Raw genomic sequence first — 57,671 nt, 5'->3', positions numbered from 1 at the left:
ATGAGGGCTGTAAGACTGGCAGCTTGCGGATTTACCGGCCCGGATGCTGCGCTTGAAGGGAAGTACGGGTTTTTCCAGGCGTTCAAGGGGACCAGCGGTCATTGTAATACGGGTCAGGTGCTTGAGGAATTGGGTCAAAACTTCAAAATAACCAGTATCTATTTCAAACGTCATGCCTGCCAGCGAGGGCTTCATGCCACAATGGATGCCATGCTGGAAATGCGGAAGAGGTATGATCTCACACCTTCGAAGATAAAATCCGTCGATGTGAGAACGTCTTCCTTCGTCTATCGTCTAAATAATCCCAAACCCAAGACAGCCATAGGAGCTCAGGCCAGCACACAGTTTACTTCAGCTGTAGCACTCAAGTATGGCCGCATGGATTCAGAGGCTTTAATTTTCAGAAGCTTTGAAGATCCTGAGATCCATGAGTTGGTTCAAAAAATAACAGTCACTCTGGATGAGGAAGTACAGCAGTATTTGCATGAAAATCCGACGCATTTTTGTGCGGCACGTATTGTGTTGACATTACATGACGACAGTACGTACGAGAAGTGGATGCCTGTTCCGCTTGGCGATATAGAATCCCCATTCGGCTGGGAGATGCTTGAACACAAATTCAATCAACTGATTGCAGATACGCCGTGCGAAAGAACCCGGAAGGACAGAATCGGGCTGATCAAAAATCTTGAGAACGTCAGCAATGCCGCTATGCTGCTTCGTTTCTGAGAGGAACTGTTGCTTCGTTGCACTGTTCCTCAGGCAGGATACCCGCCCCCTGGCGGAGGCCATGCTCCCTGCAGACGGCGGAGCAGAACAATCTCCCCCAGGTGATAGGAGTTATGGGAGGCGATATTGCGCAGCAGCCCGCCCTTGGTCTCCCCTGGAAAATGGGCTAATGGCTCGTCAAGCTGGGCGGTCTGAGCGATGGAAACCGCCTTCTCGACCCCTTCCAGCAAATGCGTGATCGCTTCTTGAAGCTGGGACTCCTCTGATGGGGCCTTCTCTGCAGGCCAGCTCTCCTGTACGCTTGTAGGCCGCTGCGGCTGGCCGCCCTCCAGATGGGTCAGCATGAAATCCTGCCAGTAGCCCATATGCTTCACCAACTGATAGATGGAGTAGGGAATTCCCTCTATAGTATAACCTGCAAGCTCCAGTGTCAGATCCGGCAAAGCCCGGGCGATCGGAATATGTCCGCGCTCCCCTACCAAAGATTTCACCAGCGCTTGACCAAAAGCCTGATTGGATTCGGACATCAGTATGCTCCTCCTATTAATTGCGCGAAATATAATTTACCGAAATCAAATATAGCCGGATTCTAACGCTTTGTCAATAAGCATCCGCCTGTACCTTAAACATCTGGAAGTAATGTCCCTGAAGGTTCATCAGTTCATTGTGAGGGCCAGCTTCAAGAATACGGCCAGCTTCCATATAATAGATGCAATCCGAGTCTCTTACGGAGGACAGCCGATGCGAAATTACGATGACCGTGCGGTTCATTGCAGCTTTGTCCATCAATTGCATCCACTTATATTCTGAGATGGAATCTAATGCACTTGAGGGTTCATCTAGAATCAACACGGAATGATCTCTGTACAGTGCGCGGGCCAATGCCACCTTTTGATTTTGACCGCCAGATAGAATGATCCCCTCCTCTGAGAATTCTTTGGTTAACTCAAGCTCTATCTTGCTCTTATCCTTTACAAATAAAGAAAAATCTATGTTGTCCAATATATCCATCATTTTGTCAATCTCTTCTGCTGTAGGGTTAGACTCAAACAGAATATTCTCAATCAGTGAACAAGCATAGCTGTTATGATCCTGAAACACGGTATCGAACTGAGACAGGTATTCTTGTCTGTTGAATGTTTTAATATCAGTCCCTTTAAATTCTATTGAACCTTTGGTGGCGTCGTATAAGCGCATCATCAGCTTGATTAAAGTACTTTTTCCTGCACCATTCTTACCTACAATCGCTATTTTCTGTCCAGCTTTAATGGCAATGTTTATATTGTTCAGAACATCGGACTGATTATTATAGCTAAACGACACATTAGTCAATTGAAGAAGATAAGGTGATAAATTGCCCTGCGGAATCCCGGAATTCCCGTCTGTTACCTTGTTTATATAGTTGCAAAAGGCACGGAACCTTTCTATGTAAATGTTATGCTCCTGAAATGCCTGGATTCTCTCCATAATCTTGCCGAGATTGCTGCTCATAAGCGCAACCGCTTCTTTAATCGCGATAAAATCCCCTGCGCTAAGTGTCTGTGTAACGACGATTTTATATATGAGGTACAGCAGGATCAGAGTGTTATTAATATGAGTAAAGGCATCGCTAACTAAGTACAATTTCGTAAACCGGTTACTGAATTTCTTGTAGAGTTCAATTATATTTTCAACACCTTCTAGAAACAGGTCCTTAAGCACTACATGAATATTGGTTATACGAATATCTAGCGCATTGTCACGAAGATAACTGGTCCGGAGCACATAATCCATTTTTCTTTTTTCGGGGATGATGGCATGGGTTCGCTCCATTCGTGCCTTGATCATCCTTGTTCTGACAAACGAATCTCCAAGAATAGGAATAGCAACAAACAGCAAGATTAAAGGGTCACTAGTCAAAATAAAAATACCGGAAAAAGTTATGGAGAAAATCGTTTGGCACAGTTGAAATAAACTATCTAAGAAGTGAATAGGCCTTGTTGAGCTTTCTTCTACAGAATAGATATATTGGTTGTAGTAATCCGTATCATCATAGCAATTGATATCTACCTCATTAGCCTTCTTAAAAGCAACATGCTGAAAACCGGAAATGATGATAGGGTCAGAGCGTTTCACGTAATATGCCCAGGCAGAATCATAAGCAAGTTTAATGGTTTTGCAGCCAATAACAATTGCAACCATAATCATCATTCGTCTGAAGTCAAAATCATTCATTAAAGCGTCTAAGATTACTTTGATGGCGTACACCTTAATGAACCAAGTATCGAAAGCAACCATTAATGCGGTTAGTATGATGCCAGGGATCCTGATCCAGTCATATTTGAAAATTGATTTCAGGTAAAATATGCTGTTGCCAAGAGAATATTTCTTGCTCATCTCATTTCACCGCCCGCTCTGTACTACAGGTATTTTTCTGCTTGAAGTCTATAGAGTTCTGAATATTTCCCATCCTGACTCATGAGCTGTTTATGTGAACCGCTCTCCTTGACCGTGCCTTCATCAATCAAATAGATCTTATCTGCTGATTTTGCAGCTGTTAAACGATGGGAAATAATAATAATCGTCTGATCATGGAAATGCTCTAAAATGTGATTGAACAACTGATATTCAGCTACAGGATCTAACGAACTGGTCGGCTCATCAAGGATGATAAAATTTCTTTTACTCACAAAGATTCGGGCTATAGCCATTTTTTGATATTGCCCTTTGGATAAGCTGAGTCCATCGGTACTAAATTCAGAGGTTATGTACGAATTCATTAGTTCTTCGGGCGTACGATCCAGGTTCAAATCAACCTCATGAATGGCTTGCCCGATTTGCTCGGACACAGCATCTGCAGATGTATCCACTTTGTCCATAAGTATATTTTCCGCTACTGTACATGAATAATATTGGAAATCCTGCTGCACTACTGAGAACTGCTTACGATACTGCTGAAGATCATGCTTCCGAATAGATTCCCCGTTAATGGTGATTTCACCCGAATAATGGTCATAGAGACCGAGCAATAACTTGATGATAGTGCTTTTTCCTGAACCATTTACTCCTACCAAAGCTATCTTTTCACCTGGATTAAAACGGAGGTTTATATTTTCTAACACTGGTTTATCATTTGCTGCATATCCAAAGCTTACATTTTCAAAAGCGATAGTATTGCCGGTGTTTAATGGAACAGGTAATCCTTTTCGACACTCCAAAGACTTATCCGGTTGCAAAAAACGAAATAACTTATTTGCATATAGCTGATATTCTTTGAGTGAGGTAATGACTTCGGTCAAGCCGAATAAATAGCCCGATAAACTATATACTGCAATTGTTATAGGAATTATATTAGCAGCCGAGGTCCCGCTTTCACTGTGAATTAATGAGAATAGAAGAACTGCCATGGTTCCCCAATATAAGATGACCTCCTGATTAAAAACTCTCAAGAATTGCAGAGCGCCTGTTGTCCAGCCATACTTTTTCGTGGAGTGTAAGATTTCCTTTACAGCATTATCGTACAAATTCAACAAGATCTTCTGTATGGGGTACAACCTTAGCTCTAACGCATATCTTTTCATATAAAAGGTTCTTTCAACATATTTCTTCTTTCTATTGGGCGAGAGGATGTCCTGGTCAAACTGGTATTGCGTCTTTATTAATGTAGTATTGATTAAAAAGGCAGCACAGACCGTTATAATTACTATAGCTACAAGTTCAACATGCATAACTCCAATGACTGAAACGGTTGCGATGATCCCCACTACATTCGATAACAAATTAGAGATTAACAATATGCTCCCCGTCGTTCTCTGCTCAACCTGATTGATGGCAAAGGAAAAATCGTTAAGATAAGCTGCGTTGTCCAAGTTTTTAGTATCTGTGTGCATTATCGTATGTATTAACTTTGCAACTATTTTTTTGTGAAGAATCTGCCGGGCAACGGGATCTATTTTGCTGTAATACAAGGATGTACTTATTCCCCCAAGCATGACCACGGCTTGAATGAATATAACAGGGATTATGATCTCCACAAATGATTTATTCGTGCCTATACCGTTCAATACGACTCGGATTAAAATAACCGAACTCAAAAAGTTGCATACAACACCAAATATATTGTTGAAGATTGTATAAGACGACCAAAGTGGTATAGATTTATAGGTTAACTTCAACATCTCTACATAGCTTCTAAACAATTCCAAGGAAGTCCCTCCGGTTCCACTTCAGACTAAACTGTAATCCTATATTGTTATTGTATTCCTTTGTTTTTTTTCAACAACCTTACAGATTATAGGCTTTCGGTTAGCGCGTTCCGAAATTTGCAACACAAAAAAAGCGAAACGCTTGAGGCTCCATTTCGCTCTTTGATCTCAATTATAGTGTTCCATTCCATGAACTCTTATAAAGTACGCAGAATATTTAACAGCTCCTCCGACATCCGGCTCACATCTTCAATCGACGCATTGACCTCTTGGGTTAGAGCGGCCTGGGCTTCGGTGAGGCTGGACATGCTGTTAATCCGTGTAATGATGTCGTCAACCTTCTCATTCATCTGCTGCATGGTGGTTTCAATGTTACCCGATGCCGTCTTGCTGTGCTCCGCGAGCTTCCTCACTTCACCAGCCACAATGGAGAATCCCCGGCCGTATTCGCCCGCATGGGCAGCTTCAATCGCAGCATTCAGTCCAAGCAGGCCTGTCTGGTTCGAAATCTCGCTGATGAATTGGGTGATCTCCTTGGTCTCCCCTGTCTTGACCTTGACTTCCATGGCGGCCTTGTGCGATTGCTCCTGGACCTCAGCCATGTCCTGAGCCTGCTCGGTAACTGACACGATGCCGCGGACGATCTCATTAATCGCTGCCAGCAAGCCCTCCATCTGTACATTGACCTGCCGTACAATTTCCTCTTTGGTGACTTCGTGGGTAACATCCCGGATCGTACCGGCAACTCTCAGAGGGATGCCCTGCTCATCGCGAACGGTTTCACCGCCAGCGTGGTACCAGCGGTATTCGCCATTTTTGGAGCGCAACCGGTAGTTCACTGCATAGTCCGTCTGCCCTGTGTAATCATTCAGATGATGGGCGAAGGCATCCAGCGTGGGCTGAAGATCCTCGGGGTGAAGCTGGTTGCTCCAGCTGCTTAACAGGTTCGGGAAATCATGCTCGCCTTCAAAACCAATCGTTCTGCGGAATTGCTCCGACCACCAGAACTCATTATCCGGGTTGACCGGATCGCCTGCGATAACCACCATATCCCAAGGGGCTTCCACCAGGGCACGGTTCACCAGATCATAGCGGACAACCAGTGCGCTCAGCTCGTCCTGCTTGATTTTTTTATCATGTATATCCAGCAATGCTCCAGCTACCATAATAGGTGATCCGTCAGCGGCACGTACGGTTGTGCCCGTCGCCTGGAACCATTTGTACTCGCCTGCTTTCGTCTTCAGCCGATACTCGATGTCGTATTTGATCGTGCCGCTCCGGTCCAGCATATGATCCGCGAACAGCTGCAGTACGCCCTCTTTGTCCTCGGGATGAAGGCAGTTGGACCAGCTCTCCAGCACATTGGGGAAATCATGATCATCCGTATAGCCGATCATCCGGCGCAGCTCATCAGACCACCTGAACTCATTATTAGGGTTCACCGGATCACCCTCATACACATCCATTTCCCACAGGGAGATCTCAATTGCTTCAGTGATCATATTTAATCTGACCTTATAGTAATCCTCACGCTTATGTATCACGGACGTTAGTCGCATTAACAATGCTTGCAGTTCACCTGGGGCTGTAGTGGAGTATGTATCGGCTTGCTCCTCTTCCTTACGTTCAGCCCGCTCCACATAGTTTCTTAATAGGTCGATCAAATGATGGTCTGTTTGGGGCGGCGGTCCTGCGTGTGTATTTCCTTTGAATCTGTTCAGAATAGGCATGTTCTCTCAGTTCTCCTCATCTCATGGTGTGCGCTGCTTGGGAAAGCTAGATTGAGTATATAACACGCATGAGATTTAATATATAAATTTATATTTAAAAATTAATATAAAACAGCGGCAGAATAAGACTTGACAAAAAGTCTCAGACTGCCGCTGTTATTTGACTAATGTATAGTGGTTTCCCGTTAAGTTAGTTCACTTGTATGCTTTGCAATATGTCATTGAATTCCGCCTTGGCTTGTCTGCTGATTTTCGCTGGAAAAGTTGACAACAAGGTGTAGATTTCATTATTCTGCTCAAACAGAATCATTTGAAAATCGAGCTTTCCATCTGCATCTCCCACACTATAGACCAACTGCTTTGCATCGATTTTCCCTACCTTTACAGATTGCTCAGTGATTTTCGAAGCATCCTTCTTCGCTATATCTTTTTTGAGATAGCTGACATATTGTTCGAAATTCATATCCAGATAATCCTTACTATAATGACGAATGGTAAGCGTGTTATTCTCGGGCGAGACCATAACAAGCTGGAGATCTCCAGCAATCTCCATAGAAACCGGTATTTCTTGCCAATCCCCGTATGCGGTAATTTGGATTTTTGTATCCTTGGTTGTAAAAGGCTGCTTCGTAGATATTGTGGCGGTCTGAATCTCCGCGAGCCAGTTCACCTTCGCATCCACGGCTTCGCCGATGAAACGTAATGGAACGTAAGTGCTCCCCTTGATGTTAGCAGGGGCTACGGTCAGTTTTTTCTGATTGCCATTAATCTCAGCAGTAGTTGAACCCAGCTTAAGCTTGATCAGCGTACCCGGTTTGCTTCCTTTAATCGTTTGCGTTTTGGAATCCCATTCAACCTTCAGTCCCAATGCTTCAAAAATAGCGCGGAACGGAACCATGACTGATCCATTTTGCTGGATAGGCGGAGCTTGGAATGTAATACGCCCGCCATTCAAATGCACCATGATTTCGTCAGGATTTGAAGGCGGTGCAGGTTCTGAAGTATCCTCATCAAGCACTTCGACGCCTTTGGCAGCGAGCTCGGTCAGGATTTGCTGTGCATCTGCATTCAGAGGATTATTGCTGACGGAAACCTCCTTAAGCTTCGGAAGAGTAGTTAAGACGCTAATGTCCTCGACCAGATTATTCTCAAAGTAGACATGCTCCAGCTCCGGGTGATTTCTTAGCGGTTCAAGAGACTGGATTTGGTTATCGCTTATGATTAACCAGTTCAGCTTGACTAATGATTGAATGGGCTTCAGATCTTTAAGCTGATTATTGCCGGTTAACAAATCTGTTAATTGGGTTAATCCTGCTAGTGCATCAAGCTTCTCTATGTTGTTCGAATCAAGATTAAGCTGCTCCAGCCGGGACAACTCCTGCAACGGCTCCAGCCCAGTGATCTGATTGTCGTTCAGAGCCAGGAAGGTGATTTTATGTAGATTTTGAAGGGGCTCAATATTGGTAATGCCAAGCCCTGGGAGCATTAAGCTTTTCATATTAACAGCGTGCTGAAGTCCGCTTAGACTGTTAATTTTCTGCTCAGGATCACTAGGATAGAGAGATGTTAGGGTCTGCAGATCTTCTTTGGTAAGGGGAGCGGCCGGCTTCTTCAGCTCGACACGAATCGCCTGTTCCAGATTCTTGTCTGAGATGAGAGCGGCTTCTGCAAATACGGATGGAATAGAAACGAAGCATAGCAGGAAAGCAAGTACAGCAGTTGATACAAGTTTGATTGTCTTACACAAAATAAATTCACTCCTTGAATTGTCATAGCGACTAGATTCGACATTTCTCTACCATTTCCTTCATAGCATAAGTGTTTAGTGTATTGAACTATTCTTAGGCCAAGAGGAAGCCGCTGGATTTCCAATTGCTTGCTGCCAGGTAACATCTACTAAGTAGACCATACCAAAAAGGCACCCCGCTGACGGGGCACCTTACCTTAGATAGGGGTTGAGCTAGGATGGATTGCTGGAGCATGTGCGTTTAGGTCTCCAGCTCCTCAGGGGTCCAGTGCAACTGGACTCCGAGCGCAATCAATTGCTGCTGATAGGCCTCTAGATGCTCCGCTGATTCCCTGACTGCCGATGGTTCGACCTGTTTCCTGATGGCATAGGCCGCGAGGGTGCCTGCCGCCTCGCCGATATTCCATTCTGTGGGATGCAGGCGGTAGCAGCCGTTCGCAATCTGGGTCATGGATATGTTCTTGCAAGCCGGGAGCAGGTTCTTGACCCGTACCGGGATCAATGATCCGAGAGGAATCTCATAAGGATGATTCGGGATATAAAAGGTACGCTGGCTCACTGTCGTGGGATGAAGATCCAGATGATAGCTGCCTACCCCTACGCTGTCCTTATAACGCTTAGGCCCGGCTGGTCCGCGCAGTTCCTTGCTCACATCTTGCTCGGCTACTGTGTACAGCCCGCGAATACGCCGGGATTCCCGGGTATACGGGGCTTTGGCCAGCCCATCCTCCGTGCCGAGCATATCCCCGCGCAGCCTCACCCCCGGGTAACCCTTCCCGCCGTCCAGGCGGGGCGCTTCAGTCTGAAGCCAGTACACGAGCGAAAGGGTGAGCTGCCGCGCTCCTTCCAGATGCCGCTCCTGTTCCTCTGGCGATACGCCGATAATAGGCCCGGCATAGTAATCGTTCAGCGCCCAGTTCAGCAGAGTGACTTCGCCGTCATTCAGCGGCTCGGTCCAGATGGCCGGGTCCACGATCCGCCGGTAATCCCAGAGGGAGACAATCCCCTGATCATTCGGGAACATCGTGAACTGCTTCAGCTTGCTCGTATCTTCAGCATCTGAAGCAAACCAGCTTAAGATTGGATACTGCGAGAACGATGGGACATATTCACGCCAGTAATCATAATCTCTTGGTCGCGGAATTGTATAGTCTCCACCCTGCACATAGTCCACCGCTGCCACATGGGTAATCGATTGCATGTCGAGCGGGTCATGGGTCTCCAGAGCGTGCGGCTCCCCTGTCTCGCTGCGGGCTTCAGCGCCGCTGACATGCTCCACTCCAGCCAGCGGCAGCAGATCACCGCACTCCGTGGCATCCAGATAGTAGTCGCCGAGCAGCCTGATAAGGTTTCCGCCCGGCTCCTGCCGGACAGTCACTCCAGTAACGTAATCCCCATCAGTATCGGCCGCAACCGGCACCGTGTGATAGAGCACCTCAATCCGTCCGGTGTTCACATACGGAGCCAGCATCTCCTGCAGAACAGCCAGTGCCACCTTCGGTTCATGTGCTAAACGGCTGACCCAGCCGTTGCCGGGATTCAGTATAGGATTACTCCTGGCAGCCTCCGTAAGCGGATAATTCCGCCTGTAATACTCCCTGACTCTACTGCGGAACTCCCGGTAAGATGCAGTACTGCCCGATTGCTCAATCCAGCGGTGCTCATCCGGCGGCACGGCCTGGGAGGTCAATTGCCCGCCCAGCCAGTCCGTCTCCTCTGTCACAAGCACACGCAGCCCGGCTTTGGCTGCGGCCAGTGCCGCCGCCGTTCCTCCAAGGCCGCCGCCGATAATTACTACATCCGAACGCTTCTCCTGTTCGCCAGTCATTTCTCCATCTCCTCCCTGCCGCAGCAGTTAGATCTGCCTTACGCCTTCGTCCCGGCGCAGCCCTTCCAGAGCCAACCGGGCCGCGCCGAAGCAGCCTGCCCGGTTGCCCAGCTCTGCCGGTACAACCCGGGCGGCCAAACTGTCGCCTAACTTCCCGGCCAGCAGCGGCCACCAGACCGCGCGGCTCTGAATGACCCCGCCGCCGATAATAATCAGCTCGGGGTCTACCGCCGCCCCGATGTTAGCTGTCACCAGCGCAAGATCCGCTGTGAAGCGCGTAAGCACCGCCAGCGCTGCCGCATCGCCCTGCTCTGCCGCCGCCATAATCTCCCGCCCGTGCGCATACGCCCGGCCGGTCTCCTCCAGTGCCAGCCGCAGCAGCGCCTGGCCGGACACATATTGCTCCGCGCAGCCGAGCTTGCCGCAATTACAGGCGCGACCTCCCGGCACCAGCACGCTGTGCCCCCAGTCGCCGCCGCTCCAGGCGGCTCCGCGCAGCAGCCGGCCTTCCGCCAGATTCGCCCCGCCGACCCCGGTGCCCAGGGTCAGCATAACCAGGCTCGCCCTGCCGCGTCCCGCGCCCAGCCAGGCCTCGCCCAGCAGCGCAGCGTTGGCATCGTTATCGGCCGCCGCAGGCCGTCCGAAGGCAGCTGTTGCCCACTGCACAAGCTGCACCCCTTGCCAGCCGGGCAGATTGCCCGTGGCGTAGACTACCTCGCCCGTATCTGCGTTCACCCTGCCCGCCGAGCCAATCCCCAGCGCTTCCACGGCAGGATGCTCCGCCAGCAGCTCCTCCACCAGACTGTGGATCTGGCTTAGAATAACCTCCCGGCCCAGCCGTGCCTCCGTGTCGCGCCCGGCTTCCGCCAGAATCGTCCCGGTTTCATCGGTCACAAGCCCCTTGATGCCTGTCCCCCCGATATCCACTCCTATGACTTGCCTCATTCGCGCCACCTCCACTACTGCGTCTGTACCATACGGTAACGGCTCATCCATCGTTACAGGAAAGGTACTGTTATAGCGCTAAAGTGTCAGCTCTTAAGTGACACCTCATAAGTCACACCTCATATGTCTCCATTCGCCTGCTGTCTGACGGCATACAGCATGATCCATGAGGAGCAAATACACTTGTATTCGGTTTTTCGATTACAATTGGCCATCTGCCCTATTTACCACGCACTCTAATAAATCCGGTCAATAACCGCCCGGGCGGTCAGCTCCTTCATCCGCTTGGTCTCATCGGCATGGAGCTGCTCCAGCCTCTGGCAGAGCAGGTCGATAATGAACAGCTGGGAGACCTTGGCCCCTACGGAGCCGCCTTCCAGCGGCGATTCCTTCCCGGCCGTCAGCAGCACAATGTCGGCAATCGAAGCGATGGGAGACTTGGCGTAGTTAGTCATGGCAATGACTTTGGCTCCATTCTGCTTGGCCTTCATCAGCATGTCATTCGTATCCAGCGTACTGCCCGATACACTGATGCCAAAAGCGACATCGCCCGGTCCCATCGTCACAGCCATCATCGACTGGATGTGGCTGTCGGAGCTGGCTTCGACCCGCCGCCCGATCCGCAGGAAGCGGTTCTTGGCGTCCAGCGCCGTGATTCCTGAAGAACCTACGCCGAAGAACTGGATATACCGGGCCTGATCCAGAGCCTCCACTGCCCGCTGCAGCTGCTCCCGGTCCAGCATGCCCAGGCTGGATTGCAATACACCAACCATCAGGGCATACAGATGGTCAGCGTAATCCCCCTCGCCAGCCCCCTGCCCGCCGTCCGCCAGAGTCTGCCGCTTCGGCAGCCCCTGGGCCAGCATCAGCTTGAAATCCTGATAGCCCTTGAAGCCGATTTTGCGGCAGAAGCGCATCACTGTGGTCTCACCCGTTCCGGCAAAATCAGCCAGCTCAGTCACAGACAGATAGATCAGATTATCCGGATGCTCAAGCACACACCGGGCTACCTTTTGCTCAGCTTTGGTCATGGATGGGTAATACGTGTTGATCCGGTCATTCATTTCCATTACGGTTCATCCTCACTTTTCTCGCCGCTGCTGCGAACTGCCGGGTGATCAGCTGCGGCCGGGTAATTGCGGAGCCTACCACCACCGCATAGGCCCCCAGGTCCAGCGCCGCTTCCACCTGGGCGGGCTGGCTGATTCGGCCTTCGGCAATAACTGGAATCTTCAGCCGCCGTGCGGCCTGCTCCAACAGCTCCAGATTCGGCCCCTCCTGCTGGCGGGAATACGGTGTATATCCCGATAAGGTGGTCGAGACACAGCTGACCCCAAGCAACTCAGCGTATAACGCTTCCTCCAGTGTGGAGATATCTGCCATAGAAGCAGCCGTGCTTGCCTTCAGCAGGTCTATGATCTGCTCCAGCGTACAATTCTCCGGCCGGGTCTGCCGGGTCCCGTCAAAAGCTATAATATCCGCTCCCGCTTCCAGCAGTTCCTCAATCTCTCTAAGCGTAGGGGTAATATAGACGTCCGAATCCGGGTAATTGCGCTTCACGATGCCGATCACCGGCAGCGCAACCGCCTGCTTGATCGCCCGCACATCTGCTGCTCCGTTCGCCCGGATGGCGATGGCCCCGCCTTCCGCTGCTGCCACGGCCATCCGGGCCATAATCTCCGGCCCGTGCAGCGGCTCATCCGGCAGTGCCTGGCAGGAGACAATCAGCCCCAGATGCAGGCTTTCCAGTATATTTTTGCTCAGGGTCCCCACCCTCTCTCTTATAGTCTGCATAAATTGAACCTGCTACAGCTCCTCCAGCTCCAATATTTCTCTACGTCACTCTTCCCTGTCTGTATTCTTCAAGTTCAATTTATATCATCTTCCAGCCCTCACGAGGGGACATACTCTACTGTCAAGCCCACCTCGAACATCCGGTTCCAAGGCATATAGCAGTCGGTGATCTTAACGCTCCCCGATGGACTGTCAATCCGTACAGCCAGTTCCTTACTCAGCCGTTCCTGCACACGGGCAGCTACGCGCCCGCGCGGTCCATCCAGTTCGTATTTGCCATAGCCCATCTCTTGCACAGGGCCATCACTTAGCTCTCCGCGCACTACTGAACAATAGCATACATCTTCGGCATAGCGGAGCGCCAGGAAATCCAGATGCCCTGGTGTACGGCCGTAGATCAGAAAGAGCATCGCCTGCGAGATTACAGTTCCAAGTGAGTTGGAGCTGGTATTCCAGGCGGCGTAACCGGCCAGATCGAACAGGAGATTCTTCTGCCGCAGCAGCTTAACCAGCTTTTGGTCTCCACCATTGGCATACCCGACATCTGCTACAGCCACCGGTATCTTCCGGTCACGAAGCAGATACTCCCCATACTCCACCAGCTCCATCAGATTCCGGTAGATATCATAGCTGAAGTAAGCATGATGCTGCGACACCGCCTCCGCCATCGTCTCCCCCGGTGTACTGACCAGCAGAACCAGGTCTGCCTCGGCAGCACTGGATGCGATCAGTCCACCTGCTGCCAGGATCTGATACTTCAGCGTCTCATAGAAAAAGCGGTCCTCGAACAGCGGCGTCACGAACGCCCCCTGCACAGCGGACAACCGCGGGTAGATCATCGGCCTCCGCTCTTCGGCCATATTCAGCATCCGGGCAAGCAGCGTGCAGCCTACTTCATCTGCTCCTGGATACATATAGACCTTAAGCTCCAGATCAAGCGCCGTGATCCGTGCCCGCATTTTCTCCTGATCCTTGGCGGTATGTCCGTACGGAGCCGAGTCATCCTGCGGCACAATCATGAAGTCGATTATCCCGTCCCGTACCAGCTCCAGCGCCTGCTTATTCGCTTCGATATTCATTGCTCTGCGGCCAAGATAATCCTGCAGCACCTCTGGCGGGAGCCGGAGATCAATATCGGCCAGCTCACGGATCTCCTCATCTGTGGCAATGCCCAGCTCCAGCCGGTGGCCGATGAAGCCCTTGCGGAAGATCTCCCGGCCCCAGTCGGCATAATAATCCGGCTCCTCATCCGAGAGCGAGTACTGCGGACAGCGCATAATCAGCTGGAATGCATACAGCTTCAGCTGCGGATAATGCCGCCGGATCTCCCGCAGCCGCTCCAGGCGTGCAGTCAGCTCTTCAAGCTCCAGCTGGTGCAGCCGTGAGGGAATAATGCCGCCGTAGAGTAGAGTATCCAGCGCGACCACCGCGCCGTCCGCTCCTTCACAAGCAGCCTCGATCCAGGACCACAGCCGCTCAACATCACCCGGACGTTTCTTCAGGCCCATAATCCCGGCGGGTGGACGCTCTACACTATAATCTGTTCCCTGAGCCAGCAGATAAGGGAATTCATAATTGCAGGGCCGCTCATCCAGCGGAACCAGAATCAGCTTATGATGTTTAGACATGCTGGTCCTCCTCCTTTGTCTCCACCTTCATCTCTGCCTTGATCTCCGCCTCTATCTCCGGCAGCTCGATCCCCAGCGCTTCAGCCGCACGCACAGCCGGATCACTGCCGAGGCGCACACCATAGCTGCGGCAGATCTCCAGACACGTATACACTTCTTCCCAATCCTGCTGCTCCAGCGGGTTCTCCAGCTGTCTGCGCACAGCCCGCCACAGCACAGCATCCGCGATCGCCCGGCGCAGCCAAGGCCCAGCTTCTTCGATAAATTTAGCTTTGTCTAAGCCGCTAAGCCGCACGGCTGCCTCCTCCAACCGGCTGAAATAAGCGTCAAGCCGCTCCAGATCGCGCTCCGCCAGCGCATCGTCCAGCTCCGGGTAGCCGCCGGAATACAGGCGGTTATTCAGATTCTGGCGGCAGAAGAACATCATGTCCTTCGCAAGCGCTCCGGCGAATTCATGCACGGACAGTTCCCAGGACAGCTCCGGCATGTAGCGCTCGCTGTTCCACATATAATGGGCCATCGTGCCAAGCGTGATCTTGGAGCATTCCCACTGATTCATCGGATTGGCAACGACGGCTGTATGCCCGTACCTGCCGAGCCGGGAGCTGCGCCCGCGCACCGGATCGAGGAACAGCCGGTCCTTATCACAGTCATTCACCGGAATATTGTCCCACAACCACAGCTCATGCCCGTAAAATCCATGGTTATCCTCCGCATGCCTCCGTCCGATCTCCGGGGCGAAGACAAAATAGCCGGTCCAGAACACTTTGACAGCAGGATGAAGCTGCTCGCGGATGTCCTTCTTGTACTCCGTATTCCAATACGACCAGTATTCCGATGGACACATAGCCAGGGTGAAGTGCGGCAGACATCCGGCTAAGTAATCATTGACCCGGTTCGTCACATAAGCATGTGCGGTCCCGGAGCGCTCCAGGAACTGCTTGTTGTCACCTTGGAGCACATAATCTATGTCATCCATTAATAGTGCGAAATGGCGCACTCCAACTGCGATCATAGCAGCAAGTTTCTCCTCCAGCTTCGCGAAGTCGCCTTGGCTGCGGAATTCCAGATCATTACCCGGGCTTATACAATAGTAGAAATCCACCAGATGCTTATCGCATTCCTGCTTAAGTTCATGAATCTTGGTGAACATATCGTCCGGGTACGGCTCACGCCACAGCTTCCGGTGATAGGGATCATCCTTCGGCGCGTACATGAAGGCGTTCATCCGGTGCCCGCTCATATATCTGACCGAATCTATCCGGTCCGCGAAGCTCCATGGCACGCCATAGAAGCCTTCAATAATACCCCGCACCGGAAAAGAAGGCTCATCCTCCACCGTAACCACCGGCAGGCGGCAGCAATCCTCCTCCACGATAAGGAGCCTTGTCAGCGCATCCAGCCCGTACTTCAGCCCCCGCCGGTTAGACGCAGCGACAACAAGCTTAGCATCCTCTCCAATCACCAGGCGGTATCCATCCGCGGCAATCCCGCTGTCATACTCCAGCATCAGCTGCGCATTGCACTTATCGGCGGTAGCTACGCCCGGTCCCGCCGGTTCCAGAATTACGATGTCTCCGCCTTCTTCCATCAGACCGTGGATATCCTGATTCATGGCATACCGCGAGGCCAATTCACAGCGCAGCTGCGGGCCCTCTATCACCAGCTCTTTCCCTTGCGTATAATAGTCGCGGAACAGATACTGGCAGTCCCGTAACGAAATTCCCATTGAGTTGTGCCTCCTTAGTTAGCCTTTTATAGCTCCAGCAATCCCTTCCATATAATACTTCTGCGTGAACAGGAACACGAGGATGATTGGCAGCACCGAGATCATAGTTCCGGCGGCAATCCAGCCGAAGTTATAGGAGAATTGCCCGTTCAGATACGTCAGGGCCGCCGCGAGCGGATACTTCTGCGGGTCGTCCAATACGACAATCGGCCACAGGAAGTTGTTCCAGAAGGCCATGACCTCCAGCAGCCCGATGACGGCAATTCCCGGCTTGACGAGCGGCATCACCAGTTGGATGAAGATCCGCAGCTCGGAGGCCCCGTCCATTTTACCCGAATCCCGGATGTCTGCCGGAATACCCAGGAATGTCTGCCGCATCAGGAAAATATTGAACACAGACACCGCAGCCGGAAGAACAACGCCGAAGAATGTATTGCCCAATTGAAAAGCTTGAATCGTCAGATAATGCACAATCATAGCGGTGGCCGACGGAATAATCATGGTCGAGATCAGCAGCGTGAAGACCAGGCTCCGGCCCTTGAACCGGAAGGCTGCCAGCGGATACGCTGTCAGACAGGACAATATAATGTTGAACACGACTCCCAGCAGCGTGATGATGACCGTATTTAGAATGTAACGCGGGAAATTCATGAAGTTCCACACCTGCACATAGTTGTCGAATGCAATGAAGGTGGGCAGAATCGCCGGCGAGTTCGCAAACACGTTGCGCCCCGGCATCAGCGAGACGCTGAGCAGCCACAGGAACGGACCCATCATGAACAGGGCAAGCAGGATCAGCAGAAGATAAGTAATCAGAACACGTAAGCTACGCGGCATCAATAGGAATTCACCCCGCCTTTCCGGTTCAGCCTGAATACGAGTATACTAAGCGCTCCCACCATCACACTGACGATCAGCCCGAGCGCCGAGGCATAGCCGAAGTTGAATTGCTCCAGCCCTTTTTGAAAAATATAGACGCTTGAGGTCAGCGTGGACGTTCCCGGCCCGCCCTTGGTCAGAATGTAGACCTCATCGAACACCCGGATCGCGCCCATGACCGAGATTAGTGTGCAGAACAGAATATGAGGGCGTAATAGCGGCAGCGTCACATGTACAATCAGCCGCAGCGGCCCTGCCCCATCCACTCTTGCGGCCTCATACAGATCAGCCGGAATGCCCTGAAGCCCCGCCAGATAGAGCATCATGTAATAGCCGAGGCCCTTCCACATCGTAATGAACATCAGGACATACAGCGCCGTGCTGCTTGTGGATAGCCAGGAGACCTGTTCACTGATCATCCCTGCCTTCAGCAGCAGGTAATTGACTACACCGTTATTGCCGAGCAGCCAGCTCCAGATCAGCGCCACCGCAACCATCGAAGTCACGACCGGTATATAGTAGGCGGCCCGGAACATTTTGACTCCAGGAATCCGGCTGTTGACCAGAATCGCCATTAAGATCGAAATGATCTGAATCACCGGCACAATCAGCACATACACCAGTGAATTCCACAGTGAAATCAGGAAATTATGATCCTGGAAGGCCCGGGTGAAGTTATCCAGACCTACATAATTCGTCTCGGCAATGACCGAATAATCTGTCAATGAGAGCGGTACTCCGTATATAATTGGCCAAAAGGTAAATACCGCCAGAAACAGCAGCCCCGGCGCCATAAACGCCCATGCAGTAAAAGATTCAGACCGAAACCCCTTGTACACCCGCTACACCTCCCACTCCTTCAAATACCCTCAATTGATATGAATCGGGGGAGAAACTCCCCCTTATCAGCTATGCTTCAGCAGCTTAGGAACCCTGACTGATAATATTATTGACTTCCTTCTCTACCTTGTTCAGCGTCTCCTTGATGTCTGCTCCGTTCATCAGAATCTCCTGCAGGCCCCGTGCCAGTGCAGAGTTAATATCTGCGGCGCTTGGGACGCCGACCATATAATCGGTAGCCTTGTCGAGACTCTGCGAGGAAGCCACCTTCGCTTCAGCTTCGAGTGAACCGTCAGAGTCGGTGAAGAACGGATCTTGAATCGACGCCTTGCTTGACGGCAGTGTGTTGGCCACCTTGGAGAAGGCTGTCTGGTTCTCGGCGTTCGTAATGAAGGCGGCGAATTCGACAGCCTGCTGCGGGTTCTTCGACTTTTGCGGCACCGCCAGGTTCATGGAGTTGGAGAGACGCAGATTCGCTTTGCCTGTCGGCAGCGGGACAGCGATGGTGTTCTTGTAGACATCCGGCGCGGAGGTCTTAATGAAGTTAATGAACGTCGGGCCGGATAGCTGGAAGGCCACCTGCTCACCGGAGAAATACTGGATTTGCTTGCTGAAGTCCGCATCCTCCTTGAGTACCACGCCTTCCTTCATCAGATCGCGCATCTGGGTGATCATGGCCTCGGCTTCCGGCGTATTGAAGGCTGCAGCCGTCTTGTCCTCGTTCAGAATCGGGATGCCGTCAATCGGGAAGAGCTTGGAGACCAGCTGCTGCGCATATCCCGCAGCCCCGGTCTTCTCATGAACCTGGCGGGCCCACTCCACCAGCTCCTCACGGGTCTGCGGCGGACTGGCAGGGTCGAGGCCGGCCTTCTCTACCAGCTTTTTGTTCATGAACAGCACCTCTGTGCCTGTGTACCAGGGAAGTGCGTAAGCCTGGCCGCCCAATACCGTAGAATTATAAATCCCCTCGAAATAACTCTTCGCCTGCTCATCCGTCAGGTACTCGTTCAGATTCAGCAGCGCTCCCTTACTGCCTAACTGGCTGGCGAACTCGGTGTTCAGATTCACGACATCGGGACTCTTGCCGCTCGCTGTACTAGTCAACAGCCGCTGCGAGATTGCATCATAGGGATAGTCCTTCCACTCCACCGTCACCCCGGGGTGACTGCTCTCATACTGGGTGATCAGATTATTGAAGTAATCATTGAACGTAGGCTGAAGTGCAATCGTCCAGAATTCAAGCTTCACCGGCTCTGCCGCAGCCGTAGCTTCAGCGTCCGTGCCGGGTGCTCTGGTGCTTCCGGCATCCGGTGTCCCCTTGGTATTGCCATTTCCTCCGCAAGCCGCAAGCAGCATAGACATGGTCAGCAGCAGCGATACTGTGAAGCCCTTTCTGTTAGTTCCCACACCACATTCCCCCTCAGATTAAGTGTAAGGCGAGCACCCTTTCCGCGTCAGGATTCCTGACTTATTGCTCCCTCTTGGCATAGAGTATAGCAGAATTTGGATTATAATAAAGTATTTTTCCTAAAATAAAATATAAAAAGAAATAATTTTTCTTTTTTTGTATTCAAAAAAGCCTCCGCCTGCACCGGAAGCATCTTCCCGGCAAGCGGAGGCTGTAGTTAGAATAGAATATCCCCGTCATTAGTCAGCTCCGGCCTCAGCCAGCCATTGCTTGAGCGTATCGAGATCGCCGATCTCTCCGACCACGACTCTGCTTATCTTACCCGTCTTATTGATGATATAAGTTGACGGCAGTGCATTGACGCGATATGAAGCAGATATCCTACCGGTAACATCGATAATTACGGGAAAAGAGAATTGATGCTCCGCCATATACTCCGATACCGTCCCCTTGGATTCCCCTGCGTTCACGAACAAGGTCTCGACTGGAAGCTCAGCGGATTCGCTAAGTACATTCAACAACGGCATTTCCCGCATACAGGGCTTGCACCAGGTAGCCCAGAAGTTAAGCAGCACGACCCGGCCCTTGTATTCACTAAGACTCACATTCTCCCCCTGCAAGGTTACCGTTTCGAACGCCGGAGCTGAAGCACCTGCGGTCATTCTCCCGGCCGGAGGCTGGCTGGACTGCTGAAGGTACACCCAGATTCCGGCAGCAAAGGCAGCGGCAATAATCACCAGAGTAACGATCCGGCACAGCTTCATCCCAGCCCCAGACTGTGGTGAAAGGCGGCGTACAGCGAACCGAACTCTGCCCGGATCTCTGCTGTCGTACCTGCCCCCACATGTTTGCCTTGATTCAAGAAGACAATCTGATCGGCCACCCGATCCGCAATCTCCAGTTGATGGGTGGAAAAGAGGACGGTATGCCCCTCTTCCCGGATGTCCTGTAGCAGCTTCACGAATTCGTTCATCCAGAACGGGTCCAGCCCGTTGGTCGGCTCATCCATAATCAGGAGCGGCGGCTTCGCCAGCAGCGCTTGCGCGAACAGCACACGCTGGCGCATCCCCTTAGAGAAGGTGGTCACCAGGCTGTTGCGCTTATCCGCAAGCCCGACTAGAGCCAGCACCTCCTCTACCCGCTCTTTGCGTCTGGGAATCCGGCGCAGCGCCGCCCAGAAATTCAGCAACTCCTCCGCAGACAGCCCGTGGCTGAACTGATAATCATCCGGCATATAGCCGATTTGCATGGAAAAGCGCTTGCGCGATTGCTTCCACTTCAGCCCGTTTACCGTAATTTCGCCGGAAGTCGGCTGCACTATCCCGGCTACCATCCGCAGCACCGTGCTTTTGCCGGCTCCATTCCCGCCGCACAGGGCAAGTATACTGCCGCCGGGAACCTGGAAGCTGATCTCTTCAACCAGTGTTTGCCGCCCTATGACCTTGGAGATTTGCTTCACCTGCACCAACGGGTTATCCACGGGAACGCCCCCTCTCCCAAATCCAATATACCGCTAAGATGGACAGCAGCACCCAGGCCGCGCAGACCCCGAGGAACAGCAGACTGCCGCCCGGGCGGCTAATCCATTCCACCCACTGATAATATTCCGGTCCCAGGACCGACCCTCCGCCCAGCTTCACCACCACGAACAGGCGCACCAGCTCAGCCGGATTCAGAATCGTCAGCACAATCAGAGCAGGCTTGATCCAGAGATACGGGAGCAGGCCGAGGCCTGCGATCAGGAACGTCGGCCAGCCGATTACGGCGAAGAACCAGACCGCTACCGAGATCGTCAAGGCCTGCCAGCGGTTGCGGGATAACGAGCCGATGAAGAGGGCAAGCGTCAGGAACAGCAAGACCAGACCTGCCGAGAAGGCCAGGAACAGGAAGTAAGTCTCCGCCGCAAAAGCCATCCCGAGCAGGCCGCTGACCAGCCCCATCAGCCCGTAGCCAAACGCAACAATCGTCAGCAGGACTGCGGCCAATCCGGTATATTTTCCCAGAACAAAGGATAAGGTTCCAATGGGATAGGTGGATAAGAGCTGCCAGCTTCCGTCTTCCCGTTCTGAGGTCAGTGAGAAGGAGCCCAGAAATAACGTCATCAGCGGCAAAAGATACAGAATCAGGCTCAGCATGGAGCCCGTAACCGCAGTATAGCCTTCGACTACGTTATTCGCATGGATCAGCAGCAGCCCGAGACTGAAGGTGCAGAATAAGACCAGGAAAGAATAGGCCCACGGGTTGCGGAAGCCCATCTTAAGCTCTCTGCGGGCAATATGCAGGATGTCAGCCATACTCACATATCCGTCTCTTCGGAATGCGTGCCTTCCTCTGAGCTATGCTCCTCCATACGACCTTCCCCGCTCTGCATGCCCATGTTCATCATATCCTTGTTCTGCTTCCATTCATGGGAGGCCAGCTCTCCGGCGGTCAGCACAGTGCCTACCCCCTGCTCCTTCACGAACGCTTCTGCTGCCGCCTTGTCCTTGAAGCTGATCACTCCATAAGCCATCGGCGTACGTAGAGAAACGTCATATACATAGCTCGCCTTGCTGAATTCAACCCAGCTCTTGTCATTATAGTCGCGGACATAATCCATTCCGATCTGCTCCGTGCCGTTGCTCTTCTTCCACTCATTCATGCAGCCGATATCATCGAACTTGTAATTCTTGCCGTCCTTGGTCGTTAGCTGAGTGGCGAAGGCATCATCTTTCACCTGCATATTGCAGACCACACAGATGTCGACGTCTTCATTGATCGCTACCGGCTCATACTTCTTCTGCCCGCAGGCCGCGAGGATCAACAGACTCATTGATATCATCAAGACCAGACTCCATCGTTTCATAATCGCAGTACCCCCAAGTATATTATTGTAATGACGGACAGGAACAGCAGCAGCCAGCCCGCAACCATGACCGTGCCTTGTCCGCCTGCCGCCTGATTCGTGCTAACCGTACCTGCTGCAAGCTGCATGAGCGGCGCTGCATCCGTGGACCACCCTGCCGAATCACCGGTGTACATATCGCTCAGGAAGGTCATTCCCGGTGACTGGAAAAACAGCTGATACGCTGCATTCCCCGCAACCAATTGCTGATAGAAGGGGTTAATCGCATACTTCAGGTCGCTGACCCCATCCCCCGTGAGATCCAGTCCGCCAAAGGCATCCCAGTAATTCCCGTTCATGTGATTATCCCTGCTGCCTGTGGCCTGGGCCTCAATGACGTTCGCTACAAACCCGTTACGCTCGAAGCGATTGCCCTCGGCATTCTCGAACTGCACGCCGATATAGTTGCGGAGCACCAGGTTCTGCTGCAGCTTGTTATCCGAGGATTGCTGCATATAAATCCCTACCCGGTTGCCTTCCACCCGGTTGTTCATAATCGCTGAATTCCGCACATCGTAGAGCAGAATCCCCTGTGAATGCACATTCCGGCTCTGCTTGCGGAAGGAGTTCCCGGACACCACCACATCCGTAACACCCATCACCATCGCGCCGGTTATGTTATATTCCCCGGTGTTGTTAGTGATCTTCGAGCCATTGATATACATGCAGTGGACCCCGTACCGCAGATAAGCAAGCTTGTTCTGATCCACCACCGTATTGCGGCTGTTCTCCAGATAGATGCCATCCCGCAGATAAGCGATGTCGTTGCCCAGGATCACAGCGCCGTGAGAGTTATAGAGATCGATCCCGTTGCCTCTCGTCCCCGGTGCTTCTCCTTTGGGGATGAACCAGCTTATTGTGTTATCCGAGATCACCCCGCCATCGGCTTCACGCAGCAGTATTCCGTACCCTGCCGAATGAATTACCAGTCCCTTCAAGGTGACCCTGTCCGCTTCAACGCGTACAGCCGCTGCTTCCCCGTCATTATTCTGCTGAATCTTCAGGTTCTCAAGCCTTACACCGTCTGCAAGGATCTGCACCGCTGCCTGCTCGTCCTTAGCCGTATGCAGTAGAATCGCCTTGCCGTTACCGTTAATCGTTACTCGCTTATCCAGCCGGACCGGACCGGAATAGGTTCCCGGAGCCAGGGTGATGAGATCTCCCTCACGGGCTGAATCAATGATGGGCTGGAGCGGAAGAGCTCCGCTGTTGGTGTCTGCGCTTACAATGCGGCTATGATTGAAGGAGAAGAAGAACAGACCAGCAATCATCAAGACAAGAACCCTGAAGCCGATGGAGCAGTCGTACCTTTTCTGTACAAGCATTGTTCACCCCCATTGTAGGATGGTTTCTTGTGCAAACCCGCATTAAGTGTAAATAAAAGGAATTAAAGTGCCTATAGCCCGAACTGGCTATACCGGCTGGAGTCTGTGACTATTCTGTGATTTATATCATATCCTCTCTGCTATGAACATTCGAAAAAGACACTCTTTAATTAAAGAGTGCCCATTTCCAGCTAATATAGAAGCTTTTACATGCTGCAAGACTAATCTTTTATGGGGGTGGACGGATGAAGCTGCTGAATGAGCAATATTCCGTCATATTGTTCGCGCGGAATCATTTTCTCGTCCAGGACTCCCCATGCCTTCGCTGTACGCGGGGTGTACATCCATTCCGTGGACGCGCTTAACGTGGTGTCTCTTAAGTTGATAAACTGCGCAGCGCCTTCGCCTACACCTATAATCTCTTCAAGACTTCCCTTGTCATGCGGCGTAACCTGCTCCACCTTACCGTTGTTCTTATGCGCACTGCCTTCATAAGCATACAATCCGATCACATAGCCTTCCTTCTTCAAGGGCCAAGGCAGCATTTCCCCCATTGTAGGATAGGGTGTCTGATCATAACCGAAGCCATTGTGCTCGGTAATCATCGTAGAATTGTTTTTACGGATATGGTAGTTGTGTCCCCACAGAATGAGCTTCTCGCCCGGATACACTGTGTTAGCAAGCCATGCTACATTCCCAGCCATTACGCGGTCCCGCTCATAGCTCCCCTGCTTCACCTGATTCTCCTGATCTACCCCCGCCAGCAGTTTAACAATATGAGGATGGTAATACTCCAGCATATCTATCCGGTTCTGAAGCACACGCTCAAGGATCTGAACCAGCTTGGGCTGATTAGGATGTACTGTGCTTAATGCTGCTGCATGATCCTTCACGAAGGCCTGGAAAATCATATATTTGCGCTTGATTGCCTCCTTCTGGGCGGCATATTCTCCGATATCATCAATCATATTAAGCTTCAAATACCATTCTTCCGTCTGGGCAAAGGCTTGGGCTTTGGCAACATCCACCCCGGCGAACCATTGTGTAACCAATGTAATAAAAGAATCTGTAACGGCTTGGGAGTCAAATCCGGTCAGTATGAGCGGATGATCTGTACGGCTCTGCTCCGCTATGTACTCGAACAGCGGCAGATTCTCTTCCACCTGCCATACGCCGTATACGGAATTCTCCATCAGCTGTTGCGGCTGTAGCTCATTAACCTGTGTATACGCTGCGGTTGCATCCGCCAGATTGGACTCGAAGGCGATGACGTTATAGTCCAGCTTTTCATGCAGATACTTAATTAGTCTTACCTTCACCGAATTATATTCGGCTGCCCCATGCGAGGCCTCGCCCAAGCTCACTATCCGTTGATCCGCCAGAATCTGCTGAAGAAACGCCAGATCGGAATAGGTGTCGCCCTGCTCCGGCTTAATGGTTGTAATGGTGTTCGCAGTGGCCCGGATGCTATCCTTCCAGGCGGCCTCTGCGGACAACATGCTCGTAACGTCAGTTGCCGGCACTCCTTCTGCATGTACAGCTTCCCTAACGGTCATTAGAGTGACACTGCAGAATACGGCTGACAATACGGCTTTGCGAAGCAATGGATTCATAATGATAAACCTCCCCTTGTATATGACATCAGCTTAACAAGGGAAGGTTAAAACGAGCGTGGTGTCCTGTTTAAAATTAGGTTAAAGCCAGCTTTCTTATTGCCCAATCGCTTTGAACGACTCGGTCTGGCGGGTAATTCCCTGCTCCGCGGCGAAGCGCTCAATGCTTGATGCGCCGAAGAATCCGTGGATGCCCTTCGTGCGCTGAATGACATAAGCCGCATCCTCCGGCTCGGCAATCGGGCCGCCGTGGCAGATAATCATAATCTCCGGGTTGACCGCCCGTCCGGCTTCGATAATCGCTTCAATACGCTCTACACAATCGTCCAGCGTCAGCGCGGTAACTGCGCCGATGGTGCCCTTGGTGGTGAGGCCCATGTGGGCAACCAGAATATCTGCGCCTGCTTCTGCCATGGCCCGCGCTTGTTCAGGATCAAATACATACGGGGTAGTCAGCATATCCAGCTCATGGGCGATACGGATCATTTCGACCTCCAGGCCGTAGCCCATCCCGGTCTCCTCCAGATTCTGCCGGAATACGCCATCGATCAGACCCACGGTAGGGAAATTCTGCACACCGCTGAAGCCCTGCTCCTTCAACTGCTTCAGGAAGACCTCCATCACCCGGAATGGGTCGGTGCCGCATACCCCTGCCAGAACGGGCGTATCCTTGACGACAGGCAACACCTCCGAGCCCATCTCCACCACAATCTGATTGGCGTCGCCATATGATAGTAGTCCCGCCAGTGAACCGCGTCCTGCCATTCTGTAACGGCCGGAATTGTACACAATCAGCATATCCGCTCCGCCTGCCTCACTGCTCTTGGCAGTAATCCCCGTACCTGCCCCGACACCAAGCAGAATCTTCCCCTCCTTCACCTCTTGCTTGAATCTATCCATAATCTCAGCTCTGGTCTGTTTATTCATTAGTAGCTCCTCCTTAATGTGTTGGTTCAGGCCTTCGCGGCCTGCATGAGATCAATCAGCTTCCGGGCTGCGGCCTCAGCAAAGGCAGGATCATTAATCGCCAGGTCCATTTCGATCAGTTCAACCCTTGAGCGGTCCACCTGCTGGCGCAGCGTATCGAACAGCATCCGGTCCTCTTCAGGGCCATAGAAGGGCTGCCCCTCCACATCAATGGCTGAAATGCCGCCAAGCGGCAGCATAAGCACCGTGTTATCCGTCGCCATATTAAGCTTCTCGGCCAGCTTCCTGCCGATCCGTTCATTCTCCTCCAGAGTCGTCCGCATCAGCGTAACGGTCGGGTTATGATGATAGAAATTGCGATCCTTGAACTTCTCCGGTACGGTATCCGCTGGGCCGAAGTTGCACATATCCAGGGCGCCCACCGAGACGACCTGCGGTATACGGTTGCGGCCTGCCGCCTCCAGGCGGTGCGGCCCTGCATTCAAGACGCCGCCGATCAGCTCATCCGACCATTCGGTGGTGGTTAAGTCCAGTACCCCTTCAATGAAGCCCGCTTCGATCAGCGCCTCCATCGATTGTCCGCCGATTCCGGTTGCATGGAATACCAGCACCTCGTAGCCGCGATCCTCCAGGTATTTGCGCGCTTCGGTCACACACGGCGTAGTCACTCCGAACATGGTGGCTGCTACGAGCGGCTTTTTCTCCGGTTCATGAGCCGCTTCGAACGTGAGCATGCCCGCGATTGCAAACATCGCGTTGCTGAATATTCTCGTCGAGATCGAATTAAGGCCTGATACATCCACGACAGACGGTATCATCATAATATCGCTGGTCCCGACATACGGGGCGGTATTTCCGGAGGCTACCGTCGACACCAGTACCTTCGGTACACCGATCGGCAAGGCTCTCATCGCAGGGGCAACCAGTGAAGTTCCGCCGGTGCCCCCGAAGGAAATGATGCCGTCGAATTTGCCCTCCTGATATAACCGGGGAACGAGCTGCTCCAGTCCTTTGGACAACACTTCTGTAGCTAATGCCCGGTCCTTCTTCGCAGCAAGCTCGTCCAGCTCCATCCCTGCGGCGGAAGCGACCTCCCGGTTAGACACCTCAGGAAGGAAGGCTGGCTCGAATACACCAGTATGGATCATCAGGGCTCTGAGGCCAAGCTCCTCTGCAAGCTTCTTGATGTACAGGTACTCTTCACCCTTCGTATCAAACGTTCCAGCTATAGCGATCGTCTTCATTCTGCTGCCTCCTCGTATACGAATCATAGATTCATCATACCGGGCATGTTTATGAATGAAAACGCTTTTATGTTCTATGTTTTTGTGTTTAGGTTAGATTTGTACTGCTTGGGCGAGCAGCCCGTCAGCTTCTTGAACATTCTGCTGAACTGGGCATAGTCGGGGTAGCCGACCATTGCGGACACCTCGGATAATTGCAGGTGCGGGGCCTGGAGCAGTATAGCAGCCTTTTGCATACGGAAGCCGACCAGATAGCTCTGGAAGCTGCAGCCCATTTCCTTTTTAAATAAGCTGCTCAAATAACTGCGCGACACATGTGCCACCTTGGCCAGATCCGCGAACACCACTTCCTCGCTGTAATTCTGGGCGACATATTCTTTGACGAATTCTACGTAATCATAATGCCGGGTGATGCCGCTGAGCATTTTAACCATGAGATCATCCTCATCCAGCTTCCCCAGGCGCTTGAAATCGCGGGTAATGGCCGTAATCGACTGCTCGGAGGGAATCCGTTCAAAGGCAGAGCCGCCAATGTAGCCCATAATCTGCGTGTTGCTGCTGTACATGTACTGGACATCTACCGGAGTCTTGACCGGACCGCCGTAGATCATCTTAATGACTTCAGGCTTAACCTCCCCGCAGGCAGTGAGAATGCGCAGGGCTTTCGCCTTGGCAGCTTCCAGGGAGACCACTTTTCGCGCCCCCAGCAATCCGCCTACGGTCAGGCCAAGATGCACACAGATTACATCTGCCCCCGCTTCGGCCATCTGGACGCCTTGGGCTTCGTCGAAGACGAAAGCCACCGTGAACAGCTCCTGCTGATGAGCCAGACGTATAGCCTCAACCTCCCTCTCATAGCTGATGCCGTCCTCCTCCAGTGCCTCTCTGAACACCCCGTCGATCAGACCGACCGTTGGATAATTATTCACTCCCGCGAAGCCTCTGGCCTTGATCTCATCTATGTATAGAGACATTTCTCTCGTTGGATCATTTGCATTCAGCCCGAACAGCACCGGAGTGTCCCTCACCAGCGGCACAATCTCCTTCGAGGCAAAATCCATCACCATCTCATTGCTGTTGCAGAAGGGCAGGAACCCCGCCAGCGAGCTTCTCCCCATCTGCCGGAACTTGCCGGAGTTCAGCATTAGAATGAAGTCTGCTCCGCTGTCAGCGGCAACCTTGGCTGTAATTCCCGTACCTGTCGAGACGCCGATAATATGGTTGCCTTCGCGCAGCTCTGACTGAAGCCGCTCCAGTATGGCTGTTCTGTTCAAGCTCTATCTCCTCATCTCTCTAGCAGAATTCCCAGCAGAATATATGTAATCATGATCCCGCCGGCTGCATAATCCAACGGTGTATATTTTAGCACCCGATAGGAAGTCCGACCCTTCCCGTTGCCGTAAGCCCTTGCCTCAATCGTCATAGCCAGCTGCTCCGCCCGGGCAAGGGTGGTTGCGTGCAGCGGAATCACTAGTTGGATGTAAGCCTGTATCCGGTTAAGGCCTTTGGTATCCTTGATATCATACCCTCTGGCCTGTTGCGCCACAAGAATACGGTCCAGCTCCTGGGTAATGGTGGGGATAAAACGAATAGCCAGCATGACCGTCAAAGCCAGCGCCTCTACCGGAACGCCCAGCCGAGTTAACGGCTTGCACAGCTGTTCCAGACCTTTGGCCAGATCGAGCGGCTTCGTCGTTAATGTCAGGATAAGAGCAAGCGAGACCAGCAGCAGAATCCGCCAGAGTGCGAACAGCTCTTTCCCGATCCCTTCCTGGTTGAACAGGAGATGATAGACCATTGGCAGCAGCAGGATGAGCAGAATCGGCCGCAAAGCCCGTAAGAGTAATCGAAGCGAAATTCTGGACAAGAGGAGCTGTCCTCCCGCCAGAACTGAAGCCGCAATGTATCCGGTAATCGCCTGGAGATGCATACTGCCAATTGTGAAGGCTACAAGAATGAGCAGCTTCGTTCGCGGATCAAGCCGGTGAATGACAGAGTCTGAGGAGACATATTGCCCGAGTACAATTTTATCCGTCATCGCTCAGAGACCTTGTGCCTGCCATATCCCACTCACCATTCGAAAAATCTCTGCTTCCCTACAGCTTGCAGGCTGGGGCTTCGCTCCAGAACATTCTTCGATGATTCTCAAGAGCTGAATCGGCTCCGGCACAGGCAGACCGGCTTGTTCCATACGCTCCGCATGCTCCAGGAACAGTTCGTTTACCTCCCAATGTCCTAACAAGCGGCCCTGCCCCATAATCATCACCTCATCCGAGTATTCGGCAACATCCTCCAGCTGATGCGACAGGAACAGGACGGTCCGCTTGTGCTCTTCCTGCCAGCTTTTTAGCCGCCTGAGCAAGTCGTTCTTGTTCGCGGGATCAAGCCCTGCGGCCGGTTCATCCAGAATAAGCAGCTCCGGCCTGGCGATCAGCACAGAAGCAATAGCCACCAGCCGCTTAATCCCTCCGCTGAGCTGTAAAGGATGCTGCGGAAGCAGTGCTGCGGGTAAGCCCATCTGTTCCATAATCTGACGGATCGCCTGCTCCACGTTCGCCCCGGATTCCCCCTTCATTCTGAGCGCAAAAGCCAGCTCCTGATTCACCGTTGCCGCAAAGAGCTGCTGCTCCGGATACTGAAAGACATAACCGATATGCGGCACAGCCTTCGGCCTGCCTTGCTGATCCTTTGGCAACGGCTGCCCGCGATAGGTATATTCGCCTTTACTGATCGGCAGCAGACCCTTGAATACCTTGGCGAGGGTGGATTTACCGGCCCCGGACTGGCCGGTCACCGAAATCCATTTCCCCTCCTGGAGCGTGCAGCTTACGGATTCAAGAATATCCTTCCCGTTCATCTTCACATTTACATCCTGCAATGCGTAGACCATATGCTTCTGATCGTCTCCTTCCATTCTGCGTGTTGCGGGGCGTCCAGCCCGAGGGCCTGAAATAATCTGACGGTAAAAGGAGGCGCAAGCTGCTGCTCCGTCATGCTTACACTGCTGAACAATCCAGAGGGCGTCCCGTCAAAAGCCAGCTCTCCCTGGCTAAGCAGCAGCACGCGGTCAGAAGGCAGAATCTCATCCATATGATGGGTAATATGGATGATCATCAGCCCTTGCCGGTGAAGCGTGTGCATCACCTGAAGAAGGTCCTGCCTGCCCTGCGGATCAAGCATCGAGGTGGCTTCATCCAGGATGAGGATGGAGGGCTCCATAGCCAACACGGCTGCTACTGCAACCCGCTGCTTCTGACCGCCCGACAGCTGATATGGAGCAGCGTCCATATAGTCCTCCATATGAACGGCTTGCAGTGCACGGGTTACCCTGCCGAACATTTCGATTCTTGGGACGCGCAGATTCTCCAGCCCGAAGACCACCTCATCCAACACGGAAGCCGTAATGAACTGATCGTCAGGATTCTGGAAGACCAGTCCGGCCCGCTCGCGGATGCTCACAAGATCCTGGCGGTTCAAGGTACTCAGCGCTCCCATCCGCACCTCTCCTGCGTTTGGCAGCAGCAATCCGTTCATCAGTTTGGCGATCGTGGATTTACCGCTGCCGTTCGCGCCGATTATAGTAACGAACTCGCCTTGGCGTATATCAAAGCTGAGCTGACGCAGAACCGGCTGCCCTCTCCGGTACGCAAAGTCTACCTGGTCAAAAACGAGCATGGGTGATACTCCTTTCTGCACGGCCTTCTTCATGTCAACTCCTCTGCCGCGCGGTTCTTCATGAGCTGGCGGGCGATTTTGCCGGAACCGGTGTAGCTGAATTCCTCTACGCTAATCAGCTGCTTCGGCAGCTTATAGCTAGCCAGATAGGGGCGGCAATAAGTTCTGATCTCATCGAGTGTAAGCCGTTCCTGCCCCTGCCACTGTATCATTAACGTTACCTGCTCCCCCCAGCGTTCATCCGCTATGCCGAACACCATCGCCTCCCTGATATTCGGATGGCGAAGCAGCACCGCTTCCACTTCTTCCGGGAACACCTTGAGTCCCCCGCTCTTGATCATGCTGCCCGCGCGTCCGGCCAGGCGTAGATGCATCTGCCGGTCCTGATACACGTAATCCCCTGTGCGCAGCCAGCCGTCCCGGAATACCCGCGCCGTCTCTTCCGGCAGGAGATGATACCCGGAGAAGATCATATCGCTGCGGATGTACAGCTCCCCCACCGTGCCTAGAGGAACCTCGCGGAATTGTTCATCACAGATCATTAGCTCTACACCGCTGAACGGCTGGCCCAGAGAGTCCTGCGGCTCCGCTCCGGTAAGCTCCAGATAGCTGATGTAGCTGGCTTCAGATGAGCCGTAATACTCATAGAGCCTAACTCTTTTGAACTTCTCGCGGCACTTAGCTATTGAAGACACAGGCCATTTGCCGCCGGAGCTAATCAAGGCCTGGATGGATATTATAGCGTTACTTGATTCTGCTTGGCGCAATAACGCCTCAGTCATGGCAGGCACAACGAACAGAATCATATCCGGTACGCGGGAGCACAGGGTGAGTACGCGCTCTGCATCGAATTCCGGAAGGAGATGGAATGTGGCTCTGCTGTACAGGGATTGCAGCAGGGCGAACAGCGACAGCGAATGAACGAACGGCCCGGGCGCAAGCACATGTTGCATCCGGTTCAGGCTGAACGCCTTATCTGTAGCCTCCAAGCTGCTTAACCACGACAGATGGGTTCGCATATACCCCTTCGGGATACCTGTGGTGCCTGAGGTATACCCAATGAACAGCAGTTCAGGGTTATCTGCTGCTTCAGCCACCGGATCGAAGCCAGCCACCCAAGCCTCATAGCTGCCGGAGACCTGTTCCCTGCTGAAATATAGCTGGGGAATTCTACTGTAACGACCAGTCAGATCAGCTGCGAAGCCTGCCTCACTGACAAGCAGCCCGGGAGCGCATTGCCGGATGACCTGCTCCAGCGCTGCTGGAGACCATTTCGGGTCCAGCAGCACGGGAATGCTGCCTGCGTAGATAGCACCAAGAACAAATTCGGCGAATTCCATGCGGTTACCAGACAGAAGCGCAATGGTCTGATTCGAGTGTCCGCCCTGCCGCAGACCGCTGGCAATCTGCTGAACCCGCTTTGTAAGCTGCTCATAGGTACGTTCATCGTGTCCATCTGAAATTGCAATGCGGTGAGGGACGAGTGCGGCACGTTCCAGAATGTGTTCTGCCAGATTCATCGGGATCTCACGCCCCCTTCTTCTCCTCAACCGGACTGAATGCCCGGAGCTGCATGGTGATGACGGCGGCCAGCAGAGCCTTGATCAGATCTCCGGGCAGAAAAACCGCAGACCCGGCAAGTCCGGTCCACAGCGGTGTATTCGTGATCCAGGCCATGGCAGAAGCGCCGATCAGATTAACGAGCAGAACGCCAAAGATCAGATTAACAGTGAACAGCTTCCAGGCCCGTACTTTCGGCCAGACCGCTTCAGCGAACCAGCCGATCAGCCCCGCCGCCAGCGGCCAACTGAACAGATAGCCTGCTGTCGGTCCAACCAGGATAGCCAGCCCGCCGCGTCCGCCTGGTAATACCGGCAAGCCTAAGGCGATGAGGATAAGGAAAATGATCAGGCTGAGCGCACCCGTCCGCCAGCCCAGAAAACAGCCGGCCAGCATGACGCCGAGCGTCTGGGCAGTGACAGGTACAGGGATAATGCCGAGGGATACGGGCGGAATCAAACCCAGTACCGCGATAAGCGCGGCGAATAAGGCCGCATAGACTAACTCTTTGATTCTCAATTCAATAACCTCCACGAGATAAGATACAGGAATTGGACGGCCTTCCGTTCACGGAGCCCAGCCAACAAGCTGAATTATAGTGGAGGATGGTTTTATTGTAAACCTAAAAATATTTTTAGGTTCACAATTGAAGTGTGTACGATGCACTAAAGAAATAACGAAAAGTCTTAATTTTTCTAATATCAGCTAAGCATGTTAATATACTTAAAGAGATGAGCTCGGAACGTTATACTTGTGGAGGGTTATAGGCATGACAGTCAAAGAACATATCCTGGCCTTACTGGACAGCAATAAGGGTGAATACTTCTCCGGGGAGGACATCGCCGGGCGGTTATCCGTAACGCGCAGCGCAGTCTGGAAGGCCATCAAATCGTTGCAGACCGATGGCTATTCCATTCAGGCCGTCACCAATAAGGGATACTCCCTGTCCCCGCAGACGGACATTTTGTCCGCCGCAGCAGTTGCCAAATACCTGGATGCCAGGGGACAGAAGCTGCGGCTTGAAATCTTCAAGAGCGTGGTTTCCACGAACGAGCTGGTGAAGGCGCTGGCTTCCGGCGGAGAAGCGGAGGGCAAGGTCATCCTCTCGGAGGAGCAGACCGCCGGGCGCGGCCGGAAAGGCCGGCCTTTCTTTTCCCCTGCGGGAACGGGCATCTATATGAGCATTCTGCTGCGTCCCCGGTTGTCGGCGGCAGATGCTACACTTCTGACTACCTCTGCTGCCGTTGCGGTCGCTCTGGCGATCGAGAGCATGTCCGGCTTCAGTACGCAGATCAAATGGGTGAATGACGTATTCATGAACGGTAAAAAGGTGTGCGGAATCCTCACCGAGGCTTCCCTGTCCCTGGAGAGCGAGTGGCTGGATTATGCCGTGCTCGGAATCGGGATCAATGTTACGCTGCCGTCGGGCGGCTTTCCCGCAGAGCTGTCAGGGGTGGCAACCTCTATCTATGAGGCAGCTAATCCGCAAGGGGATTTGCGGAACCGGCTTACAGCCGAAGTGTTGAACCGCTTCATGGGCTATTATGAGCAGCTTAAGGAACGGCTGTTCCTGCCCGACTACCGCCAGCGCATGATGTCCCTGGGTGAGACGGTCATGGTTGTTAAGGAGCATCACGAGCAGGAAGCAACCGCTGTCGATATCGATAACGACTGCCGCCTGAAGGTCCGGTATCCGAATGGCGAAGAGGAATATCTGTCGAGCGGCGAGGTTCGTATTCTGCTCTAACGCATGCCAAAAAACCGCACCCCGCAAGCAAAGTCTGCGGAGTGCGGTTTTTCAATTGCGGCTTATTTATGGCTTACGCTACAAATATGGCTTATTGCTCCAGTGCTGAAGTCACTTACTCCCTTGCGCCTGTTGGGTAGGCCCGTAATTGGCTGCTCCAGTAAAGTGAACATCTTCCTGCGTGGGATACACTTTCGGGATGCGCAGATCCCGCTGATACAGTCTCAAATGCTCTCCCCGGGGAGCGATATCAACGACATCACAGCCTCTCCAGGATACCTTATATTCCTCGCCCCGCACTGTCTCCTTCACCACCACTGTGTCCAGCGGATGCGTAAGCTCCACAGTGTCCCCTGCTCTTACACTACGGATCACAAGCAGATTGCCTTCTCGTACGGCTACGCATACGGCTCCATTTACCCTCACCGTGAAGTCCGTTCCCATCCAGTCATAGACCCGTACCGCAACATCGCACGGCTGCTTGGCTGTAATGGACATATAGCCCAGATCGGGATATCTCATGGTGACGGCAGCCTCGTCCGTCTCCTTATCCACCGGCATGTTGACGAATACCGTGCCATTCTGGAATTCCACCGCCCGGTTCCATACGAGCTCCAGGGCTACCGGAGCCATGCCGACGCAGCAGCCCGCAATGGAACGGAATTTGGATAACGACATGGAGTTCACGAGAGAGCCCCCGGTGAAGCCCCCGATCATTCTCTTATCAATCTCCCTGTAGGTTATACCTGCTTCGTCAGGCCGGGTGTTGTCTGTGACTACGTAGGAAGATACCTTTAGCTGATTCTCCACCAGCTGGTTCCGCGCATACAGGGTCATATCCTCCCAATATTCCTCATATCCGGCCAGAATCAGCTCATTCGCACATTCGATCATGTCCTTGATGCAGCAGGTTTCGCAATGCTCTTCATGCAGCGGATGCCACTGGGCATATTCAGGCACCCAACCGAAGGAGGAAGACAGGCTGCGGATATAATCATAGATCCCTTTGCCTGCGGTAATATACCGCTCCTTGCTCGTTACCCGGCCCAGACGTACCAGACCGGAAGCTACCCAGCCTGCGGAATGGACATGGCCGAAGAATTCCATTCTGTAATTGAAATAACGCGAAGGTCCGAGCAGGTGGTTGGCGAGACCCGTCGCCAGATCAAGCGCAGCCTTATCTCCGGCAATCTCATATCTGCGCACCAGGGAGTGCAGGACAATGGCATTACGGATCGCCAGCTCCCCCCGGCCGGTATGCCTGGACAGATCGAAGCCGCCGTCCTTCAGATACACATCATTGGGGAATTCGTATAGGGGCTCCTGCTCATCATAATCCCCCGACCAGAACGTTCGGACCTTCCGCTCAATCACCAGGGAGCGCATTCCCCTGACCAGCCCGGCCGCTCTGCTCTCCGCCTCCTTATCCCCGGGATCATTCTCCAGCATCCGGTTCAGCGCGGGAAGAATATAGCCCATTTCGTGAAAAGAGCTATGGTTCGTATGCGTCCACGGATAAGGCTCATGAAAGCGCAGGCCGTGCTCCCCCCAGGACTTCATCAGATGACGGTAAAAGGATTGCTGCACCGCAGCGCCTTCCCCCGTCTTCAGCATTTTGCGCACCGCATCTATAGCCTCATACCAGGAGCCGACCAGCTCCGCATCGTCCACCCGGCAATGGGCAGCCTCGGCAGGCTTCTTATGCGGCAGTACAAGCCAATAGGGCAGGTTGTCTTCCTGCGCATCTACCATCGAGGTCAGATAACCCAGAACGAGCTTGGCATTCAGTAACGGCGTGAACTTTTCGTAAGCTTGACTTGCCATGTTGTCTATCCCTCCGCTGCTTAATCTCCGGTAACACTGACCTTGAAGTCGTCGAAGTCGATAGACGCGTTCGCGTAGCCGTCAACGCCGAACAGTTGTCCGGTTAGTGTGCTGCCGCCGGTATGGCGGAAGGCGAAATCCGTAGCGGCCGGAACAGATTCATTATTGATATAGACGCTGTAGGTCTTGGCGTCCCAGTTGGCGACCATTTTGATGGCATACCAGGTGCCCAGCGCGAAATCTCTCACCTTGACCTTGTTGGAGCCGCCATTTTGCACCAGGATTTTACCGGAATCAAACGCTGTCACCATAGAATAGTTGCCGGTCCCGCTATCATTTCTTACCATAGCGCCGTTGGCATACTGGAAGTTGCTGTTTAACCGGACACGGTACTCGATAACAATCCGCTGATTCCCCTCAGCGTTTACATCGCCCGCATAAGGCAGGAAGAGGTTGGCTTTGCCCGCTACTGAGGTTGTGGTTAGCCGCAGGAATTTATTACCTGCTTCCTCCTGAACCACAGCGGCGGCGCCATTCGTCAGATCCTGCGTTGTAATGCCATAAGGGTATTTGCCGGTTGTATCGCCGGAGAAATCCCGGTAAGCCTTATAGGTTATCCCGTTCTGTGTGGTATTCAGTGAAGCTATCAGGGAGGCTTCCGCTTCAGCAAGTGCATTCAGCTCTGCATTGAACTGCGCCTGCGTCAATCCCGCATTGCCCGCCAACGCCTCTGCATGCTCCACTGCGGCAACGAAGTCAGCATACTTGGCAGCGCTATAATTGCCTGCCCCGTTCCCAAGCGGATAGGAGTTATTAGCCAGCTTGCTGCGAAGCTGATTCACGATCTCATCCAGGCCATAGCCCGGCACAACCTCTACAGAAATCGTGGAAGAGAACTCCTCCCCGCCTATCTTGAGGGTCACAGGAATCTGAACCGTGCCAATGGTACTGAAGTCCAGCCCTGCCGTCTTGCTGTCAGTCACCTGGGCCTGAACGGTCTGGTTGTGGTAGACAGCATTCACAACGCCCGAAAGCGCGGGAACCACGCCTGAAGGTGTCTTCATAGTTGTAGTGACCTGAACGGCATCTGAAGCGGCAATGACAGTTATGCTGTAGGTGGCTTGCTTGCCCCCGGTTGAGGCTGTAATCAGAGCCGTACCCGGTTGAACAGCATTTACTGTATGGGTTGCCGGATCGATGGCCGCCACTCCCGGATTGCTGCTGGTATACTGCGCACTCCCGGTTACATCCTGAACTTCATAATTGTTGTAATGTGCTGTTACCCTTAGCGGTGAACTGGTCTGGCCGCTGATCAGCACAGGCTCCAGACCGCTGAGCGCCAAGGACTGTACCGTTCTAGGATCAGCCTTGACATTAACTGCAGCGGTTGCGGTTTTGCCGTTATAGGTGGCGGTAATGGTTGCACTTCCTGCCCCGGCCGCCTTCACCTGATTCCCTGCTTGAATAATGGCTACGTTCGTATCAGACGAGGTCAGGACCACGCCTGCCGTGACAGCAGAATAGGTAGTTCCAGTTACTGTATAGAGGGGCAGGCTGCGGGTCTCGTTAAGTCCCAGCGTATATCCGGGAGCCCCGAACAGCAGCTCCAAGGTATTCAGCCGGGATACCTCCAGGCTGTCGATGTCCGCCAGATTGTTCCCCTTGAAGAAGCGGAGAACATTGTCTCCCTGCTGAAGATAGATTTTCGCCGTAGAGGCTCCCCAGCGGTTCGCGCCGGAATAGACGATATTCATCGACGCTCCGGGCCCGCCGTTGACCGACAGAATATGAGAGGCATCCCCCGCATTCGCTGAGCCGTTGCTGTTACGCACGGACAGCACATAGAAGCCCGCTTCCGGCACATTGACATTGAACTGGGCATAGTCGAAAGTGTTCGCGAGGTTGGTAATCTTCATCCCGCCGGAGGCGGAGCTTTCGCGCCGGACCGCTGGGGATGAAGCGCCAGCGGGATCTTGCACGAGCAGAGCTTGTTCGGCTTCATAACGAATTCGGGCCGGCTCGCCTGATGGGATTGCTATCGGACTGTTCGGATTAACAGGCTCTCCCAGGTTCGGCGTGTTGTCTGTGTTCCAGGAGAACTTCTGCGCGCGGACATTGCGGGTCCAGCCTGAGCCCGGCCAGCGGGCGGAATGGTAGATGATCCAGTCCTCGGTACCGTCCGGTGAAGTCACAATACTGTGATGGCCCGGGCCATAGACACCGTTCGCGCTTGAGAAGATCGGCTGATTACGCTTGGTCCAGGAAGCGGGATTCATCAGATCGGCGCTGGTGCTGGCGGTAATCAAGCCGAGACTATAGCTGTCTGTCCAGCTTCCATTGGCGGAGTACACCAGATTGATCTTGTTCCCTTTGATCGTAATCTGCGGGCCTTCATTAATCCGGCCGGGGGAGGTCTCCCAGTCATACTCCGGCGTGGACAGGAGCACGCGCTGCGAGCTAATCGTCCATGGATTGCTCATTCTGGCGATGTACAGATTCTGAAAGCTGCCGTCGGTGTCCTCCCAGCCGGACCAGATGAAGTAGTGCTGGTCACCGACCCTCAGCACAGTGCCGTCAATCGCCCAGCGGTCCGTGGCATCGGTAATCTTACCTTTGAAGGTCCAGCTTCCGCTCATCGGATCGGCACTGGCATTCTCCAGCACATACATGCGGTGGTTGGCGTTGGTTCCGTTATCGGCTGCGAAGTAGATATACCATTTGTACTGGCCGTCCGTATCCTTGAGATAATGCATCTCCGGCGCCCATACATTGGAGCTGTACATGGTTCCTTTAACGGGCGACCAAGCCAGACTCCGTTCGCCTGCTTCAATGCCGGTAATAGTCTTCGATCTACGGACCATAACTCCGCTGGCATTGACAAAGGTGTTGTAATAATAGCCGTCCGTGTGCTTGTATACCCAGGGATCGGCCCCGGTCTGCATGATGACATTGTAGAAATTCGTCACATTCGTTCCTCCTTGTGCAGCCGCTACACTCTCTGGTGCGCTAGTACCCGACTCTTTCGCCGCAGCGCCCCCTCCCCACTGAGGCAGCATGAGCAGGACCACGAGGCTGAGCAGCAGAGCTTTGACGCTTGTTCTGGACCACTTCTGTTCTTTCCGGGCTGAATTAACCGCTTTCATTTTTTCATCTCCTTCTCATAGGAATGATGACTCGGCCTAGCGTCCTCATAATACCTTCCGGGACGGATTAAAAAAATGGACAATCTTAAAATGTTTTTGTAACCGTTTTAGTTGTAAATACTGCCAGTTCAGCGACGAGCCCAGACCCGGTACGGAAACAAACAATTAGATACTTGGCAAACAAATAATTGGATAAACGCAGCTTAATTTCTCGACTTCTGATGATTGCAGAGGAAGAAGTGGAAAAAGAGCAACTGCTGCTCACGGATTCAGGCACTTTAAGTAAATAGGGCTTGAATAAGTGTTGTTTATCCACCTGCTGCGCCCTGGCCGGACGTATCTCCATCAGCAGGTGGACTAAATCCAACAGTTTCCCCTTCCGCCTGTCCCAGAGGGAGAGCTCGCCAGATTCAGGTGCATTAGTGCTCTTCATTTCTGGATATTGCCTGCATTCGGCAAAATCAGGTGCACAAATACCCCTCATTCGCCCGAATATCTGGTATCCGCCGAATTCAAGTGCACTAATGCACCTCATTAGCTCAATTAGCCATTATCCGCCGAATTAAGGTGCACTAATGCACCTCATTGCTCAATAGCTTTGAGCTCAACTCGTCCAAGGTAACATCCACCTTAATGATCACTCTCACCTTCCGACCATAATCATCACTCTTCCCTTCCCACTTGAATCATCCAGAGGCCTTACTCTGTTATAGAGACGGTGTGCGGCTAAGCCCTCCCTTACAGCCAAACAGGGCACCTCCCGCTAAACGGAGGTACCCTGTTCGACACTCACTTGCTATCTCCGCTGCCCGGCAGCTTCGGAATCTTCACGTTCACGATTGTCCCATAGCCTAACCGGCTGTCAACGGTAAGTCCATAACCTTCTCCGAACAGATGGCACAGCCGGTTATGAATGTTCAGCAGCCCGATGCCTTGCGCCGATTGCCCGGTCAGGGCAAGCTCCTTAGGCTCCTGGCCAAGCTTGGCCTGAAGGGCAGCCAGATCCTCAGGCTCCATTCCTCTGCCGGTATCCATAATACTGAAGCACACATCCCCGCGCTCATCCAGGCTCCCGGTAATCTGAAGGCTTCCGCCCTGATCCATCCGCTCCAGCCCGTGATAGACCGAATTCTCCACAATGGGCTGGAGAATCATCTTGGGCGTCTGCAGCACAAGCAAGCTCTCCTCCACATCAAGCGACAAGGAGAATTTATTCTCGTAGCGGATCAGAATAATCTTCATGTAAGCTTGAATGCAGTCCACCTCTTCCCGGATCTGCACAAGATCGTCCTTCTTGATGCTATAGCGGAAGATCTTAGACATGCAGTACGTAATTTGGGCAATCTCCCGGCTTCCATACTCCAGTCCGATGCTGCTGATACAATTCAGCGTATTATACAGGAAGTGGGGGTTAATCTGGCTCTGCAGGGCAGAGAACTCAGCTTGCTTCTGGCTCAGCTCGGATTCGTATAGTCTGGCCTGGGTATTGAACATCTCCCGGGTCATTTCGTCCATCTCGTCCATCATCCGGTTAATATCCTGGGCCAGCAGGCCAACCTCGTTCGTGAACCGGACTTTGATCCGGAAGCCTCTATCCCGCCCTGCCACCTTCTTCATATCCATGACCAGTCCCATCAGGGGACGCATCAGATTGCTCATGAAGAAGCTGCCGGTTAGTATCATGCTGACAATGATGCCAATCCCCACGATAATGCTGACCTTGCGCATGGGGATCATATCGGCCGTCAGCTCCTGCACCGGAATCATACTGACCACCCGCCACCCGTCAGCCTGCTCCAGCCCCTTAACCTGAATGAGAACCTCCTTACCGTCAATCGTTGATTTTATCCCGTTAAGCAAATGGTTCTTATCCATAGACAGCACATCTTTGATCACATTGCCCCGCGCATAGGAATTGGTGGAGGCAACCACCTCGTCCCGGTTATTCAGAATGGACAAGGTGGAGTTCTGCGTTAATTCCGTATTCGCGACCAGCCCCTGCATTTTGTCCATATTGACCATCACCATGCAGTAACCTGTAATCTGTGAGAAATGAACACCGCCGATGGACTCGACAATGGGAGCAATATAGAAGAACTGTTCCGTTCCTGTCCGGTCATCCTTCAGAATAGCAGTGAACTTCCCCTTCTGGCGAAGCGCAGGATCGTTCTTGTACGGGCGGATAAAGCTGTCATACAGGTTAATATAAAAAATATCGCCACTTGCAGAATCCTCGCTGGAGAGTCGTCTTCCCTGGAGGTCATTGATCATGATACCGTTCACATACGAATTGAAGGACCGCATATATTCCATTAGATCCAGAGCATAGGGAGCGCTGTCGAACGCCCTTTTGTAATCGTCATCGGCTATGGTGAACTCCTGAATCAGCTTGCTGTTGACCGCAATGCCGGTGCTGACCCGGATATCATTGAATACAGAATCAATTTTGCGGCGGGTCTGCTCAATCATCTGGTTGCTATACGTGACCGCCCTCTTTTGCGTCAGCGCAGAGAAATTAAAGAAGAAGTAAAATTCCATCACAGTAAATATAACAATGGAGCAACAAAAGAACAGCCATAGTTGATGCTTCAATTTCACCTTGCGGGTCTTCATAGCCTGCGGCTCCGTTCGGCTTCCCTTTTCCTGAATTTGGCGGGCGTCATCCCGCAGTGCTTCTTGAACACCTTATTGAAATAATAATAATCTACATACCCGGACTGGATGGCAATGCTCTCTATGGACAGGTCTGTCTGCTGCAAAAGCCCGCGGGCTTTCCTGATCCTCAGCTCGGCCACGTATTCAGAGAAAGTTTTGCCCAGATTCTTCTTGAACAATTGACAGCAATACACCTGATTGATGAAAAATTGGACCGACAGCTCCTTCAGATACAGCTTCTGTTCGTAATTCCGGTCGATATAGGCGACCATCCGGTTGAAGCAGGAGAGAATATCCCCTTCCTGCAAAGCACGGCTGTTCCCTTGCCGGAGTACTGTAAAAACGTCTTGCAGGAAGCTGCACAGCGATCCCAAGTCCTCGAACCGCTCCTTCAGCTCGGCATAATTCAGGAATTCCAGCTCCATGTCCCTAAGCTCCTCCGAATAAGAACTGCTCAGAAGCCCGACGGCCTGATTCCATAAGTAGACAACCTCGCTCATGCCCAGCTGATGAAGCCTGAAATACTCCTGCAAGCCCGCAGTGTAGGACTCGATGCTGTCGTATTGATTACCATAAACTATAGATTGCAGCTCATCGATACAAGGCTTCACCAGAGGCAGTTTGGGATTATAGTGAACCGCGCCGGAAGCTTCATCCACGAATACCCGGGAGGCCGCCAGCTCGGCTTCCTTGATCAGCTTGCCGATCTGCTTAAGCCCGCTGCCGATGCTGCTGATCCCCACCACAGAAAACCCTGGACTGCCCGCGGCCGCAGGCCATTCATCTGCAATTCCTTCAAGCTCACTCTTCTGCTCTGTGATTAGAACCGCCAGCAGGGTGCTTGCTCCGTTCTCCACCTCCAGCAGATGAACCGGCAGCCCGTCCAGCTTCAGCAGTTCGCTGAGCTTCGGTCTGTCTGACTCATAATGGACAGCAAGCACCTGGCAGCAGCCTGCATTCATGCCGGCAGGAAGGCAGCGCCTGATCTCATCTTCATCTGCCGAGGTAAGCGCATCCAATAGAAGGTGATTGCGCGCCGCACTTCGCCGGGAGAAGTGCAGGGCGAGCTTCGCCAGGAACGAATCGGTCATATCCACATCAAGCGGCTTCAGGAAATAATCGAGTGCCCCGAAGCGCAGCGCTTCCTGGGCGTATTCAAATTCCGCGTATCCGCTTATAATGACAAATTCAGTATCTATTCCATGTGCTTTGGCCCGCTTCATCAGATCGAGTCCGGAAATCTCCGGCATCCGGATGTCTGTGACCACCAGATCCGGCTCCTGCAAGGCAATGGCTTCCCACGCCTGGGAGGCACTTGTGAATTGTCCCGAGATTTCAAAGCCATACTGCTCCCAGTCAAAGGCATTGCTGATCCCTCTAATCGCCCACGACTCATCATCTACAATAATGACCTTGTACATGGATATCCTCCTGAACCTGTGAATTCATCTGGGCTTACCCCGTAAACGAAATGCGGATAAACCACTTCTATCATCCTCGTGGTTTATCCGTATATCAAGATTTATTTGGTGTTTGCTGTGACTTCCCTGTAGTTCTTCACATTCTCATCCTGAACCGCCTTACCGCCGGCGTCCATATACTCCTTCACCAGCTTTTCGTATAAGGCATCGAACTCGGCCGCCTTGGCCACGATCAGCCGGTCAATCATCTGCTTGTTCATATCGCCCAACGTCTTGCCGTATTTAATATTGGCTTCGTTCGGCACCCCGTAATAGAAGGAGGAGTAGCCGTCTGTAGTATTGATTTTGTACGATTCCATCGCGAGCTCCTCATACTGCTTATCCCCGGAGGCCAGAGCTGCGGCATAGGTTTTGACATTCTTTTCGGTGTCGCCCAGCTCAGCGCCGTTCACAATCATCGTATAATCCATGTTCAAATTACTCATCTGCATTTTCTCGCCGGTCTGTGCAATCCCTTGCGGGATGCCGTCTTTCAGCGTATGATGAATGCCTTCTTCACCAAACTGCAGGAAGAACATCACCTCCGGGTCCGCCATCCAGTTCAGATATTTGACCGCCAGCTCCGCGTTTTTGCTGCTTTTGGGAATGAAGGAGAAGATTCCGTTCTCATTATATACCTCTTTGAGGTATTTGCCTTCAGCATTCTTGAAGGTATCCACCGGAACATAGTGGGCATCCGGCGAGTTTTGCTTCAGCGGAACACGGATTTTCTGGGTCATCGGATAATCCCAGTTGGCTGCATAGAAGCCTACCTTGCCGTTGGTGACATCGGCATCCGCCTGCTTGGTGGTTTTGTCCAGGGCAAAGTCGGGGCTGATCAGCTTCTCATTATACAGCTTGTTCAGCCATTTATACGCATCCTTGTTGCCCGGCTTCAGCCAGTTTGGCGTGGTGACGAATTCCTCCTCTGACATCTGGCCCCAGAAGGATTGAACCAGGTTGCCGAACGTGTAGTTCATGCCCGCTGCCGCCGTTGCCCAGGGAATGACGCCGTTCACATTGCCCGGATTCTTGTCGCGGAAGGCCACCAGCGTCTCGTATAACTCATCTTTGTTGGTTGGAAGAGGCATCCCGAGCTTGTCGAGCCAATCCTTACGGATGAACATCCCGTTCCAGGCCAGCAGGGTGCGCTTACCCGGAATCGATACCTGCTTGTCGTTATATTTACCGTAAGCGAGAACATTCTCCCCGAGATAAGCCTTCAATTGCTGGCCGTGGCTCTCCAGCAGCTCGTCAAGCGTGTAGAGACCGTCGCTTTTGGCAAAGCGGGTGACCAGCGTCCCGTCATAGGTGAAGGAGATGTCCGGAGCCTGGCCCGCAGCCATTAATACGTTCAGCTTATCAACCTCCTGGGACCGGGGAACGGGTACGTATTCAACAACGGCGTTATTCGGCTTGCCGAAATGCTCATTCACATATTTCGTCCAGAAATTATTATTCAGATCCGGCTGGCCCTGAACCCCTCTGTCGAACACCTCCACCGTAAGCTTTGCAGGAGGATCAGAAGGGGACTTTGCTGCATTAGACGACTCCGGCGCGGCTGTCTCTTTGCTCTCTTTGTCACTTTCGCCGCAGCCCGCTGCAACGCCGGCCAGCAGCACGGTGCTGCACAGAACGGCCGATATTTTCTTGATGCCTGTCTTCACGGTATACCACCCTTTCATCTCTTATCATGATAGTAATCCAGATTATAGCTTCCTTGCCCAGGCAGCTTCAACTTCCGCCAGCTAAGCATTCCCCCTTCCCTGGAGTGTACCGCTTCAGCCCTTGATCGCGCCTGTCATTACACCGTCTACGAAATACTTCTGCAGCTTGGGGTAGATCAGCAGAATCGGAATGGTGGTGAACATGACGCTTGCGGCCTTCAGCGACTCCGGCACAATGAATGAGCCGATACTGCCCTCGCCGCCCTGCTGGCTGTCGAGCTGCTGGTTGGCTGAGATGATCTGGTACAGCTTGAGCTGCATGGGATAGAGCTCTTTTTTGGTAATATAGAATAAGGCATCCTGGAATCCGTTCCACCGGTCTACGGCATAGAAGAGGCTTAAGGTGGCAATCGAAGGCAGCGAGAGAGGCAGCACAATCCGCAGAAGAATCCCCAGATCCGAGCAGCCGTCAATGGACGCTGATTCCTCCAGACTCTCGGGAAGCGAGCTGAAGAAGGTTTTCAGGATAATCAGATTAAATACACTCATCGCACCCGGCAGCACCAGACTCCATATCGTATCCATCATCCCCAGATTCTTGATCAGGATATAGGAAGGAATCAGGCCGCCGCTGAAATACATGGTGAAGACCAGTGCGGACAGCAGGAAGTTTCTCCCCCATAGCCGCTTTTTCGTTAACGGATACGCCGCACAGATCGTCAGGAACATACACACCACGGTGTAAAAAATCGTAAGGACAATACTATAGCCCAGCGTATACAGCATATCGGCATCGCTCAGAATCGTCTTATACGTCTCAATAGTGAAGTCTACCGGCCATAAGCTTACCTTTTGCGAGATAATCGCTTCGTTGGAACTAAATGACAGCGCTATCATGTATAAGAACGGGACAATGCAGGTGAACGACAAAGCCACAATAAAGACTATAATCGCAATATCTGCTACACTTTTTTTCCGGCCAATCCGTCTGGTTGTTATCGTGCTTGCCGCTCTCACCATATCCCATCCTCACCCAATTTCTTCGCAATATAGTTGGCACCGATCAGCAGGGTCAGACCTACCACGGACTGGAACAGCCCGACGGCCGTTGCCTGGGAGAAGTCTCCCGAGCTGATACCGACTCTGTACACGAAGGTGCTGATGACATCGGAATATTCGCTGACCAGTGAATTCCCCATTACAAACGGGCGGTCGAATCCGATCGATACCATTCGGCCAATCTGAAGAATCAGCAGAATGTTAATCGTAGATTTAATGCCGGGCAGTGTAATATGCCACATTTTGCGGAGTCTGCTGCAGCCGTCCATATCGGACGCTTCATACAGCTCCTTGTTGATGCCGGTAATCGCCGCGAGATAAATAATCGTCCCCCACCCGATGTTCTGCCATACCCCCACCGTAATATAAGTGACCAGCCAAGGGGTCTTCTGCGACAGGAATTCAATTTTTGACAGGCCCAGGTTATCCAGAAAAAGATTAACCATCCCGCTGTTAGAGAACATCAGATAGACAATCCCGCCGATAATCACCCAGGACATGAAGTGAGGCAGATAGAGAATCGTCTGCGTTAATTTCTTGAACCTTGCCATACGGACCTCGTTAAGCAGAATCGCCAGGATAATCGGGGCCGGGAAGCCTGCCACCAGATCCAGCACATTCAGAACCAGCGTATTTTTGAGGGCACGGTAGAAGCTGTCCTGCTGAAAAATAAACCGGAATACATCAAGTCCCACCCATTCGCTTCCACTCGTCCCCTGAAAAATATTGTAATCCTGAAACGCCATAATCAAGCCGTAAATCGGGGCATATTTAAAAATGGCAATGTACAGGAGTGGCAGCAGCAAAAGGATGTAGAGTAGGGCATCTCTCCTGATCCTGAGCCAAAAGGTGTGTTTTCGCGTGAGTCCGATTTGATCTTGCTGATTGTTTAAAACCGCTTTCATTTCTCCCATCCCTCCGGCTGTATTAAGGAGCTCTCTTGTTTTTCATTATAGTCACCCGGGGAAATAAGAAAATGTAATCGCTTAAATGAATTTGGTAAAAACTTAAAAGACAGCCCCGTGAAGGAGCTGCCTTAAGCTTCATTTCATAATCAGATCGATTCTGCCGAACAACAGCTTCACCAGCTCGGTAGGACCCGGCAGGCCCGGTTGTAATAAGAGCAGAATGGTAAGCCCCGCCGTAGCAAGGGTGATGCCTGCGATAACCTTTCTGGTTTTCTTATCCTTACTGCCCCGGAATTCAAAAACGATAACTGAAGCGGACAGCAGCAGAATGCCCAGGATCATTACCAGTTTCATGCTTCCCACTTCCTTGTATGGTTGCTGGAATTAAGGCGTAGCCTCTGTCAGTCAGCCGATTGCTCCGGGATGCCCTGAGGGCCGGTTGATCTTCCGTTACCAGTAATACTTGTCTTGGCGGAGACATCCACCTGTAACTGGGGGTACATTGCCTCCCACTGGTCTTTCTTCTTCTTCCACTCTTGCGGGTAATGTCTGCGGAAGGTATCGGCGAAGCGGAAAAAGTCAGTCTTCTGCTCTTTTTGCGACATGTGGAGGGCTTGCTGGGCGAGCTCCTTCAGTTTGTCTTCCCACGCCTGATTCAGCTCAATCATCTTCGCCGGATCGGTCAGATTGGCATCGGTTGTATTCATAACCACCTCGCCCTTGGCCACAATCCGGATCTTCATCAACCATTCCCGGTTCACAATTCTCGGGGTTAGAGTCGTGGTTATACTCGTAGGCTGAATCGAGAAGGTCCCCTTCTGCTGATCCAGCTTAACCGGTATTATAATATTATTCAGTTCATTAATCATCAGCAGCACCCCAAGGCTGACCGGTTCTTTCACGGTGAGTGCATAGCGGCCATGTTTATACAGGCTTATTCCTTTGAGTAAGGGTGTAGTAGCATTAGGGCCGTCCTTCGGTTCTGGAGGAGCAATCAGAATACGGGTTAAAACAGCCGAACCGCTGGCACCTTGAATGGATTGGGACAATTCCAGCAGGGTCACGCGCGTGCCCAGGTTCATATTCGCCATTTCCCGGAGGGATTCGGAGGTGCTCCGCTCCAGCGGGTCCAGCAAGGCAAGAATATCCTTGGCGGATTCCTGGCTGGAGAAGACATATGCATGCTCACGGAACTGCGGATAACGCAGGAGAAAGTCGATATACTCGCGCAGCCCCTGCTTTCCTGCCTCTTCACTGATTACAATGACCTCACACTGGCCCCAGAACATATGCCGGGCCACCTTCCGTTGCAGCCGGTTCAAGGCTTCCGCAATGTTATCTCCTTCAGCGGTGCGGATCATAGTGACCCCGCTTGCGCCTTCCCCGGCTCCGCCGCTCTCTGATCCGCCTCCGCCCTTGCGCGGGATGAAGATCTGGGCCGTCAACTGGGCCTGCCCCTCCTGATAATCCACACCTGTAGCCAGCACGATCGCCAGGTCATTGATCTCCGTCCGGTCCCAGCAGCCGGTCAGCAGTATACTGCTTAGCAGCAGCATGATTAAGGTCCTGCAGCCCCGCATAGCCCTCCCTCCTTATCTTCATCCTTTGTTCTGCCGCTTCAGCCCCCTCTTCAGCAGGGCCAGTCCATAGACTGCGGCAGGAAGCACGACCAGGAACAACATGGTATATATATTCGCAGAAGCACTCACCAGCGCAGCGACCCCTGAGGCACCGGACACTACCCAATACGAGAACAATATACTTAAGAACGCCAGCGGAATCACCAGCGGTTTATAATCGTCCAGCCCGAACCATTCTGCGGCCGAAGCGGCGAAGATGTAGAGAAAGACAGAGATTTTGACAAAAATCCCGAAGATCCAGATCGCAATAATCAGAGCCTCGATATGCTGCAGGAAATCGGCAATGGTAATGTAACGGGCAGCAATCATCACCGGATAAGCAAAGCTGTCCGTCAAATCCCCCATCAGCAGCAGGCAGAACAGATTGGTAAGACTCATCGCCGCAGTTGTGACCACAAGTGAGACCAGCATTGTCCGGGTAAGGTGTTTCTTACTGTTGACATAGGGCAGCAGAAAGGCCAGCACAATATATTCACTGAACCATGCAGACGGAGCGACGGCGCCTTTGATAATGGGCACGAATCCTTTCTCCATGAACGGAAGCAGCTCGGCGGGCCGCAGCTCCCCGGTCAGTAGGACAAAGATCAGGCAGAGCATCACCACCAGCAGCGTAACGAACACCTGCGCGGTTCGGCTGACCACCTCAATCCCCAGCCTGACATTGATCGCACAGACGATAACCATGGAGCTTATAATAACAAGCAGCGGCGTCTTAGGAAGCGCATTATTCAGAATAAACTCGCCATATTCCAGGATAATCAGACCGTTCAGATGGGGCAAATAGAGCAGAAAACCCAGCCCGATTAGCTTGCCCGGCAGCCAGCCGGCGATCAACAGACTGGACTGCATAATGGTCTTTCCGGGATACAGCCGGTTAAGTCCAAGCGAGATCCCAATGACCGTTGCTCCAATCAGCGAGCCCAGGATGGGCGATAGCCACATATCATGTCCCGCATAATGCATGGTAATCCCGGGGACAGACAGAATAGCTGTAGCGAGAATGGAGGGAAAGACCAGAAAGGCCAGCTGGGTAACCGATATTTTCCCTTTGTCAGTCAACATAAGTATCCTCTTCTCTGTTGAAGTCCCGCTGCCGTCATTTGCTCCGCGGCTGCGAAATCCACAATACATCCTTCAAGCCCTTGCTGAACGTTGGAGCTGCCGGTGACAGATAAGGTCTGCCGAACGAACGCAGACTGCTAAGATGAATGACGACCAGGATGATGCCGAGCATTACGCCGATCAGCCCCAGCGTGCCTGCCAGAACCATCATGGGGAAGCGCAGCAGCCGGGTCGCGATGCTGGCGGAATAACGCGGAACCATGAAGGAAGCAATGCCCGTAATCGCCACAATAATGATCATCGGAGCAGAGACAATTCCCGCAGTGGTAGCAGCCTGGCCTATAATTAGCGCGCCAACAATACTGACAGCGGAACCTATCTGCTTCGGCAGCCGGACTCCGGCCTCCCGCAGCGCCTCGAAGGCGATCTCCATAATGAGCGCTTCCACCAGGGCCGGGAAGGGAATCTCCTCTCTCGCCCGCGCGATACTCAGCAGCAGCACGGTGGGGATCATCTCCTGATGGAAGGTGGTGATGGCTACATAAGCTGAGGGGAGCAGGAGCGATAAGGCATAGAAGATATATCTGAGCCAGCGGACAAAAATACTCATGTAAATGTTCTCATAGTAATCCTCAGGGGATTGCAGCATGGAGAACATGTTAATCGGGGCAATCAGACTGAAGGGAGTCCCGTCAATCAAGAGCGCAAACCGGCCCTCCAGCAGATTGGAGACCACCACATCCGGGCGCTCCGTAGCAATCATCTGCGGAAACGGCGAAAAGGGCTGGTCAATGATGCCCTGCTCAATATACTGGCTCTCCAGCACATCTTTGATATTCAGGCGGCTTAGACGTTTATTAACTTCAGTGACCAGTCCCGGCTGGATAATACCTTCCACATATACGAGGGTAACCTTCGTATTACTGTACTCTCCAATAGTGCTGGAATGCAGCTTCAGGGCTGGTGTCTTAAGCCGCATACGCAATAGAGACTGATTCGTAGCCAGAGCTTCAGTGAAGCCGTCACGGGCACCGCGCACAGTGGATTCAGCCGCCGGTTCTTCGGGAGTCCGGGTGGGAACCTTGTATAGCGGATAGCCCTTACCCGAAGCCTGGCCGTCCAGCAAAAGCACAGCTTCACCGTCCAGAATCGCTGTAACGGCTTGTTCTACAGTTCTAATCTGTTGAATCGAGGCGACAGGAACCTCAGCAGACCCGTCCACTGCCGGTTCAACTGCAAGGCCGGTCTGCTTCAGCGGTACCAGTAATTGCTGCTCCAGCCGCTCCGTATCACATAATCCTGTACAGTATACACAGAGCGCGGAAGTACGTTGAACAGTCAGGAACGAATGGAACACCACATCCTCACAGCCATCAAAAACGCCGCGCAACACCAGTTCATTCTCTGCCAGCAGCGGGGTCAGTTGGGTCTTCGGTTCTGCTTCCGTTGCAGTATTCATCTGTACTCCCTCCCTGCTCTACCCTTTGAATTTCATATTCATAGTAAAGTTATCCTTTGCTACAAGGGGAAGAATTATGCAAGCCCGGCCTTCCAAGCTTCCCGGTTCAGCTCGCCGTTCAGCGCTGCAGCAGCCAGCGCGCCCGATGCGGCAGCAGCTATGGACTGATGCATCATCGTGGCAGCATCCCCGGCAGCGTATATTCCGGGTACGCTGGTCTGACCGGACTCGCCAACCTCCAGGATACCCTGCTCGGATATCCGGCAGCCCAGGGTATGCGGCAGATCCGTTCCCGGAGCCAGCTCGGGCCGGAAGAAGATGCCTGTACAAAGAAGCTCTGTTCCATCCATAAGCTTCACATGGTTAACCATGCCCTCATTGGATGAAATCTCATGAATCGGAGCAGCGAATAACGGGATATCATGAGCGCGCAATTCTTCGCGTTCCGCTGCTGTGAGCTCATCAGGGCCATTCGTGCAGACCGCGAACTGCTTCGTCCAGCCGTATAACAACGGCGCAAGATGCATGAGTGCAGCCCCTCTGCTGATGACCACCAGCGGCTGATCTCTTAATTCCCAGCCATCACAGTACGGGCAGACAAAGGCGCTTTTCCCGTAGACCTCGGCAAGCCCGGGAATATCCAGCCTGAGATCCTTCATACCTGCGGCGAACAGCAGCTTCTTACTGGTCAGCTTAAGACCTGAAGCTGTCTCCAGCAGGAAGGCTCCATCCTCACCGGTAACGGACACAACTGTATCTTCAACATGTGAGACCGACGGATAAGCGCCAAGCTGTTCTATGGCAATCCGCCGGAGTTCAAACGGAGCAATCCCGTCCCGGGTCAGGAAGCCATGCGCTTCCCGGGTGACCGCATTACGCGGACGCCCCGCATCTATGACAATCGCCCGTTTGCGTGCCCGGCCCAGCATCAGCCCGGCATTAAGCCCGGCAGGCCCTCCTCCGATAATGACTACATCAGCATTGGCTGCATCTGCTACATCTGCATTTGCTGCGGCATCAACGTTTTCCAGGTTCTTCATTTGTAATTCCTCCTTGTGTGTGGTGGGTAATGTGTTCGTGTGCGGGTGTGTGACGACAGGTAATTTTACGGATATTAGAGACTTCCATAGTCTTTGAATGGCGCAAAAAATCAGACCCCGTATCTCCAGTGCTCACCTGCGTCGCCAATATGTAATACACATATGCATCGCTTCGATTAAGGACTATGCGTGTCTATAATAACTTTAAATTTTAATGATGTCAATTCCTGCGCTTCTTGGCGCTTATCAGCTTCATTCAAACAAATGCTTATGCTGCTTGAAAAATTGATAGAAAGATTGTACATTCTCCAGTTCATACCACTCCGCAGTCTGCAAGGGGCTGGCATCCAGATTGTAGACCTTAGCATGCAATGTTCCCAGTATGAAGGGGGAGTGTGTGGCAATAATGAACTGGTTATCGAAATACCGGGCCAGCTCATTGATTTGCTCCGCTATTCTAATTTGGTTGGCAGGCGACAGCGACGTTTCCGGCTCGTCCAAAACATACAAATTCCCCGGCTGCAAATTCTCCTCGAAGAAGGCCATTGAGGTTTCGCCGTTGGAGTATTTTTCCTGTGAGAATTGGATGTTATCGAGTTGCTTCTTGAACGCGTTCGAGGATTCATATTCCGCTGCCTGATTCTTGCTCATCCCCCCGTTCCTCTGCTCATACACCATACTCTCACGCAGCACGGAGGCTTGCTGGATTTTTTTGATCTCATACAAAATATCCTCAGACTTTATATAACGGCTTCCCTTCGGAAGCTCTCTGATGTTACGCTCCTGCTCATCTTGCCCTAACCGGTAACTACTCAATTCCAAGAAGCGCTGAGCGTAGATGCTATGTCCGTAGCTGGTCATTCGCTCAGCCCTGGGTAATCCAAGCTTGCTGGCGATCACATTAAGCAGAGTGGATTTTCCGCTGCCGTTATTTCCATATAACACTGTAATCCGGTCAAACACCAGCACCTCGCCCGCGATAGCTTTAAGTACATAATCCGGGTAGATGTTAGGATTTCGTTCGATAACCTTGGAGAGCTTGAAGCTTCGTAAGTAGATCATGAGGGACCCCTTTCTCGCTGAAACGGTAACCTTGGTCAACAGGGTGGCAAAACCGTTTCACTTGTTTGATTACTAGTTTATACTACTACTGCCCATTGCGCTTGGGTAGCGGCAGAGCCTGGGATGTGCATTGCGGGAGCGAAGCTAGTTGGATTTCATCCACTTGCATAGGAACGTATGGGCCACGCTGGGGGAGTAATTGGAAAAATGGCACTTAAATACTCACTCGTTACCCGATGTGGCCCAATCAATGAGCAGCAGATGCTGTTTTTCCACTTATTTCGCAGCATTCCGCAGAAAGCGTAAAATTAAGATACGTTTATCCATTTGTTCCCGGAAAGGCTAATGTCGCTTAATCAAATCCGCCTTCTTCGCGCTGAATTCACCTTCCGCAAGCCGGTCAATCCTGCAAATAACCGATAATCTCCATTTTGCCGCCTATTCTGGACTGAAGTTCTCTAATCCTACGTTCCTTTGCCGCAAAAATCACTGCTGTCGCCGGCCCCCCGGATACCTGTAGCTTATCCGCTATTCCAGGCACCGGCCGGAAGCCGCAGCTGTTCAGCTCCGCGAGCAGCTCCGCTTCATACCTTGCTCCCCTAGAGCCGACCGGGTGAATGTCATGGACCTCCGGCGCAGCTGCCAGAAGCTGAAGCTGCCGGATGGTACACTGGCTTGCTTCCTGCTCCAGAACAGCGCTTCCGACCAGCGGTTCGCCCAGCATCACGATACAGTCTCCGCCCTGTGAACAGCCCAGCTTCAACTGCGTCTCATCCGCCTCCCCGATCACAGTGATTCCGATACCGGTCTGACAGGTCACGAAATTATCCTCAGTGCTGCCGTTCACGTGGGCTGCAGTCAGTCCGGCTTCCTCAAGCAGCTTGCGGATGCCCCTTATAATCTCATTCCCTGTAGGCTCCTTCTCTACCGCCAGGGTATCGATGACAGTTAAGATCTCAGCCCCCACAGACAGTACCTCCATTACTGCAACTCTGGCAGCATAATAGCCTGCAACAGCAGGGGGAGTCTGCACCGCATCCATCGGCTTATTCCCGATGCTGGCGCTGGAGTCGCAGCCGATGACCAGCAAGCGGCCCCCCTCTCTTCGCACAATAGTCAGATCACGGATTCGCTGAACTTGCGGTTTCATATGCTTGATCCTCCTGTATCTTTTTCGTTCCCGTTCCTAAGTCCTATCCGGTATTCGCTCGGCGGCATGCCGGTAGCTTTGCGGAATTGCTTGGAGAAATACAAGGCGTCATTGAAGCCGACGGAAGAGGCCACTTGTTCAATCGTCAGCATGCTGCCCAGCAGCTCTCTGGCCTTGTCCATTCTGATTTTAAGCAGGAACTGCTTGGGAGACAGGCCGGTCCGCTGCTTGAATGCCTTGGATAAATGCACCCGGTGATAGCCAAGCGAGGACGCGAGGTGATCGATGCTGATTTGCTGATGGTATTGCAGCGAGATCCAGCGGATCGCCTGGTCGATCTGCCGGTCGATCATCTCCGGCATCCCGGACGGATTCGGCGGCAAGGCGCTTAGATTATCCCGTCCGAACTGATGCAGCAGCAGCCGTGCCCAGCCTGACGCCTCCAGACTCTCCAGCCGCGGATACGCGGATTGCTTGAATGCCTGCCGGATACGTTCATATAAGCTATGCAGCTCAGGGACGTTGCCGGAAGACAGAAAGGGCTGCTCCCTGGTAATGCCCACGGCTCTAAGCAGATCCAGAACACCAATCCCCTGCAGGGCTACCCACGCATAATGCCACGGAATATCCGGGTCAGCCTTATAGCTGAATAAGGACCCGGGCATAATCACGAAGGTATCGCCCGCCTTGCACTCGGCCGCGAATGTCCCGCACTCGAACAGGCCTCCGCCCTCCAGAACGGTATGTATTAAGTAGAAATCATGTACAGACGGTCCGATGGTATGTCCGGGAAGCGGTCTCCCCTCGCCGCTGAACAGCACTGACAAATCCTGCTCCTCCGGTATCAGGTTAATGGCCAGAGTGAACTCGTAATGATCCGGATTCATGCAACATTCCTCCATATCTATCTTGTCTTTCTCCATAGGCGGGGCTTCGGTTCTATTCTATAGTGATTATAGATGAATCAAGCGAAAAAAGCTTCTGAAACCTAATATCCCACAACCAACAGGAGGTTAGACTCTTATGTCTAAAGTTACATTTATCGGTGCCGGAAGTACAGTATTCGCCAAAAACGTCCTTGGAGATATCATGGCTACGCCCGCTCTGCAGGGCTTCGAGCTTGCCCTATATGATATCGATCTCCAGCGTCTGAATGACTCTGCCAGCATGCTCCAGAATCTGAAGAAAAGCAGCGGCAGCACTTGTACAGTCAATACGTATACCGACCGCAAGGAAGCACTGCGCGGTGCCAAATATGTAGTCAATGCCATTCAGGTCGGCGGGTACGATCCTTGTACGATTACGGATTTTGAGATTCCCAAGAAATATGGCCTGCGCCAGACCATTGCGGACACGGTAGGCATTGGCGGCATCTTCCGCAATCTGCGTACCATTCCGGTTATGCTGGATTTTGCAGCGGATATCCGTGAGGTGTGCCCGGATGCGCTGTTCCTGAACTATACGAACCCGATGGCCGTTCTGACGAATGTCATGAACACCTATGGCGGCGTGAATACTATTGGACTCTGTCATAGCGTGCAGCAGTGTATCCCTGGATTATTCGACCACCTCGGCATTGACAAGACAGGGGTTCAAGCCAGAATCGCCGGCATCAACCACATGGCCTGGCTGCTTGAAGTCACCAAAGACGGCGAGGATCTGTACCCGGAGATCAAACGGCGTGCGGCCGAGAAGCAGCTTGAGCCTCACTACGACATGGTCCGCTATGAGATGATGCTGAAATTCGGCTATTACATTACCGAGTCCTCCGAGCATAACGCCGAGTACCATCCATACTTCATCAAGCGTAACTACCCGGAGCTGATCGAACGCTTCCAGATTCCGCTGGACGAATATCCCCGCCGCTGCGTGGAACAGATTAAGGAATGGGAGCAGATGCGCGGAGATCTGGTGAATAACCAGGATCTGACGCATGAGCGTTCCCATGAGTATGCCTCCTACATCCTTGAAGCCATGGAGACGGATGTGCCGTTCAAGATCGGCGGCAATGTGATGAACACGGGGCTGATCACCAATCTGCCGCGTGAAGCCTGCGTCGAGGTGCCTTGTCTGGTGGACAGAAGCGGCGTAACACCAACCTTCGTAGGTGATCTGCCACCGCAGTGTGCAGCGCTGAACCGGACCAACATCAACACCCAGCTCCTGACCATCGAAGCCGCTATGACTCGCAAAAAGGACCATATCTACCACGCCGCTATGCTGGACCCGCATACCGCCGCAGAGCTGTCGATGGACGACATTGTCAGCATGTGCGATGATCTGATCACGGCCCATGGAGACTGGCTGCCGAAGTATCAATAAATTCCAGGCTATATTTTAGGCATACCTCCATAACAAAAGCAGCGATCCTCCGTTAAAGGAGAATCGCTGCTTTATATTTTTGAGCCGAGCCCGATTGCTGAATCGTCTCTACTTCACATAAATTCGGATTTGATCCGGTGCTATTCTCGCAAGAACGCGGTAGCCTTCAGCAGAAGCGGTTCCAGATCTTCATGCCTTGAGTGGATTCATTCCCATTCGCTAAATGCCAAGAACCGAAAAATACAGTTTCTCCCTTACAACCAATGATATGAGAATTCACGTGTTCTTCAAGAACGACTGTACTACTACCCTCTGCATGTGAGCAAGCCCCGGAAGCGGTCTGATTGCATCCTTCATCTCCCATAAGTCATTCCTCCTAATATTGTGGTTTATGTGGTCCTACCCTACACAATATTGCGGACTTGATGGAATGGACACGGCATGTCTCCCGGGTACAAAACACTATTTGTCTTGGATTCCTGGAACGCCTCTTGTTCAACTGAGCGTAAGCCATCTCCGGTTATGGTGCTCTTGCACCTCAACCGGGGTATCGAAGAAGTCGCTGAGCACCTCAGACTTCAGACACTCCGTCGTCTCGTCCGCTTTGTAGATTTCCCCATTCTTAACCAGCAGGGTATGGGTGAAGCAGGGAGTAATCTCCTCGATATGATGGGTCACATAGAGTAAGGTCGGCCCCCCCTCCTGCTTGGTGATCTTCTCGATCATCCTCAGCAGCTGCTCCCGCGCAAAAATATCCAGTCCCGTACAAGGCTCGTCCAGGATGAGCAGCTCAGGGTTTGCAAT

General features: G+C 52.5%; 49 protein-coding genes (2 of these 49 only partly in view). 3 read left to right on the top strand and 46 right to left on the bottom strand.

The window, feature by feature from the left end; translation table 11 throughout:
* Positions 1-729, top strand: partial view of an MmgE/PrpD family protein gene (locus tag MKZ07_RS06980; RefSeq protein ID WP_235218332.1) — the 3' portion only. Its footprint begins 648 nt before the window's first position; only the last 729 of its 1,377 coding nucleotides appear in the window; its start codon lies off the left edge, out of view; its stop codon occupies positions 727-729.
* A gap of 29 nt (positions 730-758) precedes the next feature.
* Here MKZ07_RS06980 and MKZ07_RS06975 read toward each other — a convergent pair whose 3' ends face one another.
* The 28 genes from MKZ07_RS06975 to MKZ07_RS06840 form a co-directional block, all read right to left on the bottom strand.
* Entirely contained in the window at positions 759-1,256 is a 498-nt protein-coding gene (locus MKZ07_RS06975; protein ID WP_036690741.1) for a DinB family protein, read from the bottom strand.
* A 73-nt stretch (positions 1,257-1,329) separates the two neighbouring features.
* Entirely contained in the window at positions 1,330-3,105 is a 1,776-nt protein-coding gene (locus MKZ07_RS06970) for an ABC transporter ATP-binding protein (RefSeq protein ID WP_051493152.1), read from the bottom strand.
* 23 nt (positions 3,106-3,128) lie between these two features.
* Positions 3,129-4,913, bottom strand: coding sequence for an ABC transporter ATP-binding protein (locus MKZ07_RS06965; protein ID WP_036690740.1), 1,785 nt, complete (start codon positions 4,911-4,913; stop codon positions 3,129-3,131).
* A gap of 197 nt (positions 4,914-5,110) precedes the next feature.
* Complete coding sequence (locus MKZ07_RS06960) at positions 5,111-6,643, bottom strand: methyl-accepting chemotaxis protein (protein ID WP_084648781.1); 1,533 nt, start codon at positions 6,641-6,643, stop codon at positions 5,111-5,113.
* Positions 6,644-6,833: 190 nt separating this feature from the next.
* Complete coding sequence (locus tag MKZ07_RS06955; protein WP_051493151.1) at positions 6,834-8,390, bottom strand: stalk domain-containing protein; 1,557 nt, start codon at positions 8,388-8,390, stop codon at positions 6,834-6,836.
* 241 nt (positions 8,391-8,631) lie between these two features.
* Positions 8,632-10,218 carry an FAD-dependent oxidoreductase gene (locus MKZ07_RS06950; protein WP_341025313.1) on the bottom strand — a complete coding sequence of 529 codons (1,587 nt, stop codon included), beginning with the start codon at positions 10,216-10,218 and terminating at the stop codon, positions 8,632-8,634.
* Positions 10,219-10,245: 27 nt separating this feature from the next.
* A complete protein-coding gene (locus MKZ07_RS06945; RefSeq protein ID WP_341025312.1) occupies positions 10,246-11,163 on the bottom strand; it encodes an ROK family protein in 918 nt (305 codons plus the stop codon).
* Positions 11,164-11,399: 236 nt separating this feature from the next.
* On the bottom strand, positions 11,400-12,233 hold the full coding sequence (locus MKZ07_RS06940) for a MurR/RpiR family transcriptional regulator (protein WP_036690736.1): 834 nt from the start codon (positions 12,231-12,233) through the stop codon (positions 11,400-11,402).
* On the bottom strand, positions 12,220-12,957 hold the full coding sequence (locus MKZ07_RS06935; RefSeq protein ID WP_083677642.1) for an N-acetylmannosamine-6-phosphate 2-epimerase: 738 nt from the start codon (positions 12,955-12,957) through the stop codon (positions 12,220-12,222). Before MKZ07_RS06935 ends, MKZ07_RS06940 begins: the two co-directional genes overlap by 14 nt.
* Before the next feature lie 98 nt (positions 12,958-13,055).
* Entirely contained in the window at positions 13,056-14,585 is a 1,530-nt protein-coding gene (locus MKZ07_RS06930; protein WP_036690734.1) for a DUF4127 family protein, read from the bottom strand.
* Entirely contained in the window at positions 14,578-16,314 is a 1,737-nt protein-coding gene (locus MKZ07_RS06925; protein WP_341025308.1) for a protein O-GlcNAcase, read from the bottom strand. The genes MKZ07_RS06930 and MKZ07_RS06925 overlap by 8 nt, the downstream gene beginning before the upstream one ends.
* 18 nt (positions 16,315-16,332) lie before the next feature.
* On the bottom strand, positions 16,333-17,151 hold the full coding sequence (locus MKZ07_RS06920) for a carbohydrate ABC transporter permease (RefSeq protein WP_341025306.1): 819 nt from the start codon (positions 17,149-17,151) through the stop codon (positions 16,333-16,335).
* Positions 17,151-18,032 (bottom strand): carbohydrate ABC transporter permease, encoded by an 882-nt coding sequence (locus MKZ07_RS06915; RefSeq protein ID WP_036690731.1) that lies wholly within the window; start codon positions 18,030-18,032, stop codon positions 17,151-17,153. Before MKZ07_RS06915 ends, MKZ07_RS06920 begins: the two co-directional genes overlap by 1 nt.
* An 85-nt stretch (positions 18,033-18,117) precedes the next feature.
* Positions 18,118-19,440 carry an ABC transporter substrate-binding protein gene (locus MKZ07_RS06910; RefSeq protein ID WP_036690729.1) on the bottom strand — a complete coding sequence of 441 codons (1,323 nt, stop codon included), beginning with the start codon at positions 19,438-19,440 and terminating at the stop codon, positions 18,118-18,120.
* Positions 19,441-19,680: 240 nt separating this feature from the next.
* Positions 19,681-20,205, bottom strand: a complete 525-nt coding sequence (locus MKZ07_RS06905; protein WP_036690725.1) for a TlpA family protein disulfide reductase — start codon at positions 20,203-20,205, stop codon at positions 19,681-19,683.
* Entirely contained in the window at positions 20,202-20,921 is a 720-nt protein-coding gene (locus MKZ07_RS06900) for an ABC transporter ATP-binding protein (protein ID WP_341025303.1), read from the bottom strand. The genes MKZ07_RS06905 and MKZ07_RS06900 overlap by 4 nt, the downstream gene beginning before the upstream one ends.
* A complete protein-coding gene (locus MKZ07_RS06895) occupies positions 20,914-21,735 on the bottom strand; it encodes an ABC transporter permease (protein WP_036690722.1) in 822 nt (273 codons plus the stop codon). The genes MKZ07_RS06900 and MKZ07_RS06895 overlap by 8 nt, the downstream gene beginning before the upstream one ends.
* A gap of 2 nt (positions 21,736-21,737) precedes the next feature.
* Positions 21,738-22,286, bottom strand: a complete 549-nt coding sequence (locus MKZ07_RS06890) for a nitrous oxide reductase accessory protein NosL (RefSeq protein ID WP_036690720.1) — start codon at positions 22,284-22,286, stop codon at positions 21,738-21,740.
* Positions 22,283-23,650: a right-handed parallel beta-helix repeat-containing protein gene (locus tag MKZ07_RS06885; protein ID WP_341025302.1), complete on the bottom strand. Its 1,368-nt coding sequence runs from the start codon at positions 23,648-23,650 to the stop codon at positions 22,283-22,285. Before MKZ07_RS06885 ends, MKZ07_RS06890 begins: the two co-directional genes overlap by 4 nt.
* A gap of 221 nt (positions 23,651-23,871) precedes the next feature.
* On the bottom strand, positions 23,872-25,263 hold the full coding sequence (locus MKZ07_RS06880; protein ID WP_051493149.1) for an erythromycin esterase family protein: 1,392 nt from the start codon (positions 25,261-25,263) through the stop codon (positions 23,872-23,874).
* Between the two features lie 96 nt (positions 25,264-25,359).
* Positions 25,360-26,190, bottom strand: a complete 831-nt coding sequence (locus MKZ07_RS06875; protein WP_036690716.1) for a phosphoenolpyruvate hydrolase family protein — start codon at positions 26,188-26,190, stop codon at positions 25,360-25,362.
* A gap of 26 nt (positions 26,191-26,216) precedes the next feature.
* A complete protein-coding gene (locus MKZ07_RS06870; RefSeq protein WP_341025298.1) occupies positions 26,217-27,434 on the bottom strand; it encodes a Tm-1-like ATP-binding domain-containing protein in 1,218 nt (405 codons plus the stop codon).
* Positions 27,435-27,508: 74 nt separating this feature from the next.
* Positions 27,509-28,708 (bottom strand): phosphoenolpyruvate hydrolase family protein, encoded by a 1,200-nt coding sequence (locus MKZ07_RS06865; RefSeq protein ID WP_036690713.1) that lies wholly within the window; start codon positions 28,706-28,708, stop codon positions 27,509-27,511.
* An 11-nt stretch (positions 28,709-28,719) separates the two neighbouring features.
* Positions 28,720-29,472, bottom strand: a complete 753-nt coding sequence (locus tag MKZ07_RS06860) for an energy-coupling factor transporter transmembrane component T family protein (RefSeq protein ID WP_341025295.1) — start codon at positions 29,470-29,472, stop codon at positions 28,720-28,722.
* A 3-nt stretch (positions 29,473-29,475) separates the two neighbouring features.
* Complete coding sequence (locus tag MKZ07_RS06855) at positions 29,476-30,324, bottom strand: ATP-binding cassette domain-containing protein (protein ID WP_341025293.1); 849 nt, start codon at positions 30,322-30,324, stop codon at positions 29,476-29,478.
* A complete protein-coding gene (locus MKZ07_RS06850; protein ID WP_341025290.1) occupies positions 30,300-31,109 on the bottom strand; it encodes an ATP-binding cassette domain-containing protein in 810 nt (269 codons plus the stop codon). Before MKZ07_RS06850 ends, MKZ07_RS06855 begins: the two co-directional genes overlap by 25 nt.
* Positions 31,110-31,138: 29 nt before the next feature.
* Positions 31,139-32,629, bottom strand: coding sequence for a class I adenylate-forming enzyme family protein (locus tag MKZ07_RS06845; RefSeq protein ID WP_341025287.1), 1,491 nt, complete (start codon positions 32,627-32,629; stop codon positions 31,139-31,141).
* 7 nt (positions 32,630-32,636) lie between these two features.
* Positions 32,637-33,188 carry a biotin transporter BioY gene (locus MKZ07_RS06840; RefSeq protein WP_036690703.1) on the bottom strand — a complete coding sequence of 184 codons (552 nt, stop codon included), beginning with the start codon at positions 33,186-33,188 and terminating at the stop codon, positions 32,637-32,639.
* Between the two features lie 250 nt (positions 33,189-33,438).
* Here MKZ07_RS06840 and MKZ07_RS06835 point away from each other — a divergent pair, with 250 nt between their 5' ends.
* Positions 33,439-34,416: a biotin--[acetyl-CoA-carboxylase] ligase gene (locus MKZ07_RS06835; protein WP_036690700.1), complete on the top strand. Its 978-nt coding sequence runs from the start codon at positions 33,439-33,441 to the stop codon at positions 34,414-34,416.
* Between the two features lie 111 nt (positions 34,417-34,527).
* On the opposite strand, the gene MKZ07_RS06830 is transcribed toward MKZ07_RS06835, so the two are convergent.
* The 16 genes from MKZ07_RS06830 to MKZ07_RS06755 form a co-directional block, all read right to left on the bottom strand.
* The gene (locus MKZ07_RS06830; RefSeq protein ID WP_036690699.1) at positions 34,528-36,240 is read right to left on the bottom strand and encodes a beta-L-arabinofuranosidase domain-containing protein; all 1,713 of its coding nucleotides are present in this window, start codon (positions 36,238-36,240) and stop codon (positions 34,528-34,530) included.
* 20 nt (positions 36,241-36,260) lie between these two features.
* On the bottom strand, positions 36,261-39,383 hold the full coding sequence (locus tag MKZ07_RS06825; protein ID WP_063828969.1) for a family 43 glycosylhydrolase: 3,123 nt from the start codon (positions 39,381-39,383) through the stop codon (positions 36,261-36,263).
* 85 nt (positions 39,384-39,468) lie between these two features.
* On the bottom strand, positions 39,469-39,816 hold the full coding sequence (locus MKZ07_RS06820; RefSeq protein WP_036690693.1) for a hypothetical protein: 348 nt from the start codon (positions 39,814-39,816) through the stop codon (positions 39,469-39,471).
* Positions 39,817-40,172: 356 nt separating this feature from the next.
* Positions 40,173-41,996 (bottom strand): cache domain-containing sensor histidine kinase, encoded by a 1,824-nt coding sequence (locus tag MKZ07_RS06815; RefSeq protein ID WP_036690690.1) that lies wholly within the window; start codon positions 41,994-41,996, stop codon positions 40,173-40,175.
* Positions 41,993-43,459: a response regulator gene (locus MKZ07_RS06810; protein ID WP_036690686.1), complete on the bottom strand. Its 1,467-nt coding sequence runs from the start codon at positions 43,457-43,459 to the stop codon at positions 41,993-41,995. The genes MKZ07_RS06815 and MKZ07_RS06810 overlap by 4 nt, the downstream gene beginning before the upstream one ends.
* A 101-nt stretch (positions 43,460-43,560) precedes the next feature.
* Complete coding sequence (locus tag MKZ07_RS06805) at positions 43,561-45,165, bottom strand: extracellular solute-binding protein (RefSeq protein ID WP_156949516.1); 1,605 nt, start codon at positions 45,163-45,165, stop codon at positions 43,561-43,563.
* Between the two features lie 114 nt (positions 45,166-45,279).
* On the bottom strand, positions 45,280-46,185 hold the full coding sequence (locus MKZ07_RS06800; RefSeq protein WP_036690685.1) for a carbohydrate ABC transporter permease: 906 nt from the start codon (positions 46,183-46,185) through the stop codon (positions 45,280-45,282).
* Positions 46,179-47,129 (bottom strand): ABC transporter permease, encoded by a 951-nt coding sequence (locus MKZ07_RS06795; RefSeq protein WP_083677646.1) that lies wholly within the window; start codon positions 47,127-47,129, stop codon positions 46,179-46,181. The genes MKZ07_RS06800 and MKZ07_RS06795 overlap by 7 nt, the downstream gene beginning before the upstream one ends.
* Positions 47,130-47,267: 138 nt before the next feature.
* Positions 47,268-47,486: a hypothetical protein gene (locus tag MKZ07_RS06790; protein ID WP_076153874.1), complete on the bottom strand. Its 219-nt coding sequence runs from the start codon at positions 47,484-47,486 to the stop codon at positions 47,268-47,270.
* A 47-nt stretch (positions 47,487-47,533) separates the two neighbouring features.
* Entirely contained in the window at positions 47,534-48,712 is a 1,179-nt protein-coding gene (locus tag MKZ07_RS06785; protein WP_341025275.1) for a Ger(x)C family spore germination protein, read from the bottom strand.
* Positions 48,713-48,730: 18 nt separating this feature from the next.
* A complete protein-coding gene (locus MKZ07_RS06780; RefSeq protein WP_179090358.1) occupies positions 48,731-49,834 on the bottom strand; it encodes a GerAB/ArcD/ProY family transporter in 1,104 nt (367 codons plus the stop codon).
* 34 nt (positions 49,835-49,868) lie between these two features.
* Positions 49,869-51,293 (bottom strand): spore germination protein, encoded by a 1,425-nt coding sequence (locus MKZ07_RS06775; RefSeq protein ID WP_341025270.1) that lies wholly within the window; start codon positions 51,291-51,293, stop codon positions 49,869-49,871.
* Between the two features lie 74 nt (positions 51,294-51,367).
* Positions 51,368-52,333 (bottom strand): NAD(P)/FAD-dependent oxidoreductase, encoded by a 966-nt coding sequence (locus MKZ07_RS06770; protein ID WP_083677648.1) that lies wholly within the window; start codon positions 52,331-52,333, stop codon positions 51,368-51,370.
* Positions 52,334-52,585: 252 nt separating this feature from the next.
* Positions 52,586-53,395 carry an AAA family ATPase gene (locus MKZ07_RS06765; protein ID WP_341025267.1) on the bottom strand — a complete coding sequence of 270 codons (810 nt, stop codon included), beginning with the start codon at positions 53,393-53,395 and terminating at the stop codon, positions 52,586-52,588.
* A gap of 400 nt (positions 53,396-53,795) precedes the next feature.
* Complete coding sequence (locus tag MKZ07_RS06760; protein ID WP_341025264.1) at positions 53,796-54,545, bottom strand: AIR synthase related protein; 750 nt, start codon at positions 54,543-54,545, stop codon at positions 53,796-53,798.
* Positions 54,542-55,432 carry an AraC family transcriptional regulator gene (locus MKZ07_RS06755; RefSeq protein ID WP_036690657.1) on the bottom strand — a complete coding sequence of 297 codons (891 nt, stop codon included), beginning with the start codon at positions 55,430-55,432 and terminating at the stop codon, positions 54,542-54,544. Before MKZ07_RS06755 ends, MKZ07_RS06760 begins: the two co-directional genes overlap by 4 nt.
* A gap of 136 nt (positions 55,433-55,568) precedes the next feature.
* On the opposite strand from MKZ07_RS06755, the gene MKZ07_RS06750 reads away from it, so the two are divergent.
* Complete coding sequence (locus MKZ07_RS06750) at positions 55,569-56,867, top strand: alpha-glucosidase/alpha-galactosidase (RefSeq protein WP_341025262.1); 1,299 nt, start codon at positions 55,569-55,571, stop codon at positions 56,865-56,867.
* 166 nt (positions 56,868-57,033) lie between these two features.
* Here MKZ07_RS06750 and MKZ07_RS06745 read toward each other — a convergent pair whose 3' ends face one another.
* Both MKZ07_RS06745 and MKZ07_RS06740 read right to left on the bottom strand, forming a co-directional pair.
* A complete protein-coding gene (locus MKZ07_RS06745) occupies positions 57,034-57,231 on the bottom strand; it encodes a hypothetical protein (RefSeq protein ID WP_341025259.1) in 198 nt (65 codons plus the stop codon).
* A 131-nt stretch (positions 57,232-57,362) separates the two neighbouring features.
* Positions 57,363-57,671, bottom strand: partial view of an ABC transporter ATP-binding protein gene (locus MKZ07_RS06740; protein ID WP_341025257.1) — the final stretch only. It continues 465 nt past the right edge of the window; 309 of the gene's 774 nt are visible here — the last part of the coding sequence; its start codon lies beyond the right edge, outside the window; the stop codon is at positions 57,363-57,365.

Source organism: Paenibacillus sp. FSL P4-0338 (assembly GCF_038002365.1).
GTDB lineage: Bacteria > Bacillota > Bacilli > Paenibacillales > Paenibacillaceae > Paenibacillus_AQ.
This window is presented reverse-complemented; position numbering and strand designations above follow the sequence as displayed.

What these genes read in the sequence shown, in the direction of transcription:
- MKZ07_RS06975 (WP_036690741.1), bottom strand. Translation starts at nt 1,256, where the DNA reads ATGTCCGAATCCAATCAGGCTTTTGGTCAAGCGCTGGTGAAATCTTTG.
- MKZ07_RS06970 (WP_051493152.1), bottom strand. Translation starts at nt 3,105, where the DNA reads ATGAGCAAGAAATATTCTCTTGGCAACAGCATATTTTACCTGAAATCA.
- MKZ07_RS06960 (WP_084648781.1), bottom strand. Translation starts at nt 6,643, where the DNA reads ATGCCTATTCTGAACAGATTCAAAGGAAATACACACGCAGGACCGCCG.
- MKZ07_RS06950 (WP_341025313.1), bottom strand. Translation starts at nt 10,218, where the DNA reads ATGACTGGCGAACAGGAGAAGCGTTCGGATGTAGTAATTATCGGCGGC.
- MKZ07_RS06945 (WP_341025312.1), bottom strand. Translation starts at nt 11,163, where the DNA reads ATGAGGCAAGTCATAGGAGTGGATATCGGGGGGACAGGCATCAAGGGG.
- MKZ07_RS06940 (WP_036690736.1), bottom strand. Translation starts at nt 12,233, where the DNA reads ATGGAAATGAATGACCGGATCAACACGTATTACCCATCCATGACCAAA.
- MKZ07_RS06935 (WP_083677642.1), bottom strand. Translation starts at nt 12,957, where the DNA reads ATGCAGACTATAAGAGAGAGGGTGGGGACCCTGAGCAAAAATATACTG.
- MKZ07_RS06930 (WP_036690734.1), bottom strand. Translation starts at nt 14,585, where the DNA reads ATGTCTAAACATCATAAGCTGATTCTGGTTCCGCTGGATGAGCGGCCC.
- MKZ07_RS06925 (WP_341025308.1), bottom strand. Translation starts at nt 16,314, where the DNA reads ATGGGAATTTCGTTACGGGACTGCCAGTATCTGTTCCGCGACTATTAT.
- MKZ07_RS06920 (WP_341025306.1), bottom strand. Translation starts at nt 17,151, where the DNA reads ATGCCGCGTAGCTTACGTGTTCTGATTACTTATCTTCTGCTGATCCTG.
- MKZ07_RS06905 (WP_036690725.1), bottom strand. Translation starts at nt 20,205, where the DNA reads ATGAAGCTGTGCCGGATCGTTACTCTGGTGATTATTGCCGCTGCCTTT.
- MKZ07_RS06895 (WP_036690722.1), bottom strand. Translation starts at nt 21,735, where the DNA reads ATGGCTGACATCCTGCATATTGCCCGCAGAGAGCTTAAGATGGGCTTC.
- MKZ07_RS06890 (WP_036690720.1), bottom strand. Translation starts at nt 22,286, where the DNA reads ATGAAACGATGGAGTCTGGTCTTGATGATATCAATGAGTCTGTTGATC.
- MKZ07_RS06885 (WP_341025302.1), bottom strand. Translation starts at nt 23,650, where the DNA reads ATGCTTGTACAGAAAAGGTACGACTGCTCCATCGGCTTCAGGGTTCTT.
- MKZ07_RS06880 (WP_051493149.1), bottom strand. Translation starts at nt 25,263, where the DNA reads ATGAATCCATTGCTTCGCAAAGCCGTATTGTCAGCCGTATTCTGCAGT.
- MKZ07_RS06875 (WP_036690716.1), bottom strand. Translation starts at nt 26,190, where the DNA reads ATGAATAAACAGACCAGAGCTGAGATTATGGATAGATTCAAGCAAGAG.
- MKZ07_RS06870 (WP_341025298.1), bottom strand. Translation starts at nt 27,434, where the DNA reads ATGAAGACGATCGCTATAGCTGGAACGTTTGATACGAAGGGTGAAGAG.
- MKZ07_RS06860 (WP_341025295.1), bottom strand. Translation starts at nt 29,472, where the DNA reads ATGACGGATAAAATTGTACTCGGGCAATATGTCTCCTCAGACTCTGTC.
- MKZ07_RS06855 (WP_341025293.1), bottom strand. Translation starts at nt 30,324, where the DNA reads ATGGTCTACGCATTGCAGGATGTAAATGTGAAGATGAACGGGAAGGAT.
- MKZ07_RS06850 (WP_341025290.1), bottom strand. Translation starts at nt 31,109, where the DNA reads ATGCTCGTTTTTGACCAGGTAGACTTTGCGTACCGGAGAGGGCAGCCG.
- MKZ07_RS06845 (WP_341025287.1), bottom strand. Translation starts at nt 32,629, where the DNA reads ATGAATCTGGCAGAACACATTCTGGAACGTGCCGCACTCGTCCCTCAC.
- MKZ07_RS06835 (WP_036690700.1), top strand. Translation starts at nt 33,439, where the DNA reads ATGACAGTCAAAGAACATATCCTGGCCTTACTGGACAGCAATAAGGGT.
- MKZ07_RS06830 (WP_036690699.1), bottom strand. Translation starts at nt 36,240, where the DNA reads ATGGCAAGTCAAGCTTACGAAAAGTTCACGCCGTTACTGAATGCCAAG.
- MKZ07_RS06825 (WP_063828969.1), bottom strand. Translation starts at nt 39,383, where the DNA reads ATGAAAGCGGTTAATTCAGCCCGGAAAGAACAGAAGTGGTCCAGAACA.
- MKZ07_RS06820 (WP_036690693.1), bottom strand. Translation starts at nt 39,816, where the DNA reads ATGAAGAGCACTAATGCACCTGAATCTGGCGAGCTCTCCCTCTGGGAC.
- MKZ07_RS06815 (WP_036690690.1), bottom strand. Translation starts at nt 41,996, where the DNA reads ATGAAGACCCGCAAGGTGAAATTGAAGCATCAACTATGGCTGTTCTTT.
- MKZ07_RS06810 (WP_036690686.1), bottom strand. Translation starts at nt 43,459, where the DNA reads ATGTACAAGGTCATTATTGTAGATGATGAGTCGTGGGCGATTAGAGGG.
- MKZ07_RS06800 (WP_036690685.1), bottom strand. Translation starts at nt 46,185, where the DNA reads ATGGTGAGAGCGGCAAGCACGATAACAACCAGACGGATTGGCCGGAAA.
- MKZ07_RS06795 (WP_083677646.1), bottom strand. Translation starts at nt 47,129, where the DNA reads ATGAAAGCGGTTTTAAACAATCAGCAAGATCAAATCGGACTCACGCGA.
- MKZ07_RS06790 (WP_076153874.1), bottom strand. Translation starts at nt 47,486, where the DNA reads ATGAAACTGGTAATGATCCTGGGCATTCTGCTGCTGTCCGCTTCAGTT.
- MKZ07_RS06785 (WP_341025275.1), bottom strand. Translation starts at nt 48,712, where the DNA reads ATGCGGGGCTGCAGGACCTTAATCATGCTGCTGCTAAGCAGTATACTG.
- MKZ07_RS06780 (WP_179090358.1), bottom strand. Translation starts at nt 49,834, where the DNA reads ATGTTGACTGACAAAGGGAAAATATCGGTTACCCAGCTGGCCTTTCTG.
- MKZ07_RS06775 (WP_341025270.1), bottom strand. Translation starts at nt 51,293, where the DNA reads ATGAATACTGCAACGGAAGCAGAACCGAAGACCCAACTGACCCCGCTG.
- MKZ07_RS06770 (WP_083677648.1), bottom strand. Translation starts at nt 52,333, where the DNA reads ATGAAGAACCTGGAAAACGTTGATGCCGCAGCAAATGCAGATGTAGCA.
- MKZ07_RS06765 (WP_341025267.1), bottom strand. Translation starts at nt 53,395, where the DNA reads ATGATCTACTTACGAAGCTTCAAGCTCTCCAAGGTTATCGAACGAAAT.
- MKZ07_RS06760 (WP_341025264.1), bottom strand. Translation starts at nt 54,545, where the DNA reads ATGAAACCGCAAGTTCAGCGAATCCGTGATCTGACTATTGTGCGAAGA.
- MKZ07_RS06755 (WP_036690657.1), bottom strand. Translation starts at nt 55,432, where the DNA reads ATGAATCCGGATCATTACGAGTTCACTCTGGCCATTAACCTGATACCG.
- MKZ07_RS06750 (WP_341025262.1), top strand. Translation starts at nt 55,569, where the DNA reads ATGTCTAAAGTTACATTTATCGGTGCCGGAAGTACAGTATTCGCCAAA.
- MKZ07_RS06745 (WP_341025259.1), bottom strand. Translation starts at nt 57,231, where the DNA reads ATGGGAGATGAAGGATGCAATCAGACCGCTTCCGGGGCTTGCTCACAT.